This is a genomic window from Colwellia sp. BRX9-1 (assembly GCF_014077195.1).
Classification (GTDB): domain Bacteria; phylum Pseudomonadota; class Gammaproteobacteria; order Enterobacterales; family Alteromonadaceae; genus Colwellia_A.
This window is the reverse complement of sequence record NZ_JACGVM010000009.1, coordinates 57,672-115,342: the sequence shown is the minus strand read 5'-3', so window position 1 is coordinate 115,342 and position 57,671 is coordinate 57,672. Positions and strand designations below refer to the sequence as shown.

The 57,671-nt window shown below is 38.2% G+C and carries 42 protein-coding genes (1 of these 42 only partly in view); 10 read left to right on the top strand and 32 right to left on the bottom strand.

Translation table 11 applies throughout. The features are described 5' to 3' along the window. Nucleotides 1–540: 540 nt before the first annotated feature. Entirely contained in the window at nt 541–2,436 is a 1,896-nt protein-coding gene (gene dcm / locus H4J76_RS10520) for a DNA (cytosine-5-)-methyltransferase (protein ID WP_182230558.1), read from the top strand. Nucleotides 2,437–2,927: 491 nt separating this feature from the next. On the opposite strand, the gene H4J76_RS10515 is transcribed toward dcm, so the two are convergent. From H4J76_RS10515 to H4J76_RS10485, 7 genes are all read right to left on the bottom strand, one after another. Then, nucleotides 2,928–4,733, bottom strand: a complete 1,806-nt coding sequence (locus tag H4J76_RS10515; RefSeq protein ID WP_182230557.1) for an AIPR family protein — start codon at nt 4,731–4,733, stop codon at nt 2,928–2,930. A gap of 3 nt (nt 4,734–4,736) precedes the next feature. Then, a complete protein-coding gene (locus H4J76_RS10510; protein ID WP_182230556.1) occupies nt 4,737–5,750 on the bottom strand; it encodes a PD-(D/E)XK motif protein in 1,014 nt (337 codons plus the stop codon). Further along, nucleotides 5,734–8,580 carry a Z1 domain-containing protein gene (locus H4J76_RS10505; RefSeq protein WP_182230555.1) on the bottom strand — a complete coding sequence of 949 codons (2,847 nt, stop codon included), beginning with the start codon at nt 8,578–8,580 and terminating at the stop codon, nt 5,734–5,736. The genes H4J76_RS10510 and H4J76_RS10505 overlap by 17 nt, the downstream gene beginning before the upstream one ends. A gap of 19 nt (nt 8,581–8,599) precedes the next feature. Further along, nucleotides 8,600–10,093 carry an ATP-binding protein gene (locus H4J76_RS10500; RefSeq protein WP_259377137.1) on the bottom strand — a complete coding sequence of 498 codons (1,494 nt, stop codon included), beginning with the start codon at nt 10,091–10,093 and terminating at the stop codon, nt 8,600–8,602. Between the two features lie 17 nt (nt 10,094–10,110). Next, the gene (locus H4J76_RS10495) at nt 10,111–12,606 is read right to left on the bottom strand and encodes a sigma-70 family RNA polymerase sigma factor (protein WP_182230554.1); all 2,496 of its coding nucleotides are present in this window, start codon (nt 12,604–12,606) and stop codon (nt 10,111–10,113) included. Nucleotides 12,607–12,983: 377 nt separating this feature from the next. Beyond that, nucleotides 12,984–14,837 (bottom strand): class I SAM-dependent methyltransferase, encoded by a 1,854-nt coding sequence (locus H4J76_RS10490; protein WP_182230553.1) that lies wholly within the window; start codon nt 14,835–14,837, stop codon nt 12,984–12,986. A gap of 552 nt (nt 14,838–15,389) precedes the next feature. Continuing rightward, nucleotides 15,390–17,351 carry a tyrosine-type recombinase/integrase gene (locus tag H4J76_RS10485; protein ID WP_182230552.1) on the bottom strand — a complete coding sequence of 654 codons (1,962 nt, stop codon included), beginning with the start codon at nt 17,349–17,351 and terminating at the stop codon, nt 15,390–15,392. 662 nt (nt 17,352–18,013) lie between these two features. Between H4J76_RS10485 and H4J76_RS10480 the strand changes: the two genes are divergently transcribed. Together H4J76_RS10480 and H4J76_RS10475 are read left to right on the top strand one after the other, a co-directional pair. Then, the gene (locus H4J76_RS10480; RefSeq protein ID WP_182230551.1) at nt 18,014–18,442 is read left to right on the top strand and encodes a hypothetical protein; all 429 of its coding nucleotides are present in this window, start codon (nt 18,014–18,016) and stop codon (nt 18,440–18,442) included. Nucleotides 18,443–19,264: 822 nt separating this feature from the next. Beyond that, the gene (locus H4J76_RS10475) at nt 19,265–19,471 is read left to right on the top strand and encodes an antitoxin Xre/MbcA/ParS toxin-binding domain-containing protein (protein ID WP_182230550.1); all 207 of its coding nucleotides are present in this window, start codon (nt 19,265–19,267) and stop codon (nt 19,469–19,471) included. Nucleotides 19,472–19,677: 206 nt separating this feature from the next. On the opposite strand, the gene H4J76_RS10470 is transcribed toward H4J76_RS10475, so the two are convergent. From H4J76_RS10470 to H4J76_RS10410, 13 genes are all read right to left on the bottom strand, one after another. Next, nucleotides 19,678–19,959 carry a hypothetical protein gene (locus tag H4J76_RS10470; RefSeq protein ID WP_182230549.1) on the bottom strand — a complete coding sequence of 94 codons (282 nt, stop codon included), beginning with the start codon at nt 19,957–19,959 and terminating at the stop codon, nt 19,678–19,680. Nucleotides 19,960–20,266: 307 nt separating this feature from the next. Then, nucleotides 20,267–20,647: a hypothetical protein gene (locus H4J76_RS10465; protein WP_182230548.1), complete on the bottom strand. Its 381-nt coding sequence runs from the start codon at nt 20,645–20,647 to the stop codon at nt 20,267–20,269. Between the two features lie 44 nt (nt 20,648–20,691). After that, nucleotides 20,692–20,901 carry a peptide chain release factor-like protein gene (locus H4J76_RS10460; protein ID WP_182230547.1) on the bottom strand — a complete coding sequence of 70 codons (210 nt, stop codon included), beginning with the start codon at nt 20,899–20,901 and terminating at the stop codon, nt 20,692–20,694. Nucleotides 20,902–21,103: 202 nt separating this feature from the next. Beyond that, nucleotides 21,104–21,346, bottom strand: coding sequence for a hypothetical protein (locus H4J76_RS10455; RefSeq protein WP_182230546.1), 243 nt, complete (start codon nt 21,344–21,346; stop codon nt 21,104–21,106). 51 nt (nt 21,347–21,397) lie between these two features. Continuing rightward, the gene (locus tag H4J76_RS10450; protein WP_182230545.1) at nt 21,398–21,562 is read right to left on the bottom strand and encodes a transcriptional regulator; all 165 of its coding nucleotides are present in this window, start codon (nt 21,560–21,562) and stop codon (nt 21,398–21,400) included. Next, nucleotides 21,559–21,819 carry a hypothetical protein gene (locus H4J76_RS10445; RefSeq protein WP_182230544.1) on the bottom strand — a complete coding sequence of 87 codons (261 nt, stop codon included), beginning with the start codon at nt 21,817–21,819 and terminating at the stop codon, nt 21,559–21,561. Before H4J76_RS10445 ends, H4J76_RS10450 begins: the two co-directional genes overlap by 4 nt. Before the next feature lie 216 nt (nt 21,820–22,035). Then, on the bottom strand, nt 22,036–22,602 hold the full coding sequence (locus H4J76_RS10440; RefSeq protein WP_182230543.1) for a 4Fe-4S single cluster domain-containing protein: 567 nt from the start codon (nt 22,600–22,602) through the stop codon (nt 22,036–22,038). Nucleotide 22,603: 1 nt separating this feature from the next. Continuing rightward, entirely contained in the window at nt 22,604–23,107 is a 504-nt protein-coding gene (locus tag H4J76_RS10435) for a hypothetical protein (RefSeq protein ID WP_182230542.1), read from the bottom strand. 3 nt (nt 23,108–23,110) lie between these two features. After that, nucleotides 23,111–23,314 (bottom strand): DUF2997 domain-containing protein, encoded by a 204-nt coding sequence (locus tag H4J76_RS10430; protein ID WP_182230541.1) that lies wholly within the window; start codon nt 23,312–23,314, stop codon nt 23,111–23,113. Then, nucleotides 23,314–25,767 carry a hypothetical protein gene (locus tag H4J76_RS10425; protein WP_182230540.1) on the bottom strand — a complete coding sequence of 818 codons (2,454 nt, stop codon included), beginning with the start codon at nt 25,765–25,767 and terminating at the stop codon, nt 23,314–23,316. Before H4J76_RS10425 ends, H4J76_RS10430 begins: the two co-directional genes overlap by 1 nt. Beyond that, the gene (locus H4J76_RS10420) at nt 25,767–27,527 is read right to left on the bottom strand and encodes a hypothetical protein (RefSeq protein WP_182230539.1); all 1,761 of its coding nucleotides are present in this window, start codon (nt 27,525–27,527) and stop codon (nt 25,767–25,769) included. The genes H4J76_RS10425 and H4J76_RS10420 overlap by 1 nt, the downstream gene beginning before the upstream one ends. 11 nt (nt 27,528–27,538) lie before the next feature. Then, on the bottom strand, nt 27,539–30,922 hold the full coding sequence (locus tag H4J76_RS10415) for a DEAD/DEAH box helicase (RefSeq protein WP_182230538.1): 3,384 nt from the start codon (nt 30,920–30,922) through the stop codon (nt 27,539–27,541). 18 nt (nt 30,923–30,940) lie between these two features. Then, on the bottom strand, nt 30,941–32,548 hold the full coding sequence (locus H4J76_RS10410; protein WP_182230537.1) for an AAA family ATPase: 1,608 nt from the start codon (nt 32,546–32,548) through the stop codon (nt 30,941–30,943). 720 nt (nt 32,549–33,268) lie between these two features. On the opposite strand from H4J76_RS10410, the gene H4J76_RS10405 reads away from it, so the two are divergent. Continuing rightward, the gene (locus H4J76_RS10405) at nt 33,269–33,508 is read left to right on the top strand and encodes a hypothetical protein (protein WP_182230536.1); all 240 of its coding nucleotides are present in this window, start codon (nt 33,269–33,271) and stop codon (nt 33,506–33,508) included. On the opposite strand, the gene H4J76_RS10400 is transcribed toward H4J76_RS10405, so the two are convergent. Beyond that, nucleotides 33,505–34,824, bottom strand: a complete 1,320-nt coding sequence (locus H4J76_RS10400) for an integrase family protein (protein ID WP_182230535.1) — start codon at nt 34,822–34,824, stop codon at nt 33,505–33,507. The genes H4J76_RS10405 and H4J76_RS10400 overlap by 4 nt on opposite strands. Before the next feature lie 129 nt (nt 34,825–34,953). Here H4J76_RS10400 and sbcB point away from each other — a divergent pair, with 129 nt between their 5' ends. Further along, nucleotides 34,954–36,429, top strand: coding sequence for an exodeoxyribonuclease I (gene sbcB, locus H4J76_RS10395; RefSeq protein WP_182230534.1), 1,476 nt, complete (start codon nt 34,954–34,956; stop codon nt 36,427–36,429). 56 nt (nt 36,430–36,485) lie between these two features. On the opposite strand, the gene H4J76_RS10390 is transcribed toward sbcB, so the two are convergent. Beyond that, nucleotides 36,486–36,959 (bottom strand): ArgR family transcriptional regulator, encoded by a 474-nt coding sequence (locus H4J76_RS10390; protein WP_182216839.1) that lies wholly within the window; start codon nt 36,957–36,959, stop codon nt 36,486–36,488. Nucleotides 36,960–37,008: 49 nt separating this feature from the next. Beyond that, nucleotides 37,009–39,072, bottom strand: coding sequence for a CapA family protein (locus H4J76_RS10385; RefSeq protein ID WP_182216841.1), 2,064 nt, complete (start codon nt 39,070–39,072; stop codon nt 37,009–37,011). A gap of 234 nt (nt 39,073–39,306) precedes the next feature. On the opposite strand from H4J76_RS10385, the gene H4J76_RS10380 reads away from it, so the two are divergent. Next, complete coding sequence (locus H4J76_RS10380; protein WP_182216843.1) at nt 39,307–39,471, top strand: hypothetical protein; 165 nt, start codon at nt 39,307–39,309, stop codon at nt 39,469–39,471. A 232-nt stretch (nt 39,472–39,703) separates the two neighbouring features. Here H4J76_RS10380 and H4J76_RS10375 read toward each other — a convergent pair whose 3' ends face one another. From H4J76_RS10375 to H4J76_RS10365, 3 genes are all read right to left on the bottom strand, one after another. Then, nucleotides 39,704–41,263 (bottom strand): amidohydrolase family protein, encoded by a 1,560-nt coding sequence (locus H4J76_RS10375; protein ID WP_182216845.1) that lies wholly within the window; start codon nt 41,261–41,263, stop codon nt 39,704–39,706. A 10-nt stretch (nt 41,264–41,273) separates the two neighbouring features. Then, nucleotides 41,274–42,446, bottom strand: a complete 1,173-nt coding sequence (locus tag H4J76_RS10370; RefSeq protein WP_182216847.1) for a M14 family metallopeptidase — start codon at nt 42,444–42,446, stop codon at nt 41,274–41,276. 98 nt (nt 42,447–42,544) lie between these two features. Continuing rightward, nucleotides 42,545–45,415: a TonB-dependent receptor domain-containing protein gene (locus tag H4J76_RS10365; protein ID WP_182216849.1), complete on the bottom strand. Its 2,871-nt coding sequence runs from the start codon at nt 45,413–45,415 to the stop codon at nt 42,545–42,547. A gap of 335 nt (nt 45,416–45,750) precedes the next feature. On the opposite strand from H4J76_RS10365, the gene gltS reads away from it, so the two are divergent. The 4 genes from gltS to dgcA all read left to right on the top strand — a co-directional run bounded on the left by gltS (nt 45,751) and on the right by dgcA (nt 50,082). Then, on the top strand, nt 45,751–46,965 hold the full coding sequence (gene gltS, locus H4J76_RS10360) for a sodium/glutamate symporter (protein ID WP_182216851.1): 1,215 nt from the start codon (nt 45,751–45,753) through the stop codon (nt 46,963–46,965). A 50-nt stretch (nt 46,966–47,015) separates the two neighbouring features. After that, on the top strand, nt 47,016–47,891 hold the full coding sequence (locus H4J76_RS10355; protein WP_182216853.1) for a LysR family transcriptional regulator: 876 nt from the start codon (nt 47,016–47,018) through the stop codon (nt 47,889–47,891). 128 nt (nt 47,892–48,019) lie between these two features. Further along, nucleotides 48,020–49,015 (top strand): N-acetyltransferase DgcN, encoded by a 996-nt coding sequence (dgcN, locus tag H4J76_RS10350; RefSeq protein WP_182216855.1) that lies wholly within the window; start codon nt 48,020–48,022, stop codon nt 49,013–49,015. Further along, nucleotides 49,015–50,082, top strand: a complete 1,068-nt coding sequence (gene dgcA / locus H4J76_RS10345; RefSeq protein ID WP_182216857.1) for an N-acetyl-D-Glu racemase DgcA — start codon at nt 49,015–49,017, stop codon at nt 50,080–50,082. Before dgcN ends, dgcA begins: the two co-directional genes overlap by 1 nt. A 93-nt stretch (nt 50,083–50,175) precedes the next feature. On the opposite strand, the gene prpF is transcribed toward dgcA, so the two are convergent. The 6 genes from prpF to H4J76_RS10315 form a co-directional block, all read right to left on the bottom strand. After that, nucleotides 50,176–51,378, bottom strand: a complete 1,203-nt coding sequence (gene prpF / locus H4J76_RS10340) for a 2-methylaconitate cis-trans isomerase PrpF (RefSeq protein WP_182216859.1) — start codon at nt 51,376–51,378, stop codon at nt 50,176–50,178. A gap of 275 nt (nt 51,379–51,653) precedes the next feature. Beyond that, nucleotides 51,654–54,278 carry a Fe/S-dependent 2-methylisocitrate dehydratase AcnD gene (gene acnD / locus H4J76_RS10335; protein WP_070376511.1) on the bottom strand — a complete coding sequence of 875 codons (2,625 nt, stop codon included), beginning with the start codon at nt 54,276–54,278 and terminating at the stop codon, nt 51,654–51,656. A gap of 5 nt (nt 54,279–54,283) precedes the next feature. Next, nucleotides 54,284–55,423 (bottom strand): 2-methylcitrate synthase, encoded by a 1,140-nt coding sequence (gene prpC / locus H4J76_RS10330; RefSeq protein WP_182169913.1) that lies wholly within the window; start codon nt 55,421–55,423, stop codon nt 54,284–54,286. A gap of 78 nt (nt 55,424–55,501) precedes the next feature. Further along, a complete protein-coding gene (gene prpB / locus H4J76_RS10325) occupies nt 55,502–56,392 on the bottom strand; it encodes a methylisocitrate lyase (RefSeq protein ID WP_070376509.1) in 891 nt (296 codons plus the stop codon). A 73-nt stretch (nt 56,393–56,465) separates the two neighbouring features. After that, entirely contained in the window at nt 56,466–57,158 is a 693-nt protein-coding gene (locus tag H4J76_RS10320; RefSeq protein ID WP_182169907.1) for a GntR family transcriptional regulator, read from the bottom strand. 153 nt (nt 57,159–57,311) lie between these two features. Next, on the bottom strand, nt 57,312–57,671 hold the final stretch of the coding sequence (locus H4J76_RS10315; protein ID WP_182216861.1) for a nucleoside recognition domain-containing protein. Its footprint extends 870 nt past the window's final position; 360 of the gene's 1,230 nt are visible here — the last part of the coding sequence; the start codon falls outside the window, past its right edge; the stop codon is at nt 57,312–57,314.

Below are 57,671 nucleotides of genomic sequence, written 5' to 3'. Positions count from 1 at the left end.
TACACAGCTCTAGAAAACTAAAGAGTGTAATATCTAAATTACCTTTTAGGTAAGCACTCAACGACAGGAATATCAAAAATACTCGCTTATTGATCACTTCTAACCACCTTTATCTCAGCTTTACGGGTTTTACGCTGTTCGTTTGTCATACCAAAAACAACAAAGTGTGTTTCATCCATTAAGGTAATGGCCTCAACACGAGTAATAACACCTAAAAATTCACCTGCATTAATCCGCCCTGCACTCTTTGTTTAAGCGCAGTTTCAAGTTTATTTTTATGAATATAGCCTAAAGTAGTCAATTACTTGTCTAGTGAAGTCCAAGACAAGATCCTATTTTCCTGGTAGACTATTGTCATAAATGCGATTTTAAAGCCTTATTTGTGAATAACCTTACGAATAATAATTTCAGTCAAGTATTTTTACTTTTAATACCAGATATCATCTTTTTTCTGGTTTTTCATCAACAATGCCCATAGTTATCTCGTAGTGCTATGTGCTATCAGGCCATGAAATGTCTGTATTAAATGATTACAAATAAATGATCAAACCTATTAAAATTATAGACCTTTTCGCCGGTCCAGGAGGACTCGGTGAAGGGTTCTCCAACTGTAAAGAAAATTCACCTTTTGAAATTGGTATGTCTGTCGAATTTGAAGAAAATGCACATAAGACCCTCACTTTGAGAGCGTTTTATAGAAAGCTTACCACCGAATCAGAACTAAAAGATTACAAAAATTACGTTCAAAGCAGAAATTTAACGGATAAAAACAATAATTATAAAATCATGCTGTCAAATAATAGCGAGAAATGGGATGAAGCAAATAGAGAAACACTAGGCGCGCCTCATGCGTTAGGCAATGCTAATAGATGGAAAAAGATAAAAGAGGGCCTTCCGCTAACAGAAGACGATTATGCTCCAACTCAACAAGAAGCCTCGATTTTTCAAAGAATCAAAGAAATAAAAGATGAACAAGCGGGTAATGGACCACTAATTGTAATTGGAGGACCGCCCTGTCAGGCATATTCAGTGAATGGTCGAAACAGAATACAGGCTGAAAAAGGCTATAAACCAGAAAATGACGAAAGATTCTTTCTATACCAGGAATACTTGAAAGTTTTGGATGTTGCTGATCCTGACCTATTTATTATGGAGAATGTTGAAGGTATTCTCTCGGCAAAATTGGCTACTGGCGAGAAAATATTTGAAAGAATAAAAAATGAACTAGTAAGACCCAACAAGAAAAGCGAAGAACAATACAATATTTTTTCACTAGTAACTGAATACGAGTCTGATGACCTTTTTACCAGTGGGCCACAATACAAAAATAACAAAGCATATGTTATCAATGCGCGTAAATTTGGGGTGCCACAGGGTAGAAAGAGAGTAATCCTACTAGGCCTGAAGAAAAAATACAAAGCGCCACAAGCGCCTCTTAAGTCATCTCAAGATTTGGCTCCTTGCATATCAGAATTAATTGACGAAATGCCTAAGATTAGAACAGGTTTGAGTAGAGTATCTAATGAACTTAATAATGAAAATTCCTGGCTTTCAATATGGAAGTCAAATAAAGAGAAACTGACTGCTATTCTTCAAGATAAAAATGAGCTTAAAAAAGTTGTAACAAGGCTAACTAATATAGCTGTAAATCAAGAGATTGCAAAGAACGTTAGAATAATTCGACGAGAAAACCCTGATATTGCGCCACAAGAAATATTAGACTTTGAAAAAAAGAGACTAGGCTCGAAGGAAGTTAGGGAACTAGCAAAAACACTTAAAATAGGCTATCTGAAAGAGATTAGCGAATCTTTTAAAAATACAGCTAATCAATTGAAGAAAACTCAATCATATGATGCATTTAACAAGGGTAAAGGGAGTGACTTTTTCATTCAACATGACCATACTACTTTTTCAGATAATTTTCACTTGTCTTACCCCGCACTATCAAATTGGCTTGGTGGCTGTAAAGTCAAACTGGATGGGGTTCTAAATCATTGTACTAGGAATAATATGGAAGCAGATTTACAAAGATATATGTTCTCTGCCTGTTGGGCCAAAGCCCATTCCTATTTAAGCAGCCCATCGCCTAGAAGCAGGCAATTCCCTATAGCTTTATCCCCAAAGCATCAAAACTGGGAGTCTGGGAATCACGCAGATCGATTTAGAGTAGTAGAAGCAAATCAAATACCGTATACAATAACAAGCCATCTACGCAAGGATGGACATGCACAAATACATTACGATCCGGCTCAAAATAGGTCATTATCAGTACGTGAAGCAGCGAGAATCCAGACTTTTCCTGATAGCTATTATTTTGAAGGTAGTCAAGGTTGGCAATTCCAACAAGTAGGTAATGCCGTACCCGCATTTTTAGCGAAACAAATTGCAAATTATGTGCTTGATATATTGATAAATAACGGTCTTTATAAAAACTAACTAAAAAATTAAATTGGTTAAATCCGATTACCACTGCTTAAGAAGTAACACTATTTCACTATCTTATGATCGTGCAAAAGTGTTACTTTTATATTTAATAAGTTTCGCGTTCAAATAATCAACCATTACGCAAAATCGAAGCCTTCTTCGTATGCTCTATCTCTTATCAGGACGGCTAAATTGTTATGGTTATATGAACATACCCAAAGGCGGTTATTTGTATACATTATGTTCGCTGTCAGTGTAGACAGTCTAACAATACGGGAAGTAACCAGATTACAAACATTAACTAACAATTAATTTTCCAAGGAAATAGAACACAACAGTTTCATCAAGTGGGAAATGCGGTGCCACCATTCCTTGCAATGAAAATTGCAGATATAGTACAAATTATTATCTACTAACAATTAGCACACTAACCTTAATTACTAGTTAAAATGAGGGAAATTAACTTTCCCATCGCTAAGCTTAAATCACAAAGTTTAAGGCTTTTAGTCCATTATCTCAGGTGCTTCAACGCTGAAAAGAGATGAAGAGAAGTCAGTCTTTTGAATGCTTTCCCAGCATTCTACTTTCTTAGCCCACTCAGACAACATACGCTCGTCTGCTGATTTATGTAGAGAAGCATGAACTTCTTCTGAAAGTTTTTCAATAAATAGTTGCAGAGAATGGGACAAGTTTTGATTTTCCCAAATCATATTAAAGTTAATTTTTTCCTTCAACTTCAAACAAACTACTGCAATTGTATAAACAGTAATATTAGCTTGGAAAGCCTTGTATTTCGAGCGAATTATTTTATGTGATACCTTAAAAAATATTGCTTTTGCTACTAAATACTTGTAATCAACTAAGCTCGGAAGGCCCTCTCCTGAATCCCAATCATAAGAAGCAACAGTGTCCATAAATTTTTGGAAGTTTTTCTGAGCACCTAATGAAACTACTTCTGGTTTTAGTGCCCAAATATTTAAATATTTAGCCATATCAGGCTTGGTGATTTTTCGTGCTGGAGGCATCGATACCTTTAGATTCTTCAATTTTGCAGGCGTCGTACCTTCTCGCTCAAGCATTACTTTGTAGCTTCCTGCCGCTCTCTCATAAAACCATCTACCAACACCATCGGGGCAATAAGTAGACTGAGCATGATTTTCCAAAGATACGTGAAGTGCATGGTTAGCAGAAAAGTCAGATTGTTTAACCGAATTCTGACTATTTGCATAACGAGAAATGTCGGCTATTAAGGCTTCTTCATCTTGAACTTCTTGGGACCGCAGAACTATAAGTTTTGCAGGGACTCTTACACTTGAAAGATCTACATCACCATATTTCTTTTTAGTAAAATATAATGAAGCCGAGGTTTGCCCTCCATTAACAATCTGCATTCCTTTTAGCCAAGTAATACCAGGGCTTCCATCAGCCGTTTTTCCTAAGTGGACTTCATCTGCGACTATTACTAGACCATTATTATAGGCCATGAACCGTTCAGGCTCTTCACGTAATGTATCTCTAATCCCTCTATTCACTTTTCCAGTAACACTTAGGAAAGACCTTACATTGGCCTCAAGTATCCTAGGACCAAATTTATCATAGATAAATCTCAGGGTTTCTCCTGGAATAACCGTCATTGCATAGTCATACTCACTCACTTGTCCCGGTACCCACACACATGGAAGTGGACCACCAGCGACATCTTCAAAGTCAACAATCAGTTCATCACGAGGTTTTCCTTCTGAAAGATGCCTGTACAGCCTTTCAATATCCATGACTTCAAGCTTAATAGTCTTATCTTGAATAACTCTCGACTGAAATTGTTTAGATTTTGCATTCATAACCTTATCAGTTAATACATAAACACGAATTTGTTCTAACGTTGAATATACTTCTTGAATTGTTAACGCTAGAGGGAAAGCTTCACTAGAGTCATCCATTTTACTGGCAAGCTTTTGCTCTGCGCATTTTGATAGGAATCGGAGACAATATTCAGCTACTTTAGTAACTTCAGAAGCCGGGACAGAGATGATATCTTCGGTCTCTGCATATAAACTAACAAATAAGTCTAGTTGGTCAAGGTCTTCAGAAAGCGCATACCCACTTAACCGTACGTTGGCATTGCCTACTTTAGCGTCAAAATGACATACATTCGGCTCGAAAGTCATCCCTACATCATACATATGTTGCATTATCACTTCGGTAAATACAGATTCAGGGTAAGGATAGGCTTCTCCTGGAGTCTCCAACCTTTCATTCAAAAGCTCTCTGACTTCTACATTTGTCTGTCTAAGAAAATCTACTAATTCCATATTTTAAATTACACCTAATTGATTGAGCATGTTATCGAGTGATACTCCTTTCGAGAGTACTGAATCTATATTAATTTCATATTTTATTGCTGTAATATCAGAGGGGACATTTGCTTTAATAAGACGAGGAAAACTACTGTCGACAATAATATTATAAATATCATTAATGATGAAAGACCTTTTATAGAAATCTGTATGAGAATCTAGATACCCAGCTCTTAGCAACCGACTATCAAAATCAGCTAATGCAATAGGTTGAGATAGTAATAAGATTCTTATGCTTTTAACCATCATTGGGAGAGTTTTACCTAAACTACTAACTTTTAACCTAACAGCACTCAAAAATATCGGTGATATAATTGAGTCATCAAGCTGATCTATTGAAAATATTTTTACTGATAGGCCTTGAGCAGCAGTAGTAGTTTTAACCTCTACTGCTCCATGTCCTAAACGAAAATCTTGAAGACCATTTAAAGGTCCTTCCCATGCATCTACTGCACTAGATGCTTCCACTCCCGAGTGAAGTATAGCTTCTAACATACATAGCTCACCGAATAGACCTATTTCTGACTCTGAACTTAACTCTATATTAGGTCGACTCATGAAGTCTTGCCAAGCTCTTATTCGTCCTAGAAAGACACTAAATAAAGAGACTTGGGATACTTCCCCTTTTCTTCCCACAATATCGAGGATATCCCCTATCATTCCAAGAAATATATCTTCACTTCCCGTGGGGAGCTTGACCAGACCAAGCCACTTATAATTTGAACCTAGATGAACGTCGTAAATGACTTCCACACTAAACCCTTTTCCTTTTGGCAGCTGTTTGGGATCAGGGCTACTTTCGAGTTCAAAGCCAACTAATATAGCCTCTACATTTTCAGGAAAACGCCTTGCGGCCATCACTTTACAAGTTCCCGTTGCAGATACCGGAACAGTAAGCCATCCAGTAGACTCTTTGTCACCGGTCAAGGCGCTCCACGCTGTCTTTATTTCATCTTCAATATGAAGGGTCATACTCCTGCTCCCACAATACATTATTAACTTCGTATTTTACTTTTTTTCCACTATCACTGCCTGGAAAACTTATACCAAATGCAACCACTGGTAAGTTGTCATCATGGATACTAGGAACTTCAGCTGCGTCTAGTAAATAAATAAGTAATAAACCTCTATCAGGATTTCCAGGTATGCCTTCAGCACCAAACCCTCTAACTTGTCTTATTGCAGGACCATTTGGTCTAACTGGTTTTTCTCTTTGTTCCTTCTTATTTCTTGCTGGGTCATTCAACCAGGTCTCTTCAGTTAGCTTTAAAGCGGCAAGCCATGCTTCTTCATCTAGATCCAGTGCTTCATCTCTTGGAGATAGCAGCCGTCCTATTGAATAACGATCATCAGGCCCCTGTTTCGGCATCCGTTTACTTAATTTTACGGAGTGCTCTTTATCAACTTGATAGCTCGTTTTCTCTTGGCCTCCACTCATTACCGCAACGGTCCAAGATGTAAGTTCATCAGCTTGGGACATTATCTGTATAAATTCAGAAAGCATTTGGCTATTCACCTTTATTGCTGCTTGGTGGGTTCTATAATCAAGTAAAAATTGTGTGACATTCTCTGCTGATACATCATTCCATACCCTTCCATTCCAGCGCTCTGTACTTGATCCTCTTTTTCTTTGGGGAATAGATTCAGAATCGCCCATACTTTGAGTTAACTTTTCAAACGCATTTAAATTGGATTCTAAAGACTGCTTATCTTGTAGCAAAGAAACTGTTTCTACTGATTGTCCACTAAATGAAAGATATAGAGTCTGCGCATTACGCATCTTTATTTTTGAAGTAACCATTAACACTGGATGTGACATGACTTTAAGACCATATTCTCTTGGAGTTGCTCCAATAGCCGTCATTAAGTCAAATTCTTCTCTTAGCTCTTCTGAAGCATCAGCAATATGTTCAAACCATTCAACTAAGTCATCGGTTGTATATAACCTACAAAGATCAAGATAGTCTGGTCTATACCCAAACCACCTACCCATTTGCATTAAAGTATCGTACATCCGAGATGCCCTTAGAAAGTAACTGATACAAAGTCCTTCTAGGGTTAGACCTCGTGCAAGCTTATCTCCACCGATTGCAATAACTTTAAGTCCACCTGCACTGTCAGCATAATCAAGAGCCTCTTTTGCAAATCCGTTAATTGCTCTGACTTCAATTTCTGAAATTGCGTAAGGTAAATCCTCTTCGATTTGCGCCCACGTTATATCGCTTTTGTTAACTAAGTCTGGGGTATCAATGCTCATTTTATTAGTTGTTGGAAGGAAGTCTTCTTCCCATTGAGCTTGTATGTTTTGAATTGCATTTGCACTATCTATACTGCGAACCAACCTCTGTTTTAACCAGTTTACGTATCCCTCAACTTGTTTTTTCACTTCTCCTTGCACAGAGGTGAACCTTGTAACATGAACAAGCATTGAACAATGCTCATCTTTTTGGCCCCTTAAGCGCCTCAAAGTGCAGGCTAAAACAAAAGAATCTATAGATTTTCTAAGTGACAAAGGAATTCCATGATCTTCATCACATGCAGGTATATATCCATTTTTATGTTTTGTTGGCATCCAACCTGATTTATTATCTTGACTACAATGGTCTTTCATCGTTCTTATTAATGGTAATCCTCCTCGGACAATTCCTTCAGATAAAGTACCGAAAACTTTTGTTGGTCCTACATAATTTGAAGAAGCTGATAGGTTAGAAATGAATGCTGTTGGAAATAAGTCTGGTCCTTCTTTTTCGGTTGCACCTCTTTCATGGATGAAAATGTTGGCAAAGGGGGTTGCCGTATAACCAACATAAGCGCTTCTAGTGAACGTATGAAGAATTTTTCTTGTTAGTTTATTGATAGTTTTAGGTTGATGTTCAAGGTCAGGGAGACCAAATTCATCAAATGACTGATCTCCTGTATCTACCGATGCATTATCAGCTTCGTCATCAATAACAAGTAGTGGTAGATGAGTTACAACCTTTCGACCAGAGTCTCTATCTTGTGCATTAGCAACATGATTTTTTATCCACTTGAGTAACCTCTCCAAAACCGATTTATTTTTCTTAACAACAAATAGCCATGGTCGTTGTTCCGGAGAAATTCCCATATGTTTTGCAGCTTTTGTATTGAAGTCACCTTTTTCTGATCTATTGGTCGCAAAATTAGGTCGAATTGAAGGATCTTTGTCAATATCTCCAACCCCTACACTGTGTATTTCATCTTCTATCATACTTGTAGTGTAACCGAGAAATCCTTCGTCTAACCTAATTTGGGTCTGAGAACGAAGGTTATTATGCATACCAGCAAGTACAATAATAATCTTATAACCAGCATCGGCTGCTTTACATATTAATCCGGTATAGTTACCTGTTTTACCAGATTGAACATGACCGACAACCAATCCACGTCGATCCCAAGGACCCTCTCTTAAAGGGTCTTCAAGATTAGATAGTATTTGATCAGTGGATTTATTAAGCCCTTCTACAACATTCCAAGAGAGTTTCTTTTCTTGAAACTCTCTATACCGCTGCCAGTAACGCCAATCCTTCTTTCTTTCTTGATTTAACCAAGGTATATGTCCCTCATTGTCTACTAGTGTCCCATCTTCGCCAACCCAAGTACTTGCCCTTCTTATTAATTCACTAATTACAGATTTTCTATTAAGGTTTTCTGACCATTCCTTTTTTAGAGTTAAAGCTATACTTATTTTTTCTTCAATCAAAGCTGGTGTCACTTCATCTTCTTCTTCTAAGAGGCTCTGGACAAAAGACAGTACCTTCTGCTCTACTGTATTCAAAGTCATACATTTTCCTTAATATTTTTTATTCTGAAAGAGATAAAACTAGCTCAGGGTATGCCTGAAATGGCTCTGTTTCTAACAATTTGTTCTTGGCCATTTGAGCGCTATAACCTTTTTTAGTTATGAGGTTTTGGTACATAACCTCAAGTACATTAATTATTTCCTGGGGAGCTTCTCCCTCAAAACCAGTTCTTGGGGTTTCTTTATTTTCAGCCGTATCCAACCAAATCCGTTGTACTGGAATAGTTTCTTCCAATATTCTCAACATCGCTTTTACTTGGGGAAGCAATGCGCCAGAGTCCTCAATAACGGCTCTTATTGCAGGATGGTCCTTGTCAACCCTATACCTTACTCCATTAGATGTATGGTCAGTTTTCCAAGCTTGAATAACTGTTTGTCCCTTCCTGTGTTTAATTGGCCTCCCCCTAGCTGCGAAAGTTTTTCGGGCTCTGGATCTTGTATCTTCAGCAAGCCTCATTAACCATTTCTTAGTTGAAACAGGGGGACGTGCAGATGCTTTTCTGATATCTATTTTCCAATCAGAATCTGCGGTATTAGGAATGTCGAGCCGTATTCTTGCAAGCCTATGAGCCTCTTCTTTTGTCCAAGCTCGCCCTTGCCCTAAGCCAAGCCAACTCCCAGCTAATAATAATCGTTTATTTCGATAAACATAAAAGCCTTGCTGAGCAGTCCACCCACCAGGGCCTCCAGCAGATTCATATTCTTTATCGCTTAAACGATCTTGGTGCGGTAGAACGTGGCATTCAACCACTACAGTCCCGTTAGAGCTCTTTAGAGACGCTAGTGGAGAATTCCAAGGTTTCGCAGGGTGTCCATAAAGAAAAGGGTCCCAAGGTTTAACTTTCCGTCCATTTATTAAAATATCCAATTTAGTTGTTTTGTCTTCAAGATATCGATGAAATACCATTGCTAGGTGTATTTCAACTTGATCTATCAAATCAAGAAAGTTCTGAGGCGAAAAACCCTTTGACAATATACGATCGAGTTTTTCCCAAAGGACATATGTTCCAGATGAACTGTCGTTTATCTTCAAGGGAATATAAGACTCGCTTTCTTTGGCAGCTCCCTCTAGAAGGTACCAACCATCACCACTACTCTCGGCTAATACATCTAAATCCCACCGGAGACAGTTAAATTCATTTTTTTGGTAAGAAGCTACAGTTAAACTTCTACACTGAGAGAAAGAAGCCGTTTTTAAACCTAAACCAAAACGGCCTAAATCCAGTTCTTCTCTTACGTCTAAGGGGTTAAGTTCCCCTAACCTCATTGCTATATCAAGGGCATCCGCATTCATCCCTTTGCCATTATCGATTATCTCTATTCGACTTTTATCTTCAGCCCAAGTAAAGTTTACTTCTATCCTATTTGCCTTTGCGGAGATACTATTATCTATAATGTCGGCAATAGCAGTTGCTGTCGTATAACCTAATCCTCTTAATGCTTCTACCATTGCTCCAGCTCTAGGGGGAGCATATCTTTTACCACTTACTTCCATGAGTCTTCCTTGGTAACTTAAACATCATCAGGTTCCTTACCTACAAAGATCCTTAAATGATTTGAACGAGACACATGCTCTAGAGTTTCCAATGCTTTTGCCTCAACCTGCCTAATTCTTTCGCGCGTAAGATTATACTTTTGCCCTACTTCTTCTAAAGTAAAGTTGTCAATCATATCTATTCCAAATCGAAACTCTAAAATTTTCCTTTCGCGTTCTTTCAATCCTCTAAGAAGCATTTTTACTTGATTATCTCTATCATCTCTCATTAATATACTTTCAGGATTGCTTTCATCGTCATTTGAATTATTTTCAAGTTTAGTCGTGCATGATTGTTCAGTATGTTGTATTGCAATCTCAGATAATTTTTCTATCTGCTCAACCCTAAAGTCTAGGGATTTCGCTATTTCGTAATTTTTTGGCTCCCTTCCTAGCTCAATATAAAGGTTTCTACTTGTTGACTTAAATTTTTGAATTCGTTCAACCATATGAACAGGTATCCTGATTATTTTTGCCTTATCAGCGATTGCACGAGTAATTGCCTGCCTTATCCACCAAGAAGCATAAGTAGAAAACTTAAATCCCAATTTATAATTAAACTTTTCAACAGCCTTAATTAGTCCTAAATTACCCTCTTGTACCAAATCCATCTGATCCAAGCCCTTCCCTTGATATTTATTAGCTATTGATATAACAAGCCTGAGGTTAGCTATAATCATTTTATCTTTTTCTTCTTTACATGATTTATTACTTTCCCCTATGCTTGAAAGTACATCACTAATCTTAATTTTATCTTCATTATATTTTTCTATAGGTACATCAAATTTATCTTCAACAGTATTTCTTTCTTTATGAGTTGAGATTAATGCTGACACTCTGTCATAGCTACCTTGGCAAACTTGAATTAAGTCGTTTCGCATACTTTCAGTCAAAATCAAATTTTCAAAGCACTGAGATAGTGATTTATTTTCATTTATAAATGTTGTGTTCTTCGGTATATCTAACTCCGAACTAAGTCTTTCAATATTGGAGCAAATCTCATCAAATGGATAAGGTGATTCTGGTTCTTGTAAGTCAACTTCATTATTATATTGGTTCTTAATGACCTTTGATGACTCTTGTCTAGCTTCACTAGAACTCAAATAATTCAAGCCTGCAATTATTTTTTTCAAAGAGTCTTCAGGTTCATCTGAGTCAATAGCTTCACGAAATTTACATAATAAAAACTTATGAATATCAACGATCAAAGATAAAGCCGACATTATCTGCTTAATGCCTTCTTCTATACCCATGCCAATTCTTGCTTCTTGCTCTCTTGATAATGTACTCTTAGCCGGTATATTGGAGAAATAATGAGTTGCAGGATCATCCCGGCTAAATAATGTATCATCTAGTAATTCAAGTGCTTCATCTATAGAAACGTCGTCGTCTGTCGATATATCTCCAACTTGGACTTCCGAAGCTAAAAAGCCACTTCCTATAGAAACGCCCATGTTTTCAAGAATATTTATAGTATTACGAATTTTATGAGATAATTTTTCGTCAAATTGTTGAAGATTTACATCATCTTGAAGTATTTTTGAGTAAGCTGATCGTTTAACACCTTTATGAATAAGTGTTTCACGCCATAATTGATCTTCAAATAATTCACTTACACATTTAATTACTACATCTTTATTTATTTCTTTTGATTTCATTGCTAATCGATAAAGCTCTTTCAGCCCATCATGAATATTATTATTTCTAAAGAGTCTTATATCTGAATGTATAACATCAGGTAGATCAATGAATATATCTGACCAGTCTTCGCTTGTATCTATCGGAATGTGATTGGAAATGTTGTTTTGAATTATTTGTGCGTCATTTTTACTAGTACGATCTTCTTCAGGATGAAAATTATCTTCTAAAAAGTTCCATCCTCCAAGGTCATCTTCTTCACTATGTTCTTCTAATATGAGTGCGTATGGTGAGGTAGGACTTGGCTGAATTTCTTTTTCATCTACAGGCTCCACCTTAATGCTAGAACCAATGTCTGCAACGCTTGTTATATTTTCAGCCTTATCTATACAATTAAAATCTGCTTTAGCTTCTTCCAAAGCACATTCTGAGTAAAGTGGAATTGGGTTACTATTATCACTAAATGGAGGATAGTTTTTATCATGAGCTTCAGGTTTAATTGAGATATTTTCTTCGACGTCATAACTTTCTGGCAAATGTTCACTTAATAGGTTCACAACTTCCCAATGCTGGTTTTCTTCTGCATAGCTTCTAGCTATTAGGCCCTTTGAATCTTCTAGTGTTGTAATAGCGCCAGCTTGGAGCAAAAGCTGGCAAATATTAAAGTGGCCTTTCTTTGCAGCCAACATTAATGGGGTTATATCATTTTTATCTTTAACATTGACAAAAGGAGATATTTTTAAATGTGCACGGACAGCTTTTTCGACGCCTGACAGAACTGCCAGTTTCAACAAGTGTCCAAATTTATTTTTTGATTTTTTCTGGGCTACTTCCATTCAATTAATCCCACTTACAACTCCTACTAAACGATAATGCGATCTCTATTTAGCAGAGCTAATTTTATCGGCATCGCACACTTCCCTATAAACATCTTCTTGTTTTTTCTATTATATGTCAACCATTTATAACTAATCACATTGATACGAGTCAATAATACCAGTATTTTATAAAGTTAATTTTCATCAACCAATTTAGGAGATACTTTGAGTTGAAGTAACTCAACTCCTCTTCCCTTGAGGGTTTATTGTAGTGGCCAAATGAACTATGTCACTACATATCTAGTTGACCGCTATAGCTTGGGGTTTATTAAAGGTTTTTATTGATATTATCTCTAGTGATTAAATAATAAAAAATATGCTTTATGACAAAGTCATTACCACTCTCTCAATTGCTGCATTTCTTTCAATCGACCACGTTGCATCACCAAAGCCTCAAACAAGTCATCTACTGACGAGTTATCTGAACTTAACCCCGGTAAAGCGATATTTGCCTCAGCGAAAAAACGTTGACTCTGCTCATTCTTTAAAAACTCTGAAGGTTCTGCTCTTAGAAGAAAGGCTGAGGAGTCTGCTATTATTCGAGAAGTTGATGATTCATCATCAAGCCAAGCTGTTTGCCACCAGTGCTGTATGCGCTCTTTTGCTTGTTTTAGTTTTTGCTCTGTTGGCAATCTATCGCTTTTTTGATTGTTCACTGAGCTGTCAGTTGGCAGTAAGTTCCATAAGTCGTTATTTGGCCAACGGGCAAACGGCATGCTGTGATCAATGTCGTAACTTTGCTTTAATGACTTTGCAGACCATACACATTTTATTAACTCACTATTAGGCGATTGCTTTTTAAGTTGTTCGAAGCGTTTACGCACTTCAACCGTGGTGCGTTTGGGCTCTTCCCAATTTAATGCCTGGTGTAATTTAAATTGATTTTCTGGTGATTTATATTGGGCATTACCTGCATAGCCTGCCATGGTTTTTACCCATTCACTTACCAGTACAGGCTCTATCCAACAGGCATAACGATTAAACGCAAGCCATGTTGATTCAGGCAACGAAAACTCGCCCCATTGCTCAAGGGTTTGTAAATCAAGAAAGATACTGTCTTTGGCTTTTACGGTTTTGTTAGCTACTTCAAAAATTTCTTTGTCACTATTTGGCAGTGTTATATAAGTACAAGGCATCTTTTTAATATTTTGAACGGCTGCTGATAATGTCCGATAAAGTGCTTTAGCATCATCGCCTGTAAAGAGGTTACCAATACGATAATCTGAAGCCGTTAAGTGAGTTAACTTGTCCCACCCATTTGCTGTCATAAAACCCATATTCGAATTATTTCCCGGTCGCTGAAATAATTTATGACTATCAATTAAGTCTTTATATTGATGACACCAATATAAAGCTACTAGACCTACGGGTAATATAACTCGGTCACCAAAAGGAGAAGGTTCACGCCTCAGTACTGAACCTGGGTGGCCGTCGGCAAGACGCAGTAAGACTCTAAGCAAGGCAAGTTTGTGGGTGGCTGATTTACCATCGTTAATTGCGACATGGCGAATAAACGGAAATGCACCTGTGCCATCATCGGGTAATTGTAATACTAGGGTTTGCCAAGAGACGTGCCCCCTCCCTAGTTTATCGTCTTCTTTTTGAGTTTCTAATTTGGTGAGTAGCCCTACATCAGTGGCTAAGCGTTTTAATTCATCAGCACAAACGACATGCATTTTACGCTCTTTGCGCTCTTGCTCTGCTTGCTCACTATCTGAGGAATGCCGTAGCGAAATAACCAGTTTACCACCTGGTTTAAGCAAGTTGGCAAGTTTACGAATTGAGCGTGGGCGAGCACTTACTGGGATGTGCATCCAAACAGCGCTTAGCAGAATTAAATCAAAGCTGACTTCTTGTTTGGTTATAGTATTTAACGCGGGTAAAGAGTCTGTAAGCCATTTCACATTAAGCCCTGCGGTTTGACATGCGCCAAGCTCTGCCAGTAAATTAGCTGGTTCAACAGCAATAACCTGTGTGCCGTTTATGTCACCATGTTTGTTTATTGCCGATAGGGCAATATATTTGGCGTCGCGGCCTGAGCCTGCACCAATATCTAAAATACGTGCGTTGGGGTTTTCTATAATGGCAGGTAATAGTTGATGCCAGCTTTGATGTACCTCATCAAATGTTTTTGATAGGTATTGTTGGGCTAGTATTTCTGCATTTTCATTATAAAATTTGGCTGACAAGCGCGTGTTCCTTTCGCGTTATTAGTTGTATTCTTCCATTCTGACATAAATCTAATCCACAGTGTTGTTTTCTATCAATAAATTTCAGATTAACATCGTGAAATATCTCCATATAAATCAGAGAGTGATTTTATGAAGTGCATTTGTTTACTCTCTCTCTATTATCCGCATGACTAAACTTATTGCCCACCTTGCTTTGCCAAAAAAGTCATAGTAAAAGATCAGCTAATACTTTAAAAAACCTTGTAATAGATAAATATCTGAGATTTGTCTAATCACAGATAAAAGTATCCTCACGACAGCCCTACTAAAGTATCACTTTCGCCTGCACCAGAGTCATTTTGAAAATATTTAAAGTAAATCATAACTACAAGAAAACTACACTGTAGAACATCGCCAGATCGAGGCAGTAGTGCTGCACAGCCTTATAATCAATAATGACTCTTGTCTTCAATTACTTAATTAGTGCTATAAAACTATCCATTTCGTGATAACTGAAGTAGACAGTTTGATTTCAAAATAGGAAGTTAAAAATATGACTAAAAGCTCAACTTAACCAAACATAACACAATGATACTTAATACGTTGATTAGCATGGTTATTACTCCCATACTCCTTGATTATCGTCTCAACACTATCCATCAATACATGTGCTACTAATGCATAGTCGCCAATATAAAGCTCGAGAAGGTACTGAGCAACAATATGCCTAAGGCTATGTGGGTTTAGACCTTTTGTGATGCCAAGCTCTTTGCATTTAGTCTCACCTAAAATATGTATAAATGTCTGGTATGTTACGTTTTTAATTTTTGTTCCAAAGCCTTTTCTGAGCATCGGCTCCCCAAGATGGTCACTGACACCACAAAATAGAAACTCAGACTTTATATTCTTTTGCTTTAAAGCTGCCGAACGAGAATTTATATACTGCTTAATCAATTTAAAGTATTTATTTCCTTTAGGTATTTTAACGTCAACATCATCAAGAGATGTAAGTATTTCTTCGGAGCCATTCTTAATCAGTTGTAGCGGAACAAACACCCGAAAATCACCTTTAATATCAAACCAACAAGTAGGCTGAAATAGTCTAGCAACATCAACATGCTTATCATCTATCAACTGCAACTCTAGGGTATTAGTAATACGCAAAGGTGTTACTAACTCTAAAGCAAGCCAAGCCGCAACTTGGTTATTCGATAGGTTATTGCCCCCTAGGTTCATACCAAGATATTCTATAGTTGGCCACAGTACATCATCTACCCCACCTACTACGCCTTTATCATAAGAAAGCATCCATTTAATATTTGATTTACCCCCTGTTTGTTCCTTGGTACCTGAAGATTTTTGTCTATTAAATTTTTTGGTTGCATCTCTAGCTACAAAATCTAAATTAGTTATGATTGTCTGTTGTACCTTTGCCCACTCCTCATAACTTTTATAGGCAGGTAAACCATCTGGATACTGTGCCCTTATCAAAGGCGAGTCGTGTTCAATTGATGCTGTAGGAATATGATACCGAGCCAAATAACGACTGCCATCGCGCATACCAGCAAGGGTATACTTTATCAGGTCATCTACTTGAGTCAGCCCTCTATTGTTTTTGCTCAGATAGGTCAAATAATGAGGATAAAGCTTGTCGTAAAAAAGTATAGATAGATCAAGTGATTCAAGTGGCACTTTATGCTCATGAGTCAACCAAGAAAATAAATGCTTTAGTGTATTACGGTAGCCAGTTTCTGTCTGTGATATTTCAATACCCTGTTTGTGGCACTTTTTCGTTTTCCACTTGCTTCCTCCCTGCAAGAGCATATTTGTATCGCCTGCTGCAAGACTAACAGGACGACAAGCGGGTATATCTCCAGATTTATAAAAGGTCATCATATCATCAATTTGCTCAGCTAATTTTTCAGGAAAATCAAATAAAACGCACTGAGGTTTAGTCCCTTTATGGATAGTTTTAACCGGTACAAGTTTAACTTTATTAGAAAGCGCACCATCACTAATATTAAGCAACGCCTCAATAGCATGAACCGATTTAAGTGACGTATGCTTTGGCGTTATGTCTCTATATATCCAATCCAATAATGTACCTTTTTTAACGGCATAATCCGTATATTTTAATGCCTTGTCTATTTCCTTTGCACAAAAATGTACTGACTTTTGTGGATAAGCATGACTAAACGCTTCTTTTAAAGCGTTACCGAACGACAGCTCTTTGAGTGTTTTAGTTTCAAGAGTCTTAGGTAGTGTGTCTGGCTTTGCAACTTTCCTAGCTAAACTCACCAACTTGACCAAATTTGACCTTACTGAACCGATAGTGGATTCCTTTTTGCCTGCCACTTTCATTTCTCTACTAATTTTGTTTTTAAGCAAAATTAGTTTTTCATCATCAAATAAAGCCTTCACGTCAGTCACAACGCCATATTTTTTTATGCTATTTAGTGCCGTTAGTACATTACGGTTGCCATTTGAACGACACTCTCTTTCTAGTTGTTGAAACAGCAGCTCTGTACTCATCACTTACTCCAAAAAACATCAAAACAAACCATTAATCACAACTATAGATTAAAAACCTTAAAAAACAAAGGGTAGAAATATTAAAAACAACACCATAAAAAGACAACCCCCAGACACAAGACCAAAAGTAATGTTATTTATTGTGAACACAACTTAACTGATATTTTCAAAAACGACTGCGGCGGAGTTGATTATGAGTTTCGGCGGGAGCTAGGCAACCTCACCAAAAAATATTTAATTTTTTATTATCTTGTGAAAATAAAAACAGGGAGAACTAGAGGTAAACCAGCGAATGATGCGTGCAGCTAAGGATAAAATGAAAAAATACCCTTTTGATGTGTTTTCACAAATTTTTTATTGAGGCGGAACTATCAATTAGACCAAAATTGCCAGCATACAATTTTAGTTAAAATTTTAATGGATTGCATTATTTGCCAGAATAATAACTAGAAAGATAGATACTAACGCACTCAATTGCGTTTCTTTGCAGGAGAATTCGACTCATAAAAGTTTTTTCTGAGTCGACTTGAAATAAAAATGATGGCATACTTGATTTACCTCCTTGGCTGAGGCCACTGAGACTAGATAAAACTTACCTATTAATATTAATAAAATATAGGGGGTAGCGTTTAGTTTCGGATGCTCATCCCCTGGAGAATCAAATGTCCTCACAAATTGTACAACTTACTGATAAAAAACTTTTAGAACAGTTAATTCTAAATTTACAGCAACAAGTCTCTTTATTAACTGAGATTATAAGACGTAGTGATCCAACTCAAACACGAGTACCTCTTCGTAAAGAATGTAACGGAACGTCTACCTATCGACGTACCCAAAAAAACAAACCAATTAATAACACAAGTAGTCGTAAGCACATGCTTGCGAATCAAAAAACATACGATATCACTCAGAAGCAGCTTGAACCCGCCCTTAACTTCTCAGAACTCCACAATCAAAGTAGTGATGAAACAATAAGCTCAAAACGACATGAGCAAGTTATTAAACCGTACCTCTCCCCCCAAGACAAGACCCAAGCCTCACTTGTAGAGACTTTTGATGAACTCGCATTGCTCTGGCAGTATAGCGAGTAAAAAAGAAACTTTTAAATTCTGAAGATCCCATTCCATCATAGTGAATATGACGTTAGCCTCAGCACCACTTAATTTCACTGGTTTAAGCGTTATTATAAATAACGATTAAATAATTCAAATAAAATACAACCAGAAAATTTGTAAATAATAACCACCTACTCTAGTAGGTGGCTTAGTTTATAAAAACAATTACAAACCATTGCCTTTTTCTTAGGCATCCAGTGATTCGCATACGTAAACTCATCAAAATCACACAAAATAAAAATCACGTAAACGACTGCAACACACTGTTTTACAGCAACTTAAAACTAAAAAAAGAAAAATAAAAAGGTAACAATAGGATATTTATGACCTGTGCCGTAGCCGTTTACAACTAAATTGATAGCTGAATTTATTATTACGGTTACTTATAATTACTAGAAAAGGATAGTTTTGTGCCTTTTATTAAACTGAAAAATATTTGCGCAAATGTGGAAACATGACAATTTTAAGCTAAAAATAAATTACCAGAACTTACAAAATAGTACATATACATTGTCCCTAAACATAGCAAATAGCAGTTCTTGCCATCTCAAAAATCAACTTATCAAGATTTTATTAAAATAAATGCAAATTATTTTCGCCATTTCATTTTTGACTCAATTTTACAGCCCTTCTGTAACGGAACCTGTAGGGTTGTACAACGCCTGACCGCCAGTTTTCATTGACGTTAGACACCCTAAGCCAACTCTGCTAAGTTTGGTTTGAAAGCAGTGAACTTGATGGTTCTCAATTTAATTTCTCGTTTAGAGCATGCAGTTTTTAGCTAAGGTAGGTCTTGTTATGAAAAACGACGAAGAGAGGCTAGTAGCCATAACCAAAGCAGCTCAAGAGTTCTTTGTGAACGATAACGAAGCCGCTCAACGTTGGTTAAACCATCCAATTCACGGTCTTGGTCTAAAGCGGCCTGTTGATATGATTCATACTGATGAAGATACTGAAATTGTCTTAAACCTAATTGGCTGCTTAGAACATGGTATGTTTGTTTAATCTAAATAACAGGCACAAAAAAAGTTAGCTATCACGGCTAACCTTTTGTCTCTTTCGGGAAAGGGTTAAAGCCCCTGCAGGACGACATCAAGATAGCGTCAAAATCATGAGACTTCAAATAATTGAAAGCACTCTATCCGTTTGAATGTTATTTTAAATAAATCATAACTAAAGGTCAGACTCAATCTTCAACATATATATTATCATTAAGCCAGTAGTCTGCATGAATATTCGTTAATAGCTGCAAACTCCGTTAATTTTTTGGTTGTAAATAAAACATCTCTTTCGTATCTACAAATAAGATGAATAGTCTGCTCTTGCTCGTCAATTATAGCTCTTGTGTCATTCAATACACCGTCAATGTTAAAGCTACCATCTGATAATTTGTGGACTTCAATTGCTTGAAATTTAGATATTGCTAGTTCTTGCAGTACTTGCATAACATCGTTACCCTGATTAATCATAAGTAGTATATTACTGTGCGCCATAAACTTTCCTTTAGTATATAAATACTTAACTTGCTCATAATTCGTTTGAGCTGTTTTGTGTAACCCTCTCGGTATTACATTTTTGTAACCCAAATATGAAATCACTTCAAATGGTTACAAGTTTGTATCCCTTTACAGGTTACAAAAGTGCAATAATACTGCAAGTAAAAAGCCTTGCAATTAGCACGTATCCAGCTAACTGCAATGCTTAGCATTTTTTGTGACTGGCGTAGTAGTGGTTAGCCTAAATACAATCGTTTTTTCAGCCCAAAATTTACAAGAAATATCACTCTAGTTTTAATAGATTTCAGTCTTCTGGCTCATCGACCGCTGATTGAAGTGATTCGTCGTCTCTGAATTGTTTGTTAGTCTGAATATTTTTCAAAATACCAGCCGCCGCACCTTGCCATGATAGGTCGCTTGAATGCCTGTACCATGTCAGAACACCTGAACTATCCCCGTTGATAGCAAGCTCATTCCCTTTATCGTTTATAAACTTAATAGGGATTTTAAGTAGACCAAAAATAGCAGCAATATCTTGTGGGTATATTGCTGTTTCATCATTAATATTACCTACCGTACTACCAAGCATCATGTCATGAAACTTTCTAATGAGATCTTTGGCATCATCTTGCTCGTATTCTCTTTTAATTTCAGCTTCTAGAGCTGAAATAGTTACATCAGACATAGCGCCACTTTTGGATGATTTTAATATAAGCATTTGATCGTTAATCATTTTAGTAAACGCTCAGCTAGAAGTTCAAGCGCAGCCAGTTTGTTTTTGTGTTGAGTGCGCAGTTCAACACTTCGTACTATAATGCCAGTGCTAATATGCTTTATTTCGACGCCAACTTCTGCACTGCCAATTAGTGACATTGATGAGTGGCAGATGGATATTTCTATTTCACTATTATCAAGGTTTGTATTGGATAGATTAATCATAGCTAGAATGTCCTTTAAAGTGTCCGTCAAATCACAGTAATGTCCTTCAAAATGTACTGTCTATTACTATGTTCAGTCAATTTCAAAAGGGCTTGATAGGCTTCCTCGCCTTCGGCAATTCCTAACATTTCAGCAAGTGACAGAGTTACCTCGTCAGGTTCATTATTTGGCTGTTTACTCATAACTACCTCAGCTTAGTTTCCTATACAAATAATGGCTTTCCTGTCGATTCATGTTCAGCAATATCAGCTGTAACTTGAGCTGCATACTCGGCTGCAATAAGCTTCACATTTTCTTCTGCGACTTTAACTACAGCCTGTGATAGCTTAGCCAATTTCCGGTACTCTTCTTCGCCGAAGAACAATTCAATAACCTCAGTATTTGTTAGACTCGATTGTTTAACAACGCGTTCATCAACGCGCTTTTCTATCTTAGCCTGTTTCATCAGTAAAATCAGTCATAACTACCTTAACTTATCTCATTAGATGTCATGTAGCTAATGGTCGAAAAATGACGCAGGATTGATCCCGAATCGTTTTGACAAAGCGGCGATATGCTTAACTGTCAAAGGTTGTTTACCGTCAACAATTAAAGAGACTATATCTTTATCACCAATTTCGTCGGCAAAGTCAGCAGTGCTTAGCTTATGATGATCTATCAATATCCTAGTACGCTTTGACCTGCGTCCATTTCCTCTATCCAATCGTTCATTTCCTTGAACTCGGGTGCCGTCGCTTCATAACGCTCAATGATAGGAAACAAGTAATCTATAAATAAATCATTTTTCTCGGCATCATCAACAAGACTATCCATCAGGACTATAGCATCGTCATATTGCGCTGGTGTATGGATACCTTTTCGAAAAGGCATCATTTCTTGTAGTTCTTGGCCTAAACGTATTATTTTTTCAGTATCCATAAATTGATGAAATGCCCTGTAAATTATCAGTGAAAATACATCTAATTAATTTTGATTTACAATCAAGCCTAAGTGTTGCCCATTAAGTAAGTCTAGCTCAATAAATAACTTTGGGCGACATTTTAAATTTGCGAAAACGACTGCGAAAAATGTTCACTAGGCCTACTTATAGTGTTGAAATCTCTACCTTTACTAGGTTAACAATGTATCAACTGGCTAAGATGGATAACCAAGCACACGCACTTCGCCCGTTTCTTCAATAATGATTTCGACTTCGTTTAGTCGTTTTGACCTTTGCTCAATTTTTGATTTTTTTGGATAAATTAGTTCCTGATTTTCAGAACCATACCATTGGTTATTGGTATTTCTATCTTGTTCCTGGTATCGACCTGACACTAATAAATCAACGTTAGCTTCTACTGCGGACCAAAGCTGCTTCTGCTCAATTTCTGGCTTGGTATATCCGGTATATAACATCACTGTTAAGGACGTGAGGCGCTTAATTTCTTGTATTAGCCATACTGTATTTTCTGCTTGCTCGAGTGGCTCTCCACCTAAAAGAGTGACCCCCTCAATATCTTGTTCAGCCAGAATCTGAGCCAGTAGAGTTTTGCGATCCAATAGTTCGTTGGCCTTAAATGACCACATTTCTTTATTCCAACAGCCTTTGCAAGCGAGCGAGCAACCTTGCAACCACACTGCAAAGCGCCTGCCAGGTCCATAAATATGGGTGGCAGGCTCAATGTGAGAAATATTAAACTGGGTACTGTATAAGTTCTTCATATTAAACTGAGCGGGTTAGTACTAACTGAATTTTTCCTCGGATATGCTTTTCTTTTACACTGTATCCTTGTGCCTTCGCTTTGGCAATTGCCTGCTGGCGGGTCGCTTCTACCCTGTCAATTCTTTCTTGCTCAATGCGTTGTCGTTCAAGCTCTGCAATGTTGTCGAGATGTACCTGATAACAGCCTTGATAGGCAACATTTAACTCGTTTAAAAAGCGACTCACAGATTGATACTGTTTTTGTGTAGCTGATATAATACGAGTGGCATATTCATCTTGATCATGTTGCAATTGCCAGACATCGCCATTAAAACAAAATAGCTGTAAGCCATTATAATCTCGGCGGTTGGTGATGATGTCGCCAATTTCGACATTTGACTGCTGTCGAAAATTATTAATATTCTCAGCAGTTGTTAATACAGGCTCTGCTCCTAATGTTGCTAAGGCTGAAAATAGTACCTCTTTAATAGTGAAAGGAGTGGTTGTTTTGATCACTGCACTCATTACTTAATTCCTTAGCTTAATCGTTTCAATGCACTGAACCGCTTGTTGCTGGTGATACTCATCGGTGGTTTTTACATGAATAAGTCCTGTAGTATCTCCTAAGATCTCTTCAAGCGCTTCTAAGCAGGCCTCGCCTTTGAATCCGTTTGTTTTGGCGGTTATAGCGCCTTCCCCATCGATGGTTAATGTGATTTGTTGCTCAGGCATTATGTATCCTCTCTTGCTTGCTGTGGTGCGCACAGTTTGGCGTTTAGACGTTGCGCTTCCTGTTGTGCCTGCTCTAATAAATCAAGTGATGATAAAGTGAGATAGCGTTGGTTGTTTACTTCGAATAATTCCAGATCCTGGCAAATTGGCAGTGCTTCATTTGGCCAGTTGATGTTTTTAGCTTGGCTTTTACTTTCCTTGTTACCCAGTTGTTTACTTAGTTCATCGCTTTCGTTGGTTTTGCGATAAGAAAATGCAGAACCGTGTTTATCAAGTGAGTCTAGGGCTATATTCTTGTCATTAAGGGCGTTATCTAGTTTCTTTTGTGCTGAATCTAAATCTCGTGTCACTTTGTTGCGGAGCTGGGTGTGAGTTTCAAGCGCTTTTTTCAATGATTTATTGGTGTTCTTTGTTAGCCATACACCCAACGCGGCAGGTACCATTGAATAGATTTTGGTGATTTCTTGTTGTTGATTATTAAACGTTTGCTCGCACTGTATTTTCCAGCTAGCCATGAATAACTCTTCATTAGCTAAAATCTGCTGCTGGCGTTGCTCATTTTCACTTTCTTTAGCTTCTTTTGATACTTTTTTACTGTTGTGCGAACTTTTAATTTCCTTTACTCGCATCGAATGTAGCGTTAATAACTCGGCTAGTTTCGGGTTGCTATTTTTATTGAGCCATTGAGTTGCCTGCTGTAGTGACATTTCCGCTATTTTTTCATTATCTTGAGCTAGCTGTTGAGTGAGTGTTGCTAAGGCTTTATCTCGACTTGCGACAAACTCATTATATGCTTGGGTATATCTGTCTTCCTCCGATTTTTTGAGGGTATTTACGCTGTGTTTCTCTTGTGAATAAATATCTTCTTTATGCTGTAAGCTCTTTGTTAATTGTTCTTTTTTGTCGTGCCACTGCTTTTCTAGCTTGGCTTTGTCTATCGCCTGGTCGGTAGCATCATCATCATGAGAAAGCTGTTTAAAGCAGTCAAGGTAGTTATTTTGTTGCTCTGCTCGTTCGGCAGGTGTTGCCGTGATCATGTCTGGTTGAAGAAGCGCGGTAATACTCTTTTTTAGTTTCCTATGTTTGTGTTGCTGGCCAAGTGAAAAGCTACTGAAAAAAGATGAGATTGACTGTGATACCGATGTGCGTTTTGTATCAAGCCTATTAAGTTTGACTTCAAGATCTGCTAAAGCAGTTAACCAGTTATTATTGGCGCTGTTCCAGCTGGTATATAGCTGGGCTTTAATGGCACCTTGCGGGCAGTAAGGAGGGTGACGTTGCACGTTATAATGAATGCTCTTTGCTAGGTATTCACGAGTTAAATCGGTGTGTGAACTGGTTAGTTCTTCAATGTTATCGTATAAAAAACTATCCATATTGTCAGTGTAAACGGGGGCAAGCTCAAGCTCTACAGATTGCTCGCATTGATAAACGTTATTTGCTTCATCAACAAACATAAATAGTGAATCTAAATTCTCAACAGAACGTGATTTGTCGAGTTGCCATTGAGCCGCATCAAAGGCTTGGTTGAGGCTATTGGTTAGTTCGGCCGACTGCTGGAGATTCAACTTGAGGCTCCAATTGACCTGCTGATTTGTTGCGCCATTAGGAATGAACCAGCAACCACTGTGTGTTGCCACAATGTTGGGAACGTTTAAGTCTGTGAGTGCTACACTTTTATTATCACTAACTAATGATTCCGCTAATTCGGCCTTATTAATATCTAAAATGCTGTGAGTTGCCTGCAATAGCTTGCTTGCTAATGCGGCATCAAGATCATGGTGATTGAGTTGGCTAAATTTTATGTCACTTGCCTGAGTAAAATTACCTGATAATTGTTCCGGCAGCTGGTATTGATGATTAACCACAATGGTACCAGCAGGGTTTGCTACCGCTTTGTCTGATTGCTCGCCTTGTTTGATGACTTGTTTTTCGCTTTTATCCCAAAATAAATGGCAAAAACTACGATAAGTATCTTGGATTTGTGCTGCTGTTAATTTAATAAAGAAATTATCATCGTCCTCATTGCTGGTAAAGACAGCCGATGAATTTAAGATATGACCAACTGGCGAAAATGTAGCGTGATCGCCAATCAGCAGCGCACCTTGTTGTGGTTCGCCAGTGCGGATTAAGCAGCGACTCGATAGTGCACTAATCGCCTGTTTATTTTTATGTTCATTGCCTAAATACAAATAAATCCTGATGCCTTTATCGGCGGAATTTTGTAGTGCTTTAATGATGTCTGCGTTAGTTAATTGGTCTGCTGAGAGTAGTAAGGTCAGTCGAGTATTATCAATTAAATTGATAATTATTTGTTGTTCTACAGCCACAATAAATACAGGTAAACTGAGGTTGTCTTCGGCTTTGCAGCCCTGATCGATAAAAATAGGCGGCAATAATTCATCGTGATAATGCTTAGTAAACGATTCTTGTTGTATCTCTAATGTACTCATTATGCTGTTACCTCAAGCGTATTGTGCGCTAGTGCACCCTGTAAATATTCTGGAAGTTGTTCAATAACTATTGGAGTGAATGTTGGGTAACCTTGAGCGTAATAAGCGGAATCTTTGCTGATTAAAAAATCCAAGCTAACAGTACATTTCCAGGCGGTAATATGGTCATTTGATTGAAATATCCAGTAGCGGTCATGATTGTCGGCGCGCTTAGAAAACGATTCTATATTCCATGGTTCAGGGCATTTGTCTGCTAGTGCTTCCGCGTCACTTAATTCCGTAAAAATGGTTATATCAGAGCTGCTTAATTGCTGTGCAATTACCTTAAGCAGTGACTGTTGGCGGCTAGTTCTTATGTACCGGTCTGAGTAAATAAACTTGGTGCAAGGCTTATCTAAAGAGAGTTTCTTAATGAGTTGCTTGATATCGACTGGCTCTTTATCAATTAAGGTTAATGGCAGTGCTGCAATAGACGACAGGCTTGGAGTTAAATCATTGATTGCGGCGCAGTGCCAATAAGCGTGAGGATTCTTCTCTTTAGATAAAGCCCCAATAAGATTATTGCCCGATAACGGCACTAATTTGTATTGCTTAAGTGCTGGCTGAGCAAGCCATGATAGTTGTTCTGCTTCCGCGATCTCTGTTTCTTTAAAACTTCTGGCATGATAGCGCTCTAGCCAAGCCAAGTGCCATTGACTAACTTCTTCTTGAATTGGCTCAACTGGCAGGTGATGAATATTGACATGGTCAAAGTAACCATGTTGAGTCTCCATTTTGAATACAGGATAATTATTTAAGCTAAATTGACTCAGCATTCCCTGATATTGTTTAGTTAACGCAAACGGAACGCTAGCTCGCTTAACCTGCTGTTGCCAGTGTCCATCAAGATGTGTTGCCAGTGATGAAAAAATAGTAGAGGCTTTTGATAAATATTCATTCTGCTGGTATTCGAAATCGACCGGACTATCTTGTTTTAAATCACGTCCTGATAAAATATTTAATGGACCTTTGAGTGTGATGCTTGAACTGTCTAAAGTAAGATCCCAAGTTAAGTTGAGCGTTTTATTGTCGGTAGCACTACAGATAACCTCTGGTGAAATAGAAATAATATCTTTAGTGCTTAATCTGTTGTTATTATCTTTTTCGCTACCCGAAAATTTAACCGTTAGTGTTTTAGAAGCATCGTCCGGCGGATTAATAGCAAAGGTTGATTGCGCTGCATGTCGGCCTTTATGCAATATATTATGTTTTGGCTCTTTAAAGGCATTATCACGTTGGATTAATAATGCTCTAGTACCTAACAGCGGATCGTTATCGCTATACCAAATATGATAAAGCCCACGCTCGCTAATGGGCATTTTCCCCGTGGTGCACACTCGTTTAGCTTTATCGGTTAAAGTGTTGTCGTTGTTGAGCAGGCCTTCTATTTTTAAGTAGGATGTTAATCTTATCGGTAAACTATTCGGATTTTGTTGTGCCTGCTTGAGCAAGCTAACGATGTCTTCTCTTTTTTGTAATAGACAAATGGTCGCGATAACCGGATAGCTTTTAACATTGAGTTGGCGTGATAAACTCATTGAAAACTCTTGGTCGTTTGTATTACTACCAGAACCATTATTTGCTTGTTGTTTTTTGGCTGAGTGACGCGGATTATTATTTTTAGAACTAGCTGATTTGTTCTTGGCAACGCTAGCGTTTAATTTTGCAAGTTCGCCAAAGCCACTGGTTGTTTTTTTTGTTCTGTTATTTGGTTGATTCATTTAAATATTCCTTAGCGTATCGTCAGGCATGTCTTTGCTTTAGACAACTGCTTTAATTCTGGTGAACGAGACTTGCTTGAAAAATAACTGTGATGCCCGACAATCGCTAACTGGTATCTGGCGCGTGTGATCGCTACATTTAAGCGATTTGGCGCATCTAGAAAGCCATCTCGTGTTGTGTTAACCATGCTTAACATGACAAAGTCAGCTTCTTGTCCTTGAAAGTAATCCACCGTGGCCAATTTTATCTGAATGCCAAGGTAATCAAATTTTGCATAGGATCGGTTATTGCCAGTCAGTTTTTGCAGCGCCTCTCGTAAGGCTTTTTCTTGGCCTTTGTAAAAGGTTAGAATCGCCATATCATAAGGTTCATTTTTTATATTTTTGACCTTACCTTGTGCCCACTTACAAAAATTTTCAATTTCATCGATGATGCGTTTTACTTCATTCCGGTTAGAGTTTTTATCTACGCTACCCTGTACATCAATCCAGACATTATGCTTGGTAAACCTTGGATAATTCCATTGGCGTGCAGCACTGACTTGGTTACCATCAAATAGCGAATTGTTGTTATAAAACTGATCGCGTGGGTAAGCTGAAATATCGGGATGCATCCGATGCTGGTAGGTTAATGTTGTATGACGCTGTGATTTTTCTGTGCGATGAAAACCTTGGTTTAAGGTGGTGACAGAGTCAATTTTACGCTTTACTAAACCATCACCTGATAGTGCCTCTAAGATCGATGGAAAGGCGATATTCTTAAGTCCATGCACCCGCCCAAGTACATTAATGGCGGCTGGGAGCAACCTATTAATCTGGATTTCAAGTCCTTTGGTTTTTCCTTTTTCTGATGATAAGCGTAACCAATACTCTCGCTCTAATCGCCAGCATAATTCTTCAGCCCAGTTGGTTTCTTTGAATCGGCTTAAGTATGCCTGGTTTATATCGGTCGATATTTTTTTGTGATCTTTTCTAAAATCAACACTTTGTTTGTTTTTGTAATTGGTGTTATGAATAAAGGCATGGTGCTTCGATTGCCAGTGTTCACTCAACATAATTGCATCGACTGGTAGGCAGCACTCCAATGTGTTTAAAGCGCTAGGCGTGATAAAACAGATGTTATGCAGATAAAGTGGCATTGGGTTATTTAGTATCTGTGTTGGGCTATAAATACTTAAACTTTCATTTGGTTGCTCGCCAATAAGTAGTAGCTTGTTGAGCTCAGTGCAGCTCTGGAATCTTGCTTCTATTTCTTTACCTAGAGCCTGTAATACTCCAGTTGAAACAGGAACGATTAGCTGATTTTTATAAAGGTTATTTTGATCGCCTCTTAACTCTTCGAGTAAAAAGCACGCTTGCTGGATATCTGGTGATAGTAATTTGGCTGCTTCGTACTTTGATGATTTCTCATGGCCACGACCTGGTTTTAACATTAGCTGCTGTAGATTACATACAATTTGTTCGCGATCGGTAAAAGGCGATAATTGTTTGACATCGCCTACCAGGACAAAGCTTTTTGCGTATTGGGCCGGCACTAAAAATTCTTGGAAGGTTGTTTTGCTGCATTCATCAATAATCATGACATCAAAAGGTGCTGCGCCATTATCTAGTGACACATTTCGCTGCCGAAATAGCTTTAAAATTCCAATGGTAGTCCCACAAACTAAATTAGAAGAATCAACTAGTATTTGTTCAGATATGTCATATGATAATACGCTATTGATGCTGGTTAGTTGATTGTCATACTGAAAATGTTCAACATTTGTTGCTTTATTTTCATCACCAATACGTAGTGGGAATATTTCATCAAGCAGGTTGTTTTCTTCAACCCGTTCTAACACATTATTAATCGCAGCATGTGTCGAGGCACTTAGCAGAATGCGCTTACCTTGGCGTACTAATTGAACAATTAATTCTAAGATGGTAGTCGTTTTACCTGTGCCAGGCGGGCCATCTAAGATGGTAAAATCACTAGAGCCTAATGCTTTGGTGACAAAATCGCGCTGCTCTTCACAGCCATCAAAGTTAGGATCGCTTAGTACTTTCCAGTCAATTGATTTGGCGTAGGGACTTAGGTGTGGCCACTGGATACTATCACGGTTTTGTAACAGCTTAATTAGCGTTGCCTGACCAGCTGATGGGCGCTGCATTAAGTTATTAATCGCATCTCGTTGTTTTTTTAGTTGCGATGTATCTACCTGCACACGTAAGGTGGATGTGTCTGATATTTGAGGATACACCGACTTATGTCTTTGTTTGTCGATGTTATTTGCTAATAGTAACTGGCGTTCTTCCGGTTTTGATTTTATGACCTTATAGCCAGGGCCACGGTTGTTATTTTTACTGTTTTCGCCATGATGAATGTTGACGTAGTCTTCAAAAAAACAATCTAAAACCGATTTACCGTTGTCATCAGAATTCTCGGGTTCAATGAGTTGAATCCAGTGTTCTTTAATTTGCTCTTTGTTTATCGTTAACCCGAGTTGGGGGTATTCGCTACAAACGAGGTCACTAATCGCCTGTTGATCTGTTTGTTGTGCTTGCAGGCTAAACCCTGATTTTTTTTTGTAACTAAGGTTCCACTGCTGTTCTACTAATGGTTTTTCGTGGTGACTAAAATGACTTACTGATAATTTATTTAATGAGTCTTGGGTTATATCAGTGATGGTAGCATATTTGATTGCTGGTTTTGTTGCGCTGAATACCAACCAGCTGTTACCGGTTTTAATTGGATTTAGTTTTTCTAGTTGTGCTAAAGCGCATGTGCTTAAGATAGTGAAATAATTTTCAATACCGTCAATGATAAGTTTAGATGTTGGGGTGATTAATCCTGATATGGTGACAGTATTATTTTTGGTGGTAGCTGTATATAAAAAACCATCGACTTTAACGCTGTTTAGCGTGCTTAGGTCTATGCTAAGTGGTCGTAATGTTAATTGATAGCCAGACCATGTAATCGTTTTGATTTCTAACAGTTCAGGCAGGAAAAGCTTGTATTTACCACCGCTTTGCACGAAGTCATTTACCAATATATCAAATGACTGCCGGTCTTTGCCTTTGCCGACGGTAATTTGATCATCAGGGTCTGGCATAAAATCATCATCAAGTGGCGTGCCATCAACTTCTTCAGTTATTTCATACCAGCCCAAATTGTTGTCTTTAATTTCAAGAACAGAAATTGGGCTGACTTGATAAATTTTTTGCTGCGGAATTAGTTGGTAACCCACATAAGATAAGGGTTTCCAGTTGCAGCTTACCTGTTTACCTTCTAATGCTTTAATACTATTTTCTAGATAATGCCTAAAGGGTATTAATGTATCTGTAGCGCCTTTTGATAACTTATCAGCACTGATGCTGATGTTGTTCTCAAGCGCAGAAAAAAAAGGGTTTTCCATAACGACTTCCATTTCTACTTATAAAAAGGGGTTTTCGCCTTCTTGCTTTAAACGTACTTGGCTTGATGGCTTTTTATCATCTAACGGTTCTGGTTTTTCGCTGCTAGCAGGGACTGCACGTCCTTTTGCCCACTTTCTCGTGTTATCAATAATTTCGTGCATAGTTAATGATAATGGTGAGGTATTTTGTATGGCTGTTTTTAAATACTCGAATTCTAATGATCTCCCTGCATCAAATGATAAAAACATCGCTTCTTTTACTGCTTCTTCCAGTTCTGCACCAGTAAACCCTTGACTAATAGCCGCCAATTCTTGAATTTCTGGTTGGGAAAAATCATCCTGGCGGTCACGATTTTTTAGATGAATATTGAGTATTTCAATCCGATCCAATTCGACAGGTAAATCGACAAAGAAAATTTCATCGACGCGACCTTTCCTTAGTAATTCCGGTGGCAATTGTGCAATGTTATTAGCTGTTGCAACGACAAACACGGGTTTTTCTTTTTCTTGCATCCAGGTTAAGAAGCTACCTAGTACCCGCGCTGTTGTGCCTCCATCACTAGAGCCGGAACTTTGCATGCCAGATAGACCCTTTTCAATTTCATCAACCCATAAAATACTGGGCGAGAGCGTTTCGGCTAGTTGCAATGCTTGGCGCATATTCTCTTCAGACTGACCAACTATTCCGCCGTATATTCTTCCCATATCGAGCCTTAATAGCGGCAATTGCCAGGCATTAGCCACGGCTTTGGCCGCTAAACTTTTACCTGTCCCAGGTAACCCTAGTAGTAGCACACCACGCGGTGTTTCTAGGCCATAGCTTTTTGCATCTTCACTAAAAGACTGCTTGCGGCGATTGAGCCAAGATTTTAAATTATTAAGACCGCCGATATCATCAAGAGTCGCTTTAGGGTGGAAGTATTCTAGGTGACCACTTTTTCTTATTACCTGCTCTTTCTGGCTGACAATAAGAGGGATTTCTGCGTCTGTTAACCGTTGTTTTTCGCAAGCAGCCTTGGCAAAAGCAAGCTGTGCTTCACTCGTAGAAAGGCCCAGTGCAGCTTCTAATAATTGCTGTGTCGGAGTAAAGTCACGATCATCTAACTGAAAACGTTGTTTTGCTTGTTGAGCTAATTTTTCTAAATCGTGAGTGTCGGGTAATGGCATCATCATGACTTGTACTTCTTTCTCAAGTTCAGCCGGTAGTTGGGGATACGGTTGTGATAAAATTACCGTGCAATCGGTGATCATTCCTGTTGAAACTGAGGTGGAAAAATTTCTTAACCTGCTAATTTGCTGATGCTCATGCTCTTGTAGATTAGGGTGAAAATCTTCGATTAAGAAGATACTACCTTCTAGCGAAATCTCATCGTCATCATCATTATTGATTAGTTCTAAGATTTCATGAGGTTGCTTATAGTCATTAGACAATACTTCTAATAATGAATCCTTATACTCTCTGAGCCCGTTTGTTCGATCCCAAATATAGACAGAAGTATCTAATTCACTTGCCACCTTAAATGTTGCTGCGCGGATGCGTAACGTTTCATGGCTAATTATTTGAATTATTGGGGCGCCCGCTTGAATGTTTAATTTTAGTTGCGCACTGAAGCTTTTTGAATTCAATTTAACGTCCTTGTATACAAAATTTTATTATTTATTCGTTGTGATTTAAAATGTCTATTATTTTTGAATAGAACTGATAGAAGCAAATATTAACAATGCCACTCAACGAAAAATACTTCTTATTTAACATAACATTATATAATAACATAGGCTACTATTGAAGGTGGTTAAAATAAAAAACAGGTAGTTAGTGCTGACTCCTACGGCATAACAATTCAATTCAACACATCAATGTTTGCTGAACATTAGCTGTCACTTGTTAGTGACCACCACTAATGATATTTGCAGACTTTGCATAACGATTAGAATATTATCACTCTAGGCTATAATACCTATCATGGTTAGTGAGAGGAACTCAGCTAACCTAAAAATCACTAGATAATGTAAGCCTAAATAATCATCCGTACAAAGCCTAGGTATTTATGAGCAACTTAACTTAGCGACAACAATTTTAAAGAAAAGCATTCCTCAAGTCCTACCAATCAAAAAAAATTAAATTTTTTTACAAAATCAAAAGTACTGCGCCAGAGGCGATCATGGCCCACAGCCCTTTAAATATAGGGTTACTGAGAATTCAAGACCTTGTAAGCAGCATTCTAATACATTATATTTACTTTAAATCGAGTAACTAATCGTAAGAGAAATTAGCACTCTGCTATTACGGATTGAGTATTGAACCTCAATGGAAGTTATTAAACCAACTAATTAAAGGTATTGAATATGAGCCATCAAACATTAGATCTTAACTTAACACAAACATATGGCCCTACATTAACTCTAAAAGAGTTATGCAAGCTGATGAAAATAAGTCGTTCAGTATATTATTCGTCTATTAATAGTAAAAGTCCTACATACAAAGAAGACTTTCCACTGCCATTAGCTGGTTTTCGCAAGAATTTATTCATGACTAAACAGATAGAAAACTACTTAGATAAACTTAGCTACATCAAGTCTATCTAAGTAGTTTGACCTATATGACCTGATACTTTATTTATTTCCTTTTCAAGAATGGACCAATACATCTCATAAGCTTCTAATTGTTGATTAATATAATCAGCCTTATTGTAATGAGCCATCGTACCTTTGAGCTTATGTCCTAGAATTTTGTCAGTAATAGGTAACCACTTAGGATCAATTTCACAAAGTGTAGACGTTATTGAGCGCCTAAAATCATGTGGTTTAATCTTTGAAATCCCGCTCTCTGCGAATAACTTAGCCGACATACGGGAACAAAAGCGATCAATGGCATGTATGGAAATTTCTTGCCCTGTGCCTTCCCCCGGAAAAACAAAGCCCTTTTCCCCATAAATTTGAGAGAGTTGATTTAATAGCTGTCTAGCTTTAACAGGAATGGGATGCTTTTCAGGGCGCTGTAATGCATCATCACCTTCCTCCATACCTGTGCGCTTAGTTTCTTTTTTACGCTTAGGAGCAGGTATTGTCCATATGTTTAACTCAAAATCAAAGTGACTCCACATAGCAGTCCTAATTGCTGTATTCCTACCTCCAAAAATAATGATTAATTGGAGACAGATTTTTGTTTGAGGTAACGCTCTTGATTTTTCAATTTCTAGCCATAGCTTGGCAGTTTCATTTGGGGTTGGTGTGCGCTCTCCAACCATTGGAGTACTTCCTACATCATTAACTTTAAAAAGTAATAGTTTCTGATTTTGAATAATCTCTCTCATAGCAGCCCATGTTACTACTGTTTTGAGTAATTTAAGCACAGAGCCTGCGGTGACAGGACTTCCTTCCTTACATATCCAATCAAAGTAATCCATCCAATTAGCATTTCTTATTTCTTCAAAGGGAATATTTAAGTGTTTCTTCACCCAAGCTTGACTTAATGATTTGGGATTTTTAGGTTCATTTTTAATCCACTTATTTATAGTACTAAGATAATTATCATATGTTGATTTTTTAAATTCTTGTTTAGCAACACTATCAAACCAATGTTCAACAAGTTTGATAAGAGTTAACTTACATTCATCTTTATTTTTTTGTTTTTTTGCATTCCATACAAGCTTTGGATTCTTTCCTTCAAATAACAGACCTTTAAGTTCAGGTACTAATTTTCTCACTTCTCCTAATGTTAAATTAGGATAATGACCTAACGTCAAACGTTCAGCTTTATTGTTAAAACGAAAACGATATTGCCAAGCAATTTTGCCTTTAGCTGAAATTCGTGCGCTAATAGAGTCTCGATCAGCAAGCTCAAAAGGTTTATCATGTAACTTATTGTAGTACTTCTTTAATATAGAGTCTGAAATCTTCATCCGCTCTGTACACAATGATAAATAATATGTACACACGAGTGTACACAAAAAATAAAAACATTAATAGATTCATTCAAATAAACCAGAACAAAAAAAAACACAAAAAAAGCCACAGGCCAATAAAACAGTATGGTAAAAGAATATAACAGCGCAACTAAAAATAGTAAAACACAGCCTACTCTGCTCTGGCACGATTATGAAACTTTCGGTATATCGCCGAAGTTTGATAAACCGTCTCAGTTCGCCGGTATACGAACCGATCATGATTTAAACATTATTGGCAAACCAGAAATGTTTTATTGTCGGCCGCCACAAGATTATCTTCCGCAGCCGGAAGCTTGTTTAGTTACGGGTATTACTCCGCAGAAAGCTCAGCAAGAGGGTTTATCTGAGGTTGAGTTCGCTGAACGTATTCATACGTTATTTACCCAACCTGATACCTGCGTTGCTGGCTATAACAGTATTCGTTTTGATGATGAATTTACCCGTTACCTTCTTTATCGTAATTTTTACGACCCTTATGCACGGGAATGGCAAAATGGTAATTCTCGTTGGGATATTATTGATATGGTACGAGCTTGTTATGCCCTTCGCCCTGAAGGTATAAACTGGCCAACCGTTGAGCGAGATGGCGAACAAGTGGTTAGTTTTCGTCTTGAGTTATTAACTAAAGCCAATGATATTGCTCATGAAGCCGCGCATGATGCGATGAGTGATGTTTATGCCACTATTGCGATGGCAAAGTTGATTAAAGAAAAACAGCCTAAGCTTTATGACTTTATTTTTAATCTGAGAAATAAAAAGCAGGTTGCTGAATTAATTGACGTTTATAATATGACGCCGATTGTTCATACCTCAAGTAAAATTTCATCGGAGCACGGTTGTACCAGTTGGTTCGCCCCTTTTGCTTATCATCCGGTTAATAAAAATGCCATTATCGCTGTAGACTTAGCGTTAGATCCACAGCCATTATTTGATTTAAGTAGCGATGAAATCAAAGCGCGATTGTATACTCGACACGATGAATTAGCCGATGACGAATTACCCATTCCCATAAAACTTATTCATCTCAACAAGTGCCCTATTGTTGCGCCAGCAAAAACATTATTGCCTGAAAATGCCGAACGTTTGAAGATCCCTCGCGAGCTTTGTTTAGCAAATTTGGCTAAGTTAAAACAGCATTTAGAAGTAAGAGATAAATTAGCAGAAGTATTTGCTGCCGAAGACTATAGCGACCAAGCAAAGCCAGACGCTGAGCACTCTCTGTATGGAGGTAATTTCTTTTCGCACGGTGATAAAGCACAAATGGATATTCTACGTGAGCTTTCACCTGAACAATTAGCGACTCACCCGTTTATTTTTCAAGATGAACGATTAATGCCTTTATTATTTTTATATCGAGCCAGAAATTATCCATTAACTTTAAGCAGTGCTGAACAACAAAAGTGGCAGCAGCGTTGCCAAGACAAAATTCAGTTTGGTGGCAAAGGCTTATTAAGTGCTGATGAGTTTATGATCACGTTAGAGAATTTAGCGCATGAACATGAGAGCGATGCAGGAAAAATGAAGGTGCTTAAAGCGCTTTATCAATACTTACAGTCTTAAGGCTAATAATATGAATGCCTTAGATAGTTAAACGTTAACTATCTAAGGCATGAAACTTAACTATCGCAATTCATATCTAGATAATTTATAAGGTTATTTGTTGTTTCTTCAATATTACTCACGTCACATGGAATGACTAATATTGTATTATCACTCGCCATACAGGCTAGAACTCCTAAGCGCTCGCCCATATCCTCAACAATCTTTGAAATCAATGTCGCTGCACCAATAACCGTTTTGATAATTATTTGTATATGATTGTGTTTGATTTCTAGAATCACAGAGTCAATAGACTGTTTAGCTCGAGGAATGTGTTGTTTTAATGGCAACCGATAAACAGCGTCATTATTGTTATTACGAAACTTTATTGCGCCCACCTTTTTCAATAAGCGTGAAATTCGTGTTTGTGTAATATTATCAAAACCACGTAATGACAACGCACGCGTTAATTGTAACTGAGAGCCGAAACGCTGGTCATTTAACAACGATTTTACCGCATCAAGTAGCTCAGGTTCTGAAATATTAATCATAAATATTGTCTACTATTTCCGTTATATAAAACAAAGGTTTCTTCCTAATCTAATGCTTTAGCGTTATAGGTTGTTCAATAAAACGGTCAATCCCTAAATACGATGCTTGAGCGCTTTGACTGTTATAATTACTCGGTTCAACCTGTTTGCTATAAGCTGTTTGCCATTCTATCAATGCAAAATCATCAATATTAAGCGTTAACTCCTCTCCATTTTCAAGAATAGCTTGAGCAATGACTCGATAACTTTTATAGCCAATTCGTGGTGAATCAAACTCTATTTCAACATTTTTCCATTCTGTATTTTCACTTAAATCTATTGAGCCAATTAAATGTTTTTCACCATTTTCAAAGGCATCAAACAGTTTTTGACGGGTTTTTCGCCCTTGCCAATAGAAATTGATTTTCACCGAAGCTTGTACATTGAATTTTGCTTTTAATGTCATCGGACTACTTGGTTTATATACTCTTTTAAAACTCTGCATACCAAAAGTATTGCTCTGTAATGGTTTTAATTGTATCGATAAGCTATGTTGTCCACTTGCACCAAAATCATTAATCGACGTACTTTCTCGGTCAAATAACCAACCGCGTTCAGGGCTATCAAAAAGCATAAAGGTTTCAAAGTCACTGCCATTAATAAGGTTTGTCCCTAAACGATAACTCACCTTGTTATTAGGTAAAACGATTTGTGTGATAGGTGCTTGCCATGGCAATTGATATAAACTGGTAACACGTTCATTAGCGCTAAACGTTAGTTGTGTTTTTGATGTGTCTTGAGGTTGAACTGTATCTAAAACTTTATTAGCGGTAATAACACCGTGACCTCCTGATTGGGTTATTTCCGTATTACGAATTTTAGACAATGTTTTAAGGCGTTTCATTACCGTATAGCGATTAGTACCTGTTGCAGGTGTTGGTTTATAACCTTTAACATAAATAGGCACTATTTCTGCGCGATGAAATTTTTCACCATCAAGCCATACATACAAAATAAAGCTATGTTGAGTCGCACTAAAGTTTTGATCGAATATAAAATTCCCCATTGAATAGGCAATTAACTTATTATCATAAAGCTCTAAACCTTGAGTAACATGAGGATGATGGGCTATCGCTAGCGCTGCACCTGCATCTAAAGAAGATTTCAATCGTTGTTCAGTAACCCCTGTAGGGCTATTGGCGTACTCTTGGCTACCATGGTATTGAACAATGGTGATATTACCTTTTTCGACTTGCTTGGTCACAGAACTCAACATATTTTCCATTGAGCCATATGCTGCACCACCATGATCGTTATTTGCCGTTTGTGTGGGATTTGCGCTACCTTCCCAACCTACGTAACCAAGCATAGAAAAGTTATTGTTCTTTATTTTTTGTTCATGGGCTTTCAAGGCAGACTTTTCATTAATACCTGCACCAGAATAAGCCAACTGACTTTGAGATAAAAACTTTAACGTAGAATGTAATCCTGAATCCATATAATCATAAGTATGGTTATTACCGAGGGATACATAATCAATACCTGCCCAACTTAACGCATCTAATATTTCAGGTTGAGAATAAAAAGTGACTGACTTTGGTGCTCGTTCAGTCGGTTTTTCATCGGCAATTTGTGTTTCTAAATTAACGGCAGCGTAATCTGCGATACTCATGTAAGGTTTAATATGCGAGACAATAGCGCGACTATCTGCTGCTTTATTATCTGGATGTATCAATATTTCATCACCAAAATAAGGTTTATAAAACCGTCGTCCCATCATAACGTCGCCACCAAAGGCCAACATAACCCGATTTTTCGCTTTTTTAACTAAAGTTATATCACTAATGTTTTTCTCTTTATCTAGAGATTGCGATAATTCAAAATGGCTGAATGTTTGAACATTAGAGAAATAATTAGGATGGGATAAAACAATTTGGTAACTATCAGAAATATTAGCATGAATAACAAATGTGCCTTTCTGGTTTGTGGTAACTTTTTTATCTCCCACCTGCACATCAACACCAGCAAGTGATTTTCCTTGTTCGGTATTTACCTTGCCATTAATAACAAAAGTATCGTTAGCGAAACTGTTTACCGTTACCATGAATAATAAAACTGACCAGAACTTGTTCATTAAAACTCCTAATTTAAAACAATCAACATGTACTACTATATAGATTTTTCATTGAAACTTTTATTCATAAAACAAACATCCCTATAACCTAAGGGTATGGACTTAAACCTGATTAAACTCATTAGCATTACCTATAGCCTTCATTTATGAATCACCAAAATTTTATAAATATTAATGTTGAGAGAATTGAGTGAGGATAAGTCATACCCTATTAATGATGAAACAGAGGCAATAATGAAAAATTCAACAACTAATAATGATGGAGAAACAACTGAAGATAAGAAAATAGCCAATTCATTTTTTACGCGTAGTACATTAAGTGATGCACATGTTAAACCCTCACTGTCTACTTATGAAAGCGACGATATAACGCCCTTTTATATATTAGGGTATAATTAAGAAATTGAATGATTGCTTTTGGGTGGATTTGGTTGTAAATGTCAAAACAACTTTTTTAAAGATTTTTAAACTTTAGTGTTAATACGATTTAACAGCTTTATTATTGTCTAGATCCCGTCCTGTGATAACAGGAGATGTAATTAATTCATCATGAGAAAAAACGTTATTGAACTAAGGTTTAATAACGTTATGGTTTCCACTTACGTATTACTGTTATTAACTAATGAGCAAGTTAATTAACAAATTTACCGGCAAGCTTTTTCAAATACTTTCCTTGATGAATGACTAATTCACCATTTAGCATCACATGCTCTATCCCTGTTGAATATTGGTTCCAAGTAGAAAAGTCAGCCTTCGCACTAAAGGTTTTTGGATTGAATACAATAATATCAGCTTTATAGCCTTTAACTAATTTCCCTCTATTGTCTAAACCAAGAATTTCAGCCGTTTTACTTGAACTTTTTTTAATAAAGTCAGCTAAAGTAAGTAGTTTCTTTTCAACAACATACTTTTGATATTTTTTAGGGAAGCTCGCATACTTCCTTGGATGACCATTAGTTCCATCTGACGATGTAACCACCCAAGGTTGTATCATGAATTTTTCAACATCTTGTGGCGACATATTAAAAGAGGCAACACGAACATCACCTTCTTGTACTAATTGAATCGCTGTAGTAATGGCGTCTGATGATCTTTTGTTTGCCACTTCAGCTAGAGTTAATCCAACAAGCTCTTGGTTTTTAAAAGCAGTGATCAATAATGATTTTGGTCCACCGCGCCGGCGAATGTTTTCAGTAATTTCGCTACGTAGTTTTTCGGCTAACTTAGGATCATTTAATCGTTTATAAAAGGCTTCTTTTGAATCAGCCATGACCCATTTGGGCATTACTGCACTGTGTAATTTAGTGCCTGAAGCTAACCAAGGGTATTGATCAGCTGAAATACTTAAACCGCTCGCTTGAGCTTGCTCTACTTTTTCAATGACATTTTTACTTTGCCCCCAAACATCAACACCCAACGCCTTAATATGAGCAAGGTGAAGATGTATATCCGCTGCACTTGCAATATGAATAGCTTCGTCGATTGCTGCACTTAAACCGATATTAAAAGTACTTTCGTCGCGTAAATGCGTATCATAAACCCCGCCATATTTACTCGCAATTTTAGCCAGCGTTACGACTTCTTCGGTATTGGCAAAACTTCCCGGTACATAATAAAGCCCGCTTGATAAACCTAGCCCGCCAGCCTCCATTGCTTTCGTCAATAATAGCGACATTTCGTCAAGATCTTCTTTTGTTGCAAAACGTTGAGCTCGGCCCATTACTTCTTCACGCAGACTGCCGTGACCAACGAGTAAACCAACATTAGTACCAATACCATTAGCTTCGAGGTCTTCAGCTGCTTTTGCAATATCGACGGGACCTTCACCATCATTTCCATTAATAACCGTCGTTACGCCTTGGGTCAGGTAATTTAAATTATGATTTTTATCCTGACTATAAAGCTCTGCTAAGCTATGTGTATGTGGATCAATAAAACCTGGGCTAACTACTTTGCCTTTAGCATCAATGACTATTTTAGCAATTACGTTATGATCACCTTGTGGATAAACACCACAAATAATATCACCGCATAGTACGATATCTAATGCTTGTGCTTCACCATGGATACCTGTGTAAACTTGGCCATTTTTAATTAAGGTATCAACCTGCTCTTTCGGTTCAAAAGAACAAGAAAATAAACTAAGCAAACAGCCCGTTATTAATACTTGTTTAATCATTTTCTGACTCATTAACCCTGACCTATTCTTTATTATGATTAGTGTTCGACAGCATTGTTCTCATTAATAGTGTTGATGCATTTTTCGCAATAATTTTAATGTTTTCACGATTTGATTCATCACCCATCTCATAAGTAATAGCATGAACATTATAATGATCCGCAAAATATTGTTTCGACACGCCATTATTCGGTGTATTTCCTGGCTGCAGTAATACTCTAAAGTTAGGCATGGCTTTGTCTAATTGACCTAACCAATGCTTAACAAAATAAGGTTCTTCTACGCCGTAATTTACTGGCATGGTGTAAAAAACATCTTTCTGTGTTGAATGAAAATCTACGGCAAATTTGATTTTTTCACCTTTTGCTACGAGTGACCTCAGATAGTTATTTATATGCTGGGTTTCGGGTTGGCTGAAGTTAATCCAATCTCTATTCAGATCTAAACCATTGGCATTATGTCGCCAATTCCCCATAGACACACCGTCTGGATTAATATTGGGAATAACTAATACGTTATATTTATCACGAAACTGCTTAGCTAAATCGTTATCTGCAAGTAATGTTTCAACAAAAGGAAATAACGCTAAAGCGCCGGTAACTTCTGGGGGATGCTGACGCCCCAAGATCACTAGCCATTCATTACCAGAGCCTATTGATTCAATTTTGTAAATAGGACGTTTTTGTACCGATTGTCCCAATACATCAAGACCGATGTTATCGTTGCTAATCAGTTTATTCGCCCAATCTATATAGTATTGGTTATCGATAATTTCTTGACCCGCAATATAAATCGCATTTGGTGATGCTTCAATATTCATGATCAGTCGTTTACCATTAATTTTATGGGGTTGTAGCTTCCAATTTTGTCCGTCTTGGCTAACTTTAGGAAGGTATCTGTGTTTGTCCCCCTTCACTATCATCGTTATTTTAATCATTGCTGATTGCTTGGCTTGTATTTTAAATGCATACCATGGGCTTGAGTTAATAGGAGTATTTTCAGGTTTTAGTTGGATTAAATACTCGTTATTTCCAAGCGACTTACACTCATCCATACGTCCTGCAGAAAAATCAGCGGTTAAAATAACATTGCCCGAATTACATGTTTGCGTATTAATACTTTCATCATTTGAAGCACAAGCGGCAAGTAATAAGACTGAAAATGACAATGCGCAAATAAATAATAATTTTTTCATAATTAATCTTTAAAGTTGAATGGTTAATATAAAGATGGCTCGGCTAAAGTGATTTGCCAAGCCATCTTTGTTATTTTACAGTAAGAAAATATTAATATTTAAAATGATTTACTTAGATTTAAATAAACGTAACGACCACGGTTTGAGTGGTAATCTCCTGAGTAACCGTGCCAGAAGTTATCTGCTAATGGCGGCTCTTCGTCAGCAATATTTCGAACACCTAAACGTGCGTATGTACCTTCAAGAGGGCTACCTTTACCAAATTTATATGACGCATATACATTTACAGTTGTCATACTAGCAATCGGTAAAAACACTTTTACTTCATCATCATTGGTATAATCTGCACTGGTATCAATAAATTCACTGACGTAATTAACACTTATACCAGCTCCCCATTGATTAAGTTTCCAGTTTAACGACGATTTAGCACGCCATTCAGGATTACCATCTTTTAAGATTAAATCGCCGACACCTGCAACTTCTACCTCTGCAAGGTTAGGATATTTATCTAAATTTTTCTGTGCTTCAAGTACGATTGCAGAAAGACTATCAACAGATGTTTCATATTTAGTTAAATGTGCTGCATTAATGTTAAATTCAAAATCACCAAATGATGTTTCAAAATCATATACTATGCCAAAATCAATACCTGTCAATTCTTGGCTTGCTGCATTTATATATCGGTTATTTACTTGGCTAGCAACTAGTTCACCATCACGAATAACATTAGAATTACCAGTGCCTCCGTCTTGACGTATCACATAATCGTGCGCTAGCACCGTTTCATAAGGAGCAAGAAAAACGAGATTCTCTTGGTCAATATTCCAATAATCGATAGTGAACGTTAAGTTATCAGTCGGTTCAAGAACGAATCCAAAAGAGGTATTCACACTGTCTTCTGGCTCAAGGTCTGAATTACCTTGACGGTTATCAATAACCGCATAGGTTTCATCAGTTACAGGGTCATACTTAGAAGAACGACGTGGCATGCTTGCTTCTTCAGAGCTTTGTTGTAAGCCAGGTACTTTAAAGCCACCAGCATACGATGCTCTCACACTTAACCAATCTGTCGGTTTGTAAAATAAAGCAACTTTAGGTTTGAGTGCATCACCGCCATCAGAAAAATTTTCATAGCGTGCTGCTAATTGAACTTCAGCATACTGATCACCGCTATCAATTAATGGCACGATAAGCTCTGCATAAGCTGAACCTACATTACGGCTAGCACTAGAATCAGTTGTTGCGCTACTTCCATACAATGAGCTTTCATTCACAACACCTGAAGCATCAATAAAAGGCAAGCTTCCGTCTACATATTTTGAACGGTCACTGTCGTAAGTTTCACGACGAAACTCAATACCTACAGCAAGCCCAGCGTCACCGGCTGGCATAGAGAAAATTTCTGGGTTACTTGCTTTGAAATCAATCGACGCAAGGCTAGTTTGCGATAAAGTATGCGCTTCAATTAAAAACTGGTCGCTGATTGATGGAGACACTAAAGTTCTATTACCAATAGTATTTGGATTGTTAACATCACCACCACCAAAAACGTTATATGCGGTGGCTGAATCTGTACTGTTCACTGCTTTTTCAAAGGCATTTACATCAATACGTGTGCTTCGGTCATTCGTTTCGGCTTCACTATAAAATGCAGCACTTTCCCAATCCCATGCACCCATATAACCTTTAAAGCCGGCAAGTACACGAAAACTACTGTCATCAACCGTAACTGTTCTTGGCCCTATATCAGTAGGACGATATCTGCGTAAAGTTACTTCTTCGCCAAATGGATTGTAAAAGGCATCTGCAGATATATTAAAGCGATGCTTACTGCCGTTATGATTTTGCTCTGATTGATTCGTCAATTCCGCTTGGTAATAAATACCTTCCGCAAAAAACTCAACATCATCATTAACTTCATGCGTAAAGTGAGTATAAAAGTTAACTCTTTTTGCATCTGAAGATAAAGGACGAGTGGTTCCTCGATCAAAACGGATATCTCTACCGGAACTGCCCTGGTCAACACAAACATTTTCAACTGTCAGTGCTGAATCTACACAACCGGATAAAGTGTCAGGTTGTAAATGAAATCTTCCTAAGCTATCACTGTCAAACTCGCCCCAAGGCGTATCTGAACTTCGATTATCTAATTGTGTATCACCAATAAATTCTTCAGGTAACCCTGCGTATTCGCGTCTATCGTGACTTGCCGAATATGGACGCTCTGTTGCCATCATGCCGTTACGGTTATAGATACTTAAAGATCCAACAAGGTTAGAAAGACCGTTATTAAGCTCGACACCACCTAAATAAGTAAAAGTTGTTTCATTTAATGGTGTACCTTGAGAACCACCATGTCTAAGGCTCACTTTGTTACCAACATATTCACTATCAAGCGCATAGTTAACTACGCCAGCAATAGCATCCGAGCCGTAAACAGCAGCAGCACCATCACGCAACACTTCTAATGAACGTAAGCCTGAAACAGGTAAAGTGTTTGAGTTAACGGTATTTACAGGTACTTTGTTAGCGCCTGATTTAGATTGTGTACCAGGATGATTTACCATTCGGCGACCATTAAGTAATACTAAGGTATTACCAGCACCTAAACCACGCAGGTTGAATGAGCCAACATCACCACGGGCATCATTGACGTTTGAAGAACCGGTAGTTTCACCAAAATTAACAGAGCCCATTTGTGGAATGGAGCGAAGTAGTTCATCTCCTGACATGGCAGCTGAGTTTTCAATATCCGCAGCCGTCATTGTTGTTACGGGCAATGGACTAATATCAGTAGCACGTTTAACGTTAGAGCCAATAACACTAATTCGCTCTACTTTCTTTTCTTCTGCTTCAGTTGATGTTTCTTCGGCATGAACTTGAAAAGTAACTTGGGCTGTTAATGCCGTGATAACGCATAAGGTTAAGTGCTTTAATTTATGTGATTTTTTCGCTTGTTGTTTCATTTCTTCCACCTTGTATAATTTAATTGTGGTCATTTTTGTCGAATATTTATATCCGATCATTTTTTTATTAAACTCACCTTGCCCAAAGTCATTCAACAATACCATTACTAGAATATCCGAACCCTATAACCTAAAGTTATGTACAATCAAGATTATCATAAAGTAAGCGTTTATATATGCGATAGTTGATTGATTAGAACCTTTGGTTATGCTTTTGTTAACTTTTTGAACTGCTTATTGGTTGATTACCCTTTACAATCAGATTTCTGTTTTTGAACATACAGTTCATTCATTATAAAAATAAAAGTGTCATAAAAATAAAGGCAACGAATAACATGCAACTAGAAATATCAATAATAGAAACATTTATAATCGCTTTATTAATTCTTTTCACGGGATACTTTTTAAATAGTAAAGTGATGTTTTTAAGAAATAATAATATTCCTGAACCTGTGGTAGGAGGCATTGTGTTCTCAATACTTTCAGCCATTTTATATATATATTTTGAGGTAAACTTTCTATTCGACATGTCTTTTAAAACACCATTAATGACCATTTTTTTTACAACGGTCGGATTAGGTGCAAGTTTTGCGTTACTTATTAAAGGTGGTCCTAAAGTTTTGTTGTTCCTGGGTGTCGCCACCTTATATTTAATTGTGCAAAATGCGGTGGGTGTTTCGATAGCAATGGCTACAGGACTAGATCCTTTAATGGGACTCATTGGTGGTTCAGTTACCCTTTCTGGCGGCCATGGTAATGGTGCAACATACTCTGATTTATTCATTAATGAATATGGTTTACCTAGTAGTGTCTTTGAATTAGCGATGGCGGCCGCAACTTTAGGTCTAATTTTAGGTGGGCTTGTTGGTGGCCCCGTCAGCAAAAGATTGATCACAAAATACAATTTGAAACCCGATAACTCGTACCACGAAGAACTTGACGATACCATCACCTTTGATCCTGATGATCATGATCTTGTTACGCCAAGAAAGATGATGGAAACTTTATTTGTTATTTTAAGCTGTATGTATTTAGGTAATATCGGTTATTTAGCCCTAAAATCTGTGGATGTTGTGTTACCTGCTTTTTTAATTCCATTATTAGTAGGCGTTGTTATTACCAATTTTACCGAGTTCACTAAAACCTATAAAATTAGCCGAGCGTGTATTGATTTATGGGGTACGATGGCACTTTCAATGTTTTTAGCAATGGCATTAATGTCACTTAAAATTTGGGAGTTAGTTAGCCTAGCTGGCCCAATGATATTTATGATTCTCGTACAAGCTGTCATGCTCATGTTATTTGCTTATTTTATCACTTTTAGAATAATGGGAAAAAATTATCACGCTGCAATTATGGCTGGTGGACACTGTGGGTTCGGCTTAGGCGCTACACCAACGGCGGTTGCTAATATGGAATCTTTGGTTTCTCGTCATGGCCCTTCCCCTCAAGCATTTTTGGTTGTGCCACTAGTTGGTGCATTTTTTATTGATATTACCAATGCGTTGGTTATACAGTTATATTTAAGTTTTCCATTTATGAATGGTTAAAGTCGGACAGTATAAAACACTCATTAATATTTTGATTTTTAGGAAACACAATGCGCTTAAGACATATTGAAATTTTTCATGCTATTTATACCACTGGTTCAATCACCAATGCCGCTAAAATATTGCATGTGTCGCAACCGTCTGTCAGTAAAGTGTTATCTCATGCTGAGCTTCAATTAGGTTTTAACTTATTTGACAGGGTTAAGGGCCGACTTATCCCAACGGATGAAGCTGAAATGCTCTTTGATGAAGTTGACAAAATTTATCAACAAATGCGTTCAATCAAAAATACCGCGCAAAATATTAAAAAGTCAGAATTTGGAAGCATAAGTTTAGGGGTTTCTCCTGCACTTGGTTTTGATGTTATCCCAAATGTCATTGCCAACTTCCATAAAGACTTTCCTAATGTCACTTTCGATATTCAAACTATTCATAACGACGAAATGATGCAAACGCTATTAGAGCATAAATGTGACTTAGCGGTTTTGTTTTCTCCTAAAACACTGCCGGGGTTGACCTCTGTTTCATTAGCACAATCTGAGCTGGTTATTGTCTATCCTAAAGACAAATTCCCGCATTGTCCGACAAAGTTAACCCTTAATGAAGTCTGTGATCTTGAATTTATTGACATAAGCGACAGCGGCCCCTTAGCTGAAATGCTATGGGCAAGAATTATGGAGGAAGACATTAATTTCAAATCAACAATCAAAGTTCAAACCTACTTTATTGCCGCTAGATTAGTCGCTAGAGGCGTAGGTGTATGTGTTGTCGACCGTTTTACTGCAGAAGGTAACTTAAGCGATAATGTCGCTATAGCATCTTTCGAACCCACTTTAGCTTTTAATATAAATGCTGTTCATCTTGAAAACCGTAAGTATTCAAAGGTTATTGATGAGTTTATGCCATACCTAACCCTAGGATTTTAAAGGAATAAAACAAAAACATAACCCTAGGTTATGATCAATTAAAACCTTGTCACTTTTAATGCATGCTCACTAAGTTAAGCTCTGGATACAAATAAAAATTATCCACGTTTAACTTTAGGAATACAGCTATGCATATTGCTTCTCCATACTTATTATTTATCGGCGACGCCACCGACCAACTGTCAATAAAAATGGCGCGTGGTGTTTCAGATTGGCGCCCAGAACTATGCATTGGTGAATATGCGGTTACTGGTTGTAAAGTTTCAACGGGAATTAAAAAATTAAATATCAAGCAAGCCGCGGAGAAAGGCGCAAAATCTTTCATTCTTGGCTTTGCCAACAGTGGCGGTGTACTAGATAAAAAATGGCTACCCTATATTATTGAAGCTTTAGACAACGGCATGGACATAGTTAGTGGCTTGCACAATAAACTTACCGATTTCCCAGCAATTGTCGCTAAAGCTAAAGAAACAAACCGAAAATTACTTGATATTCGTCATCCTAAAGCCGAATTTATTACGGGAACTGGCGTTAAGCGCACCGGTAAAAGGCTCCTTACGGTAGGAACTGACTGCTCGGTTGGAAAAATGTATACCTCTCTAAGCTTAGAGAAATCAATGAAAAAACATAAAATGAATGTTGATTTTCGTGCAACAGGACAATGCGGAATTTTAATAGCAGGTACTGGTGTAGCTATTGACTGTGTTATTTCAGACTTTTTATCAGGGGCCGCTGAGTCTTTATCTCCGAATAATGATAGCGAACATTGGGATATTATTGAAGGTCAAGGGTCGCTCTCTCACCCAGCTTTTGCAGGGGTTAGTTTAGGTTTACTGCATGGTTCTCAACCTGATGCTTTGGTTATTTGTCATGACTTAAATCGTAGTTATATGCGCGGCTTACCTCATAGTAAATTTCCGAGCATTGAGGCAACCATCAACTTAAATTTACAAGCCGCAAAATTAACCAATCCAAACACTAAAGTTGTCGGTATTACGGTGAATACTTCAAGTGTTAGCGTCGAAGAAGGGCAACGTATTTGTGCTAAACTAAGTGAGGAATTTTCGCTTCCTTGTGTTGACCCATTAAGAGATGGTACAGATAGCATTGTGGCTACTTTGTAATGGTGACAGAAAATAAAGCAAGTGAAAAACAGCATTCAGTTAACAAACTGACAATCAACGTTTTCAATGAACAACTGCGATTAAAAAGTGTTTTTCGTATTGCTCGAGGCGCAAAAACTCAAGCAAATGTGGTTGTAGTAACAATAGATGATGGAACACATTGTGGTTGGGCGGAAGCAGTACCATACGCTCGTTATAATGAATCTGTGGATATTGTTATGGAACAAATTAGCGCGCTAGCTTTAACCGAGATAACCAATAAAAACATTGGTGAAACGCTTGCTTCCTTACCTGCAGGAGCAACACGAAATGCTTTAGATTGTGCTTGGTGGGATCTACAGGCTAAAAAACTAAACACAACGGTCGAAGAATTATTACACCTTGATCCTGCTAAAGCTTGTATTACAGCTCAAACACTCAGTATAGATACGCCTGAAGCTATGGCTGAAGCCGTTACTAAACTTAATAACCCGCCATTAGTTAAAGTTAAGCTTGATAATCAAGATATTATCAAAAAAATGACAGCTATCGCGCAGGCAGCGCCTAACAGCGAATTCATTGTTGATGCTAACGAAGGCTGGTCAATTGATGATTTGGCGAACAACTGTGCACAGCTTAAAGCGTTAAACGTTATTTTAATTGAACAACCCCTTCAAGCTGGACATGATCAAGCCTTAATTAATTTTGACTCACCCATTCCTCTTTGCGCTGACGAATCCTGTCATACTCGTGCAGAGCTTGATTATTTAAAAGGTCGTTATCAAGTTATTAATATAAAACTCGATAAAACAGGCGGCTTAACCGAAGCAGTTTTGCTGGCTCAGCAAGCAAAACGTCAAGGCTTCGAAATTATGCTCGGGTGTATGGTTGGAAGTTCTTTAGCCATGGCCCCAGCTGCATTACTTGTTAACAAAGCACGTTATGTTGACTTAGACGGCCCATTACTTATACGCGATGACCGAGAGTTTGGTTTCAGTTTTGACAAAGGGGTGATGCAACCTCTTCCACCGATTTTATGGGGCGGTCCGCATACATTGCAAGCAGCGAGTAATTTACTTATTGATTAATTTTTATGTTTCTCTTTATTCCCTTAAAGACTTCAATTTTTTGAAATGTCTAAGCCCTGCTTGCAGGGCTTTTTTTTAAGTTTTAATTAGAAATTAAAATGAATCGCCAGGAATACGTACCCAACCTTCCATTAATACCCGAGCACTTCGGCTCATTACGGCTTTATCAACAATCCAAGCGCCATTAACTTCACTGGCTTGTGCTCCTACTTTAAGCGTGCCTGATGGATGACCAAAAGTCACAGATTCTGATCCTTCACCTGCAGCATTACCAGTAGCAAGAGCAACTAAGGTACCAGGAATAGCGGCTGCTGCGCCAATAGCCACTGCAGCTGTGCCCATCATCGCATGGTGTAATTTACCCATAGACAATGCGCGAACGTGTAAGTCAATATCGCTTGCTAAAACAGCTTTACCACTTGAGGTAACATAATCTTTTGCTGGTGCAACAAAAGCAACTTTGGGCGTATGTTGGCGAGCCTCGGCTTCTGAAAGTTCAGTAATTAAGCCCATTTTAATCGCGCCATAAGCACGAATCGTTTCAAAGCGTTCTAGTGCTGCAGGGTCGCCATTAATGGCTTCTTGTAACTCGGTGCCGGTATAACCAATTTCATCTGCATTTAAAAAGATGGTTGGGATACCTGCGGTGATCATGGTTGCTTTAAAAACGCCAACACCGGGTACCTCTAGGTCATCAACAATATTCCCCGTTGGAAACATCGCCTCTGATGGATCAACGGGCGCGATAAATTCAACCGGTACTTCTGCCGCAGGGAAAGTAACCCCGTCGAGCTCGAAATCTCCTGTTTCTTGTACTTCACCGTTGGTGATAGGTACTTGAGCAATAATCGTTTTCGAGATGTTTTTTTGCCAAATACGTACGGTACAAATACCGTTTTCAGGAATACGCGTTGCATCAACAAGGCCAGAATTAATCGCAAATGAGCCAACTGCAGCGGTTAAGTTACCGCAGTTACCACTCCAATCAACAAACGCTTTATCGATAGCCACTTGGCCAAATAAATAATCTACATCGTGATCGGCTTGGTTTGATTTTGCTAAGATAACGGTTTTGCTGGTGCTTGAGGTTGCGCCGCCCATACCATCGGTTTGTTTGCCGTAAGGATCTGGACTACCAATAACGCGTAGCAGCATATTATCGCGTGCTTCGCCGGCAACCTGACAACGTTCAGGTAAATCAGTTAAATTAAAAAACACACCTTTTGAAGTGCCGCCACGCATATAAGTAGCAGGAATCTTTACTTGAGGTATGTGTACTTGGGGAGTATGAATCATCAGTTTTCCTTCAATATTTTTCGCTTCTCAAAAGACGCTTTAGCTAGGTTGAATGATGTCACATAGCGGTCTATGCTGCTGCCATTATCTTTACTAAAAAGCTTTTTGCTTTACGATTTTGTCACTAATAAAAAGCAGCAAATTAGTTACCTAAATTGCTGCTTTAATTAAAATTACACCGAGTTGATTTTTATAAGAAGTGTTTTATCAATGCCAATGCGCAGTTGACTAAGGTCAATGAGCACTTTAAACCTAGATAAAACATTAAAAATCAATTATCTATTAGACTCCAAGAAGTCATTCGCAAACTTTTGCAATACGCCACCCGCATTGTAAACTGACACTTCTTCGGCGGTATCTAAACGACACTTAACTGGTATCGTTAATAATTCGCCGTTGGTACGGGTCATTAACACGTTCATTTCAGCGCCCGGTGACATTTCACCGTTACCTGCAACATCAAATGTTTCGGTACCATCAATATTGTAGGTATGGCGTGTTTCGTTATTAACAAACTGCAAAGGTAAAACACCCATGCCCACTAAGTTAGTACGATGAATACGCTCAAAACCTTCGGCAACGATCACTTCAACGCCGGCTAAACGAACACCTTTAGCCGCCCAATCACGTGATGAACCTTGACCATAGTCAGCGCCAGCAACGATAATTAACGGTTGCTTACGCTCCATGTAGGTTTCAATCGCTTCCCACATACGTGACTCTGTGCCCTCTGGCTCTATACGCGCCAGTGAACCTTGTTTAATGTCACCCTTGTCATCACGACACATTTCATTTAACAATTTAGGGTTAGCAAAAGTTGCTCGTTGCGCGGTTAAATGATCGCCGCGATGCGTTGCATAAGAGTTAAAGTCTACTTCAGGTAAGCCCATTTTATCTAAATAAGCCCCTGCAGCACTATCGAGTTGAATAGCATTTGAGGGTGATAAATGATCTGTGGTGATGTTGTCACCTAAAACTGCTAACGGACGCATACCTTTCATGGTACGTTCACCCGCTAAGGCGCCTTCCCAATAAGGTGGACGACGAATGTAGGTGCTCATTTCTCGCCAATCGTAAAGCGGAGATTCAGCCGGTTCAAAAGCGCCTAAATCAAACATCGGCGTATAAATTTTCTTGAACTGCTCTGGCTTAACACAGCTTGCAACTATCGCATCTATGGCTTCGTCAGTTGGCCAAATATCTTTTAAGGTAATATCATTACCTTGTTGATCTTGTCCGAGTACATCTTTTTCAATATCGAAACGCATCGTACCGGCAATAGCATAAGCAACTACTAACGGTGGTGAGGCTAAAAAGGCTTGTTTAGCATACGGATGAATACGTCCGTCAAAGTTACGATTACCCGATAAAACCGCCGTTGAATAAAGATCACGGTCGATAATTTCTTGTTGAATTTTTGGATCTAACGCGCCCGACATGCCGTTACAAGTTGTACAAGCGTAACCGACAATACCAAAACCCATTTTTTCCATTTCAGATAATAAACCGGCTTCTTCTAAATAAAGTTTCGCGACTTTTGAACCTGGTGCAAAAGATGATTTAACCCAAGGCTTGCGCAATAAGCCAAGCTCGTTAGCGCGTTTAGCCACTAAGCCTGCCGCCACAACGTTGCGAGGGTTCGAGGTATTAGTACAACTGGTTATAGCGGCAATAATAACCGCGCCGTCTGGCATTTCTCCGGCTTTTTCTTGTGCTTTACAGGCATCAAGGTCCTTCGCTATGCCTTTTGACGACAATTCGCTGGTCGGTAAACGACTGTGCGGATTAGACGGGCCAGCCATATTACGACCAACTGATGATAAATCAAACTCGATAACGCGGTCATATTCAACGTCAGCTAAGTCATCAGCCCATAAACCGGTATGTTTAGCATAGGTTTCTACCAGTTCAACTTGCTCTGGCTCACGGCCGGTCAGTTTTAAATAATCAATGGTTTGTTGATCAATATAAAACATTCCTGCTGAAGCGCCATATTCTGGTGTCATGTTCGAAATAGTAGCGCGGTCACCTATAGTTAAACCTTTGGTACCTTCACCAAAGAATTCTAAGTAACTTGATACCACTTTTTGATTACGCAAAAATTCAGTAATAGCTAAAACCAAATCAGTAGCTGTAATACCCGGTTGGCGTTTACCTACCAGTTTTACGCCAATAATATCAGGTAAGCGCATCATCGACGGGCGACCTAACATGACAGTTTCAGCTTCTAAACCACCGACACCAATAGCTATAACACCTAAGCAATCGATATGTGGGGTATGGCTGTCGGTGCCAACACAAGTATCAGGAAAAGCAACACCGTCACGGAGTTGAATAACCGGTGACATTTTTTCCAAATTGATTTGATGCATAATGCCATTACCCGCAGGAATAACATCAACATTTTTAAACGCTGTTTTGGTCCATTCAATAAAATGGAAACGGTCTTCGTTGCGGCGGTCTTCAATGGCACGGTTTTTTTCAAACGCATCACTTTCAAAACCAGCATGTTCAACAGCAACAGAATGATCAACAATTAATTGCGTCGGTACAACCGGGTTTACTTTTGAAGGATCACCACCTTGCTCGGCAATGGCATCACGCAGACCCGCTAAATCAACCAAAGCCGTTTGACCTAAAATATCATGACAAACAACACGTGCCGGATACCATGGAAAATCAAGATCTTGCTTACGCTCAATTAATTGCTTAAGTGAATCTGTTAAGGTTTCAGGTGAACAACGGCGTACCAATTGTTCAGCTAATACGCGTGAGGTATAAGGTAGTTTTGCGTAACTACCGGCGCTTATTGCTTCAACCGCCCCTCGAGTATCAAAATAATCTATATTGATGCCGCCAATTTTATAACCGGGCAGCGGTTTGCGATGTTCATAATTCATAGTCATTACCTTTCGCTGATAGGTGGAACCGTTCTCGGCTTAGCGCCTTTGTAGTCAGCACTTGGACGAATAATACGGTTATTTGAACGTTGCTCCATAATGTGAGCAGACCAACCTGTTACGCGTGAACAGACAAAAATAGGGGTAAACAATTTAGTGGGAATACCCATGTAGCTGTACGTTGAAGCATGGAAAAAATCAGCGTTACAGAATAACTTTTTGGTATCCCACATGAATTCTTCACAGGCTACTGAAATATCGTAAAGTGACGTATCCCCATTTTCAGCCGCTAACTTTTCAGACCATGCTTTAATAATGACATTACGTGGGTCTGAAGTACGGTAAATTGCGTGACCAAAGCCCATAATTTTTTCTTTACGTTCAAGCATACCCGCCATTTTTTCTTTAGCGTCGCTTGGCGATGAGAATGATTCAATCATATCCATTGCGGCTTCGTTAGCACCACCATGAAGTGGACCACGTAATGTGCCAATAGCACCGGTGACACATGAAAACATATCAGACAAGGTTGAAGCACATACACGCGCCGTGAAGGTTGAAGCATTAAACTCATGTTCTGCATATAAAATTAATGATACGTCCATAACACGTTGATGCTGTGCTGATGGGCTTTCACCATTGAGTAAGCGCAAGAAATGTCCGCCTAAAGAGTCTTCGGTTGAAGTACAGTCAATTTCTACACCGTCATGGGAGAATTTATACCAGTAACACATAATGGCAGGAAATGCGGCTAATAAGCGATTGGCGGCTTGATTTTGCTCGCTAAAATCATTTTCTGGCTCTAAATTACCTAAGAATGAACAACCGGTGCGCATAACATCCATTGGATGAGTTTCTTTTGGGATCAGTTTTAATACCGCTTTTAATGCTTGCGGTAAGTCGCGCATGGCAAACAACTCAGCTTTATAAGTGGCGAGTTCTTTTTCATTAGGGAGTTCACCATGAAAGAGTAAATAAGCAACTTCTTCAAAGGTACTGTTTTCAGCTAAATCAGCAATATCATAACCACAATAGGTTAAACCTGAGCCTGACTCACCAACGGTACAAAGCGAAGTTTCACCCGCACTTTGACCACGTAAGCCTGCGCCACCAATTTTTTTATCTGCTACTTTTACATCTGACATACTATTTTCCTCATATTCTTTTGTTGGGTTAGTCGCTTGTATCGCTGCTAACTTAGTTTTATTTTATTATAATATCTGTTACTTATTTTTGCCTTCGGTGAACAAAGCATCAAGCTTTTGCTCGTAGTCGTGGTAACCCAAGTAATCGTATAAATCCATCCGCGTTTGCATATTGTCGATTTCAGCTTTTTGGTCACCATCATCAAGTAAGGTTTTGTAAACCGACTCAGCCGCTTTATTCATCGCACGAAATGCTGATAATGGGTAAAGTACCATCGCACAACCCCACTCACCTAGTTGCGCTTTGTTCCACAATTCGGTTTGACCAAATTCGGTAATATTAGCGAGCACTGGTACATCTAACGCTTCGGTAAAAGCGCGATAATGTTCTTCTGTTTTAACTGCTTCGGCGAAAATACCATCGGCTCCCGCTGCCACATAAGCTTTAGCTCTTTCAAGTGCCGCTTCTAAGCCTTCTTGAGCAAAAGCATCAGTACGAGCCATGATAAAGAAGTCTTTATCAATACGTGCATCTACAGCGGCTTTAATACGGTCAACCATTTCTTGGGTTGAAACAATTTCTTTATTTGGACGATGTCCACAACGTTTCTGTGCCACCTGGTCTTCAAGGTGAACCGCGGCTGCCCCTGCTTTTTCCATATCGCGAATAGTTTTAGCGATATTAAACGCGCCACCCCAACCGGTATCTATATCAACCAGCAAAGGCAAACTTGAAGCAGCAGTAATACGTTGTACGTCAGCAATAACATCATTTAATGACGTCATACCTAAATCTGGTAAACCATATGAAGCATTGGCAACACCACCACCTGAAAGGTAAATAGCTTGGTGACCTAATTGCTCAGCCATCATCGCGCAATAAGCGTTGATAGTACCCACTACTTGTAAAGGTTTATTGTTTACTAGTGCTTGACGGAATTTAGCGCCAGGTGAAAGTTGCGTAGACATAGGGTTTCCTCTTAGTTTTTGTTAAATAATTGTTGTGCTATTTGTTAAAGCCACTGGTCAGCTTTACTTTTATTTATTGTGTCGCGCTATTTTGTAGCGCTATTTTCTTTTCGATATTTTTTCTTGATGCGGCAATATGACGTCTCATCAAAATTTCAGCAAGTTCGCCATCTCGGTCACAAATCGCTTGGATAATATGTGAATGTTCTTCAAAGGCACGGGTTGCGCGTGGGCTATGCATGCCAAATTGAATACGGTACATACGCACTAAGTGGTAGAGCTGCCCGCAAAGAATATTGATTAATTGTTGATTATGGCTACCTAATATCACTTTATAGTGAAAGTCTAAGTCGCCCTCTTCTTGATAATAAGCAACACCATCAATAAGGTCTTGTGAGTTGGCGTGTTGAGCGAGCATATCTTGCATTTCGGCTATTTCATCATCGCTCATGTTAATTGCCGCTTCTCGACAAGCCATGCCTTCAAGCGCTTCACGAACCACGTATATTTCTAATAAGCCTTCGATGGTGCAATCAACAACTCTTGAGCCAACATTGGCTTTACGCTCAATTAAATGACATTTTTCTAAACGATTGAGGGCTTCTCGCAAAGTAGAACGACTGATTTCATATTGCTTAGCTAACCCGGGCTCACTAATTTTACTGCCTGCGGCTATTTTTCCATCAACAATCGCATGAAGTATGGCATAGAAAACTTTGTCTGCAGTAGTCACTGGTTCTTGTAAGGTTGGATTGTCTAATGCCATAAGTATGCTAGCGCCATAATTGTCTTAATGAGGTAATTGTCGACATTTACCGATTTTAAAAATCATACTAAAGCACACAGCTTAAAAGTCAAGTAGACCAAAGTATAATTGTCGACAATTCACTCGTTAAATTAGGTGTAGGCGCTGAGGGGGTTAACCAAAAAACCAATAGCAAACCGCTATTGCAGCAGTAATCCCAGCTAAATCAGCAAGTAAGCCACAGGCAATGGCATGTCGACTATATCGAATACCCACAGAGCCAAAATAAACGGCTAGTACATAAAAAGTTGTTTCTGTTGATCCTTGAAAAATTGATGCTAATCGACCGGCAAAAGAATCGGCACCATGGGTTTTCATCGTTTCAATCATCATAGCTCTGGCACCAGAGCCACTTAACGGTTGCATTAACGCCGTAGGCATCGCATCAACAAAGCGGGTGTCAAATCCTAAAAACATCACTAACTCTCTAAAACTGTCGACAATTAGTGTTAATGCGCCACTTGCACGAAAGAC

Coding starts and splice junctions, on each gene's coding strand:
- dcm (WP_182230558.1), top strand. CDS start 541: ATGATCAAACCTATTAAAATTATAGACCTTTTCGCCGGTCCAGGAGGA.
- H4J76_RS10515 (WP_182230557.1), bottom strand. CDS start 4,733: ATGGAATTAGTAGATTTTCTTAGACAGACAAATGTAGAAGTCAGAGAG.
- H4J76_RS10510 (WP_182230556.1), bottom strand. CDS start 5,750: ATGACCCTTCATATTGAAGATGAAATAAAGACAGCGTGGAGCGCCTTG.
- H4J76_RS10505 (WP_182230555.1), bottom strand. CDS start 8,580: ATGACTTTGAATACAGTAGAGCAGAAGGTACTGTCTTTTGTCCAGAGC.
- H4J76_RS10500 (WP_259377137.1), bottom strand. CDS start 10,093: ATGGAAGTAAGTGGTAAAAGATATGCTCCCCCTAGAGCTGGAGCAATG.
- H4J76_RS10495 (WP_182230554.1), bottom strand. CDS start 12,606: ATGGAAGTAGCCCAGAAAAAATCAAAAAATAAATTTGGACACTTGTTG.
- H4J76_RS10485 (WP_182230552.1), bottom strand. CDS start 17,351: ATGAGTACAGAGCTGCTGTTTCAACAACTAGAAAGAGAGTGTCGTTCA.
- H4J76_RS10480 (WP_182230551.1), top strand. CDS start 18,014: ATGTCCTCACAAATTGTACAACTTACTGATAAAAAACTTTTAGAACAG.
- H4J76_RS10475 (WP_182230550.1), top strand. CDS start 19,265: ATGAAAAACGACGAAGAGAGGCTAGTAGCCATAACCAAAGCAGCTCAA.
- H4J76_RS10470 (WP_182230549.1), bottom strand. CDS start 19,959: ATGGCGCACAGTAATATACTACTTATGATTAATCAGGGTAACGATGTT.
- H4J76_RS10465 (WP_182230548.1), bottom strand. CDS start 20,647: ATGTCTGATGTAACTATTTCAGCTCTAGAAGCTGAAATTAAAAGAGAA.
- H4J76_RS10460 (WP_182230547.1), bottom strand. CDS start 20,901: ATGATTAATCTATCCAATACAAACCTTGATAATAGTGAAATAGAAATA.
- H4J76_RS10455 (WP_182230546.1), bottom strand. CDS start 21,346: ATGAAACAGGCTAAGATAGAAAAGCGCGTTGATGAACGCGTTGTTAAA.
- H4J76_RS10445 (WP_182230544.1), bottom strand. CDS start 21,819: ATGGATACTGAAAAAATAATACGTTTAGGCCAAGAACTACAAGAAATG.
- H4J76_RS10440 (WP_182230543.1), bottom strand. CDS start 22,602: ATGAAGAACTTATACAGTACCCAGTTTAATATTTCTCACATTGAGCCT.
- H4J76_RS10435 (WP_182230542.1), bottom strand. CDS start 23,107: ATGAGTGCAGTGATCAAAACAACCACTCCTTTCACTATTAAAGAGGTA.
- H4J76_RS10430 (WP_182230541.1), bottom strand. CDS start 23,314: ATGCCTGAGCAACAAATCACATTAACCATCGATGGGGAAGGCGCTATA.
- H4J76_RS10425 (WP_182230540.1), bottom strand. CDS start 25,767: ATGAGTACATTAGAGATACAACAAGAATCGTTTACTAAGCATTATCAC.
- H4J76_RS10420 (WP_182230539.1), bottom strand. CDS start 27,527: ATGAATCAACCAAATAACAGAACAAAAAAAACAACCAGTGGCTTTGGC.
- H4J76_RS10415 (WP_182230538.1), bottom strand. CDS start 30,922: ATGGAAAACCCTTTTTTTTCTGCGCTTGAGAACAACATCAGCATCAGT.
- H4J76_RS10405 (WP_182230536.1), top strand. CDS start 33,269: ATGAGCCATCAAACATTAGATCTTAACTTAACACAAACATATGGCCCT.
- H4J76_RS10400 (WP_182230535.1), bottom strand. CDS start 34,824: ATGAAGATTTCAGACTCTATATTAAAGAAGTACTACAATAAGTTACAT.
- sbcB (WP_182230534.1), top strand. CDS start 34,954: ATGGTAAAAGAATATAACAGCGCAACTAAAAATAGTAAAACACAGCCT.
- H4J76_RS10390 (WP_182216839.1), bottom strand. CDS start 36,959: ATGATTAATATTTCAGAACCTGAGCTACTTGATGCGGTAAAATCGTTG.
- H4J76_RS10385 (WP_182216841.1), bottom strand. CDS start 39,072: ATGAACAAGTTCTGGTCAGTTTTATTATTCATGGTAACGGTAAACAGT.
- H4J76_RS10380 (WP_182216843.1), top strand. CDS start 39,307: ATGAAAAATTCAACAACTAATAATGATGGAGAAACAACTGAAGATAAG.
- H4J76_RS10375 (WP_182216845.1), bottom strand. CDS start 41,263: ATGAGTCAGAAAATGATTAAACAAGTATTAATAACGGGCTGTTTGCTT.
- H4J76_RS10370 (WP_182216847.1), bottom strand. CDS start 42,446: ATGAAAAAATTATTATTTATTTGCGCATTGTCATTTTCAGTCTTATTA.
- H4J76_RS10365 (WP_182216849.1), bottom strand. CDS start 45,415: ATGAAACAACAAGCGAAAAAATCACATAAATTAAAGCACTTAACCTTA.
- gltS (WP_182216851.1), top strand. CDS start 45,751: ATGCAACTAGAAATATCAATAATAGAAACATTTATAATCGCTTTATTA.
- H4J76_RS10355 (WP_182216853.1), top strand. CDS start 47,016: ATGCGCTTAAGACATATTGAAATTTTTCATGCTATTTATACCACTGGT.
- dgcN (WP_182216855.1), top strand. CDS start 48,020: ATGCATATTGCTTCTCCATACTTATTATTTATCGGCGACGCCACCGAC.
- dgcA (WP_182216857.1), top strand. CDS start 49,015: ATGGTGACAGAAAATAAAGCAAGTGAAAAACAGCATTCAGTTAACAAA.
- prpF (WP_182216859.1), bottom strand. CDS start 51,378: ATGATTCATACTCCCCAAGTACACATACCTCAAGTAAAGATTCCTGCT.
- acnD (WP_070376511.1), bottom strand. CDS start 54,278: ATGAATTATGAACATCGCAAACCGCTGCCCGGTTATAAAATTGGCGGC.
- prpC (WP_182169913.1), bottom strand. CDS start 55,423: ATGTCAGATGTAAAAGTAGCAGATAAAAAAATTGGTGGCGCAGGCTTA.
- prpB (WP_070376509.1), bottom strand. CDS start 56,392: ATGTCTACGCAACTTTCACCTGGCGCTAAATTCCGTCAAGCACTAGTA.
- H4J76_RS10320 (WP_182169907.1), bottom strand. CDS start 57,158: ATGGCATTAGACAATCCAACCTTACAAGAACCAGTGACTACTGCAGAC.